Below are 56,936 nucleotides of genomic sequence, written 5' to 3' on the forward strand. Positions count from 1 at the left end.
CACCCTCACACCCCCCCGGCAACCCGGGTCCCGCGGGGGGCCGCCGCCCCTCCCGGCGTTGGGTGGGCGCGCGCCCCCCCGCCGGTGTGGTCGGACGCCTGCCTCAGGCGGGCTCGCCCGGCAGTGCGGACGGCTGGAGCGCCTCGGCGGCCGCCCGGGCCGCCTTGCGCCGCTTGCGGCGGCTCACCCGCGGCTCCTGGTCGGGCAGCCAGCCGAACGTCATGCAACTGCCCACGATGCCCAGCAGCAGGCCGACGAAGAACCCGCCGAGGTTGGACGTGACCCAGGTGGCCAGCGAGAGCAGTACCGCGATCACGGAGTAGAACAGCCGCTGCGCCGGGTTGAAGACGATCAGCAGGCCGCAGACGAGCATCAGGGTGGGCAGGAGGTAACCCGCCAGGCCCTGCATACCGATGTGCAGGATGACCGGGAGCGGCGCCTTCATGGTCACCAGGATCTCGGCGCCGCCGAGCGTGAGCAGCACCCCGCCCAGGAAGGGCCGACGCCCCCGCCAGGCGCGGAAGGTGCTGCGCCACTGACCCTTGTCACTCACTGCGGGCAACCCCCGGTCCCGAACCGCATGTGCAGGTCGGGCAGCTTGAAGACGCCGGCGGTGGCCGCGTAGTTGTGCTGGTACAGGTTCTTGATGAGGACGGTGTCGGCCTGCTGGCCGTAGACGCCCTCGGGACCCTTCACGCCGCCCTTGTTGAAGGTGCTGGCGTCGCCGCCGATCTCGATGCCGTGGAACTCGGCGTCACCCTTGATGACGTCGGAGTCGATGGCCAGGTTCTCCACGTGCACCGGCGTGCCCTCGCCGCCGGCGGTGAGCAGCAGCTGGATGCCCCCGAGGTCGACGCTCTGGCACATGTTGGTGATGTCGCCGTTCTTCACGATCGAGGTGACGACCAGGACCTGGCCGCCGGTGTCGCCCTGGTTGGGGCTGTTCTCGATCATGCTGTCCAGCGCGCCGAACTGCTCGAACCCGGTTCCGTCGAGCTTGTCGCCGGTGACCACGAACGGCATGCCGGAGATGGCGAACTGCACTCCGAGGGCGCCCTCGGCGGTGAGGATGGCGAGGGTGGCGGCGACCGCGGCGGCCGGCACCGCCATCACTGCGGCCCGGCGCGGCCGGACCCGGCCGCGTCTGCCGGAGGAACCGTTTTCCGGGTTCCCGGGGGTGTTGTCGTCGGACGACGTGACGTCCGGGGACGAGGCCATGTCTGCTCCCATGCGCTTGAAGTGGTGCGGGTCGGGCTTCAGTGGCGCGTTGTCCTGGCGCGGACAGCGGCTGCCGCGTACGCCTCCTCGCAACTCCCGGAAGCCGTAAGGGCTTTCACGTTACGCAGCAGTAGCCAACGAGGAAGTTACCGATGGTTACACCAAGGGGTCAAGGGAGATGTGGAAAAAGAGTGTTCATCATGTGCCACCTGTGGATCAAGTCCGTCACATGTTCCCTGCATATATCTGTCGGATCATCAACTTCCTTACAACGTATTGACGTTGACGGAACCTCAGGTCTACAACTCTCCCTGGCTCAGCCCGAATCCGTGGCTCGGCCCGGATCCGTGGCGCCGGATCCGCCGCGCGGTGACCACCGCGCTCCCGGACCTTCCGTTCCCCGTGGGCGGATCCACCCGAGTCCGATCCCTCATCCGGCACCGGTACGGCCGCTTCCCCCCGCGGGCCGCGACCGGTCGCCCATCCCGCCCGGCCCGGCCGGAGTCACCGTCCAGTGGCTCCGGACGGTCACCGGCCGGCTGCCGTTGCCGGTCCGTCACGTACGGAGAAGGCGTCACGGGCCGGCAACGGCGGACGCCGAGTCGCGTCCCCCCACGTTGCGAACGGCACCCACGATCCAACCAACTCCCCCGAAACACCCCCCAGTTCAGAGAGAGGCACCCGCCAATGCGCATCCGCTCCCTTCTCGCCGTCGCCGGTACCGCCGTCGTCCTCACCCTCCCGGCCGTCACCCCGGCCTCCGCGGCCGGCGCGGTCCTGACCACCGCCAACGGCGATGTCGCGGTCGGCGACGTCCTCAACGCGTCCCTGGCCAGCGGCACCGCCGCCACGCTGTACAACAGCGCGACCGGCACCAGCGGCATCTCCTGTGCCACGTCCACCTTCACCGCGACGGTGACCGACAACCCGGCCGCCCCGGGCACCGCCACCGAGTCGCTCACCGGGCAGACGTTCAGCAACTGCACCTCGAACGTCCTCGGTGTCACCGGTGTCACCAGCATCACCGTCAACAACCTGGCGTACACCACCACCGTCACCTCGGCCGGCGTCGTCACAGTGACCCCGCCGAGCGGCTCCACCGTCCAGACCACGGTCGTCCTGCGCACCCTGCTGGGCACCGTCTCCTGCGTCTACCAGGCGTCCGGTCTGAGCGGCACCGCGAGCAACACCGACAACAGCATCAACTTCAGCAACCAGGCGTTCACCCGGTCCTCCGGCTCGACGCTGTGCCCCTCCGCCGGCTACTTCACCGCCAAGTACGCCCCGGTGACCGACGGGGGCAACGCGGTCACCGTCAACTGACCCTCGTAACCGAGGACTTCAGCGCCTGCGCAGACGCAGCGCCAGGGCGACGCCACCGGTGAGCACCAGCACGGCGGTGGCGCCGCCCGCCAGCAGCGGCGCGGACGGACCCGAACCTGCCCCGGTGGCGGACGCCACCGGGGTGCTCCCGGGTGCGTCCGCGCCCGCCTGCGCGGGCGAGGCGGTGGCCGGCTCCGACGAGCCCGCGGCCGCCGTGGAGGCGGAGGCGACCGGCGCGGCCGACGAGGGCGTCGCCGAGGCCTTCGCCTCCTGCTTCTTCCCGTCCGTGCCGGACGTCCCTGATGCGCCTGAAGTGCCGGATGCGCCGGACGCCGCCGAGAACACCACGTCGGAGCACGAGTAGTACGTGTCGGGCGTGCTGCTGTTCTGCCAGATCGTGTACAGCACCTGACGCCCCGTCCGGTCGGCGGGCAGCTTCGCGCTGAACCGGTACGCCCGGTCGGTCAGCGTCGGGTCCTTGATCTCGGCGAACGGGCGCTCCGGGAGATCGTCCCAGGTGAGCGGTTTCGTGGGGTCGTAGCCCTGCTTCGTCAGATAGAGCCGGAAGGTCCCGGTGTGCGGGATCGTCGAGGCGTACGTCATCTTCAGCGTCCCGCCCGGTGTCAGCCGGGTCGTCGGCCAGTCGGCGCGCGCGAGGTCCAGCCCCTTGTAGGCGGACAGCCCGCCGCTGCACAGCTTGCCGTCCGGAATCGTCTGCCGGTCGCGGCCGTTCACGTTCGCCACCCGCAGGTTGTCCCAGGCGGCGAACGACGTCCCGTTGGCGGCGATCGCCGCCTTGCAGGCCGCGCTGCCGGTCTGCGTGCCCTCCGGGGAGCAGCCGTAGACCCGGCTGGACGGCTGCGTGGGCGCGCCATGGGCCAGGGCGGGGCCGGCGGCCCACAGGTTCAGCAGCAGGGGACTCACGGCGGCCGCCGTCAGGGCGGCGCTGTGGTGTGCGGTCATCCGGGGCATCGGGGACGTCTCCTCGGCCGGCGCGGGAACGGTCTGTTCCGTCCAGTACGGGAACCGGCCCCGGTGTGTTCAGGATCGGTTCGCGGCTTTCGAGGGTGGGTTTCCGGCCGGATCGAGGGTTTCCCCCGTATCCGGATGACCATTCCTTTGCCTATCGTTCCTGCACAGCTGAACCACAGGTAACCCCTGGCGGAAGCAGCTTCCCGCGCCTGGCCGGCCATCGCGTTCCCCACCCCCCGCCGCTTCGACGCCGAAGCGATCGACCGTTGCTCCGCGCTGTCCGCCCGGAGCCGGCCACGAAAGGCACGCCCTTGCGCACCTCACCCGCTCTGCGGCGGAAGCTGATATCCGCCGCCGCCCTCTCCGCGGCCCTGCTCACCGCCGCCTCCACCGCCTCCGCGGTCGCCGCCCAGGACTCCTCCGCCCCGGCCGCCGCCGTGCTCGCCGCGCAGACCGAGGCCGCCCCCGGCACGGTTGCCGAGCGCCTCATCGTCGGCTACAAGTCCGGTGCCGGCGAGGCCACTTCGAACGCGGCGGCCGAGGCCGACGCCGCCGCCAAGGGCGAGCAGGCCGGCGAGGACGTCGACTTCCGGCGCCGGCTGGGCACCGGCGCGGCCCTGGTCGACCTGGGCGAGGGCGTCACCCGGGCGGACGTCGCCGACGTCGTCGCGCGGTACCAGGCGGACCCGCAGGTCGCCTATGTCGTCCCGGACCGTCTCAACACCCCCCAGGCCGACCCGAACGACACCGAGTACGCCAAGCAGTGGGACCTCTACGAGACCACCGCCGGTATGAACGTCCCGGGCGCCTGGGCCACTTCGACCGGCAGCGGGGTCACCGTCGCCGTCATCGACACCGGTTACGTCGCCCACAGCGACCTCGCCGCGAACATCGTCGGCGGCTACGACTTCATCGCCGACACCGCCGTCTCGGTGGACGGCGACGGCCGCGACAGCAACCCGGCCGACCCGGGGGACTGGTACAACGCCAACGACTGCGGCTCGGGCATCCCGGCCTCCACCTCCTCCTGGCACGGCACCCATGTGGCCGGCACCATCGCCGCCGTCACGAACAACAACAAGGGTGTCGCGGGCATCGCCTACGGGGCGAAGATCTCCCCGGTCCGTGTCCTCGGCAAGTGCGGCGGCTACGACTCCGACATCATCGACGCCATCACCTGGGCGTCCGGCGGCACCGTCTCCGGCGTGCCCGCCAACACCAACGTCGCCAAGGTCATCAACATGAGCCTGGGCGGCGACGGCGCCTGCACCTCCGCCACCCAGAGCGCGATCACCGCGGCCGTGAACCGCGGCACCACCGTCGTCGTGGCGGCCGGCAACGACAACGACAACGTCGCGAACCACTCGCCGGGCAACTGCAGCAACGTCATCTCGGTCGCCGCCACCAACCGCGCCGGCGCCAAGGCGTCCTACTCCAACTACGGCTCCCTGGTGGACATCTCCGCCCCTGGCGGCCAGACCAGCACCGGCACCGCCAACGGCATCCTGTCCACGCTGAACTCCGGCAGCAAGACGCCGTCGACCGAGTCGTACGCCTACTACCAGGGCACCAGCATGGCCACCCCGCACATCGCGGGCCTGGTCGCGCTGATGAAGTCGGCGAACTCCGCGCTGACCCCGGCCCAGATCGAGACCGCGATCAAGAACAACGCCCGTGCGCTGCCCGGCGCCTGCTCCGGCGGCTGCGGCGCGGGCCTGGCCGACGCGGCGAAGACGGTGGCGGCGGTGAGCGGCACCGGCGGCGGCTCGACCGGCGGCACCACGTTCTCCAGCAGCACCGCGGTCGCCGTCCCGGACAACGGCGCGGCGATCACCTCCTCCATCGCCGTCAGCGGACTGAGCGGCAACGCCCCCTCGGCGCTGAAGGTCGCCGTCGACATCACCCACACCTACCGCGGTGACCTGGTCGTCGACCTGGTGGCCCCGGACGGTTCGACGTACCGCCTGAAGTCCTCCAGCACCTCGGACTCCGCCGACGACGTGAACACCACCTACACGGTGGACGCCTCCAGCGAGGCCGCGAACGGCACCTGGAAGCTGAAGGTCCAGGATGTCGCGGCGCAGGACACGGGCACGCTCAACGGGTGGAAGCTGACCTTCTGAGAGCGGACGCGGGACCACCCCGCGTGACCTGAGAAGAACGGGCGGGCCGGCCGGTGTGGATGGACACCGGCCGGCCCGCCGCACTGCGTTTCGCGCGCCGCTCGCGCGCCACTTCATACGCTCTTTCGTACGCCGTCAGGAGGCCGCCCGCTCCTCCAGCGAGGCCAGCACCCGCACCCCGCGGTCGGCCCGGGTGTCCAGACGCGGCAGCACCCCCGACACCGCGATGCTCGGCAGGATGTGCGCCCACATCACCGACAGCCGGTCGGCGAGGTCCGCGCGGCCGGTCAGCGCCCGCGACATCAGCTGGATGCCGGTGAAGGAGCCCACCAGCAGCTCCACGGTCTCCCGGGGCTTCACCGTGGGCAGCAACTCGCCCCGCTCACGAGCCAGTTCGAACAGGTCGGTCAACCGCTCGGCCCACTGCCGGAACGGCTCGCCGTGATCGATCCCGGACGGCGTCTCCATGTCCACCGCCAGCCGCACACTGCCCCGCAACAACGCGTTGCTCAGCAGCCGCTGACCGACCACGAAGGTCATGTCGACGATCTCCTGGAGCTTGCAGGCCTGCGGCGGCACCGTGCCGAACGGTACCTGCTCGTTGAGGACCGCGTGGGCGAGCGATTCCTTCGACGGGAAGTGGAAGTACAGGGCGCCCTTGGTGACTTCGGCGCGCTCCAGGACCATCGAGATGGTGGTCGACATGTAGCCGTGCTCGTCGAAGACCGCGCCGGCCGCCTCCACGATCGCCCTGCGCGTCCGGATGGCGCGCTCCTGTTTCGCCATAAGAGCCCCTTCACGGCAGCGAGTTGGGCAAGAACGCGCGATCGCCCGCGGTCCGCCCCGATCATAGGATGCCGTCGACTGATCTCATTGAAAACAAACCGGTCGCCTCGTACTCTAACGCTTACCGGAGCGGACGGTTCGCCGTCTGCCATGGCCTTCGGGGGACCGTAGGGAGAGACATGACTCGACCGCGGCAGCTTGCCGACGCTCCGTCCCTGACCACCACTGTGCCTCGCCAGCTCGTCCATCGTGCCGCCCTGTCGGAGACTCTGCTCACCGGCTGGCGGCGTACCGGGGAGGACCGGTTCTCGGTCTCCGCCCAGTGGCCACGGGCCCATGGGTTACACGTGTCGCCCGACTGGTCCGCTTATGACCCCCTGCTCGTCGTCGAAACGGTCCGGCAGGCGGGCACGCTCGTCACGCACGCCGAGTACGGCGTTCCGCTGGATCACCAGTTCGTCATGCAGGAGTTCCAAGTCGACGTACTGACCCAGAAGTTGGCGGTGGACCCGCTGCCGGCCGAGCCGGAGCTGGAGCTGCTCTTCGCCGAGGTCCAGTACCGCGGCCGGCGCCTGGCCGGCGCCCGGTACACCGCCCGGGTGCTGCGCGAGGGCGAACCGGTGGCCGCGGCCGACGTCGCCTTCACCGTCGTCGGCGGCCCCGTCTACCGCCGGCTGCGCGGCGGACGCACCCCCGAGTCGGTGTCCGCGGTCCCCCTGCCGGCCGGTCTCGCCCCGGCCGACGTGGACCGCGCGCTGCCTGCCGACGTGGTCCTCGCCCCGGCCGACGGGCCCGATCGCTGGCAGTTGAGAGTAGATACCGCACACCCCGTTTTCTTCGACCATCCGCTCGACCATGTTCCCGGCATGCTCCTTCTGGAGGCCGCCCGCCAGGTCGCCCGGCTGCTCGGAGCCGACGGACGGTCACCCGTTCAGTATCACGCGCTCTTCCATCGCTATGTCGAACTGGACGAACCCGTGTGGATCGAGGCAAAGGGAGGCCATGGAACCGATGTCCAAGTCCTCGGAACACAAGGGGAGTCGACGGTCTTCACATGCCTGGTGGGTACCGCCGCACGGTGAGCTATTGTGTACTGGGGGTAAGAAACAAACGGCATGACCCGTTCTTTACCGGCCCAGGAGAGTCCAGTCGATGGCGAGGCAGTTACGCGCCGAACAGACCCGCGCGACGATCATCACGGCCGCTGCCGATCTGTTCGACCGGCACGGCTACGAATCGACGAGCCTCAGTGAGATCGTCGAGCACGCCCGTGTCACCAAGGGAGCGCTCTACTTCCATTTCGCGGCCAAGGAGGATCTCGCCCACGCCATCATGGAGTTGCAGTCCCAGGCCTCACGCCGGGTCGCCGGTGAGATCGACGACCGGGGCTATCCGGCACTCGAAGCGCTGATGCGCCTCACGTTCGGCCTCGCGCGGCTTTCGGTCGAGGGCCCGATCGCCCGCGCGGGGCTCCGGCTCGCCACCGGAGGAGTGCCGGTCAAGCCGCCCCTGCGGCATCCGTTCGCGGAGTGGCTGGAGCTGATGAGCCGTCGGCTCATGGGCGCGGTGAAGGAGTCCGACATCCATCAGGACGTCGACATCGACGCCGTCGCCCACTCCCTGGTCTGCTTCTTCGTGGGCACCCGGGTGGTGGGCCGCTCCCGCGAACCGGCGGCCCGGCTGCCGCGCCGGATGGCCGAGATGTGGTACGTCCTCATCCGCGGCCTGGTACCGGTCCCGCGCCGCCCGCGCTACCTCAGCCTGGCGGCGCGCCTGGAGCGGGAGATCATGGCCGGCTGAGGAGCTGAGGAGCTGAGGAGCTGAGGAGCTGAGGAGCTGAGGAGCTGAGGAGCTGAGGGCTCCCGGGCTCCCGGGCTCCCGGGGTGCCGGGGTGCCGGGGTGCCGGACTCTGGGGCTGAGGGCCGAGCAGGGCGCGGCGGGGCCGGCCGGCAGGGGAGCGGTCCGGCGGTGATCCACCGCGCGGGTTCGGACGGCGGCGGCGGGGCGGGGCCGTGATCCACCGCGGGTGAGGACGGCGGCCGGCCGGGCGGGGCCGTGATCCACCGCGGGTGAGGACGGCGGCCGGCCGGGCGGGGCCGTGATCCACCGCGCGGGTCAGGACGGCGGCCGGCCGGGGCGGACCGGGCGCTACGGTGAGCCGTATGCCCGACATCCCCACCCCGCCACCCGGCACCTCGGCCTCGCCGTCCGGCATCCCGGTCCCGCCGTCCGGCACCTCGGCCTCGCCGTCCGGCACCTCGGCCTCGCCGTCCGGCACCTCGGCCTCGCCGTCCGGCCCCCCGGCCCCACCGTCCGGCACCCCGGCCTCGGCGTCCGTTCCCCCCACCCCGCCACCCGGCACCCCGGCCTCGGCGTCCGGCGCCCCAGCCCCGCCGTCCGTCATCCTCGGTGACGAGCCCGGGTCCTTCCCCCACGGTGTTCTCGCCGAGCGGCACCCGGCGATCATCCGGCAGGTGCGGGGCGCCTTCCCCTACGACCCCGCCGTGCACCAGGCACTGGACGCGTTGCTGGAGAGCTGTCTGAAGGGTGTCGTCGAACCGCTCCCCGCCGATGCGCACGACGGCGACCGCTGGCGGGAGTGGGGTCTCGACGCCTACGCGGGCCGGTCCTGGTTCGAGGTGCCGTGGCTGTGGTCGGAGAGCTATTTCTACCGCCGGCTCCTCGAAGCCGTCGGCTACTTCGGGCCCGGCGCCTGGCGGGGCATCGACCCGTTCCAGCCCTTCAAGCGTGCCGAACTCGACGCACCCGAGACCGGCGCGGAACTGGCCGCGCTCGACGCCCTCCGGACCCGCCCGGCAGAGGAACGCGCCCGCGCCCTGCTCCACGGCTCCCTCTGGGGCAACCGCGCCGACCTCGGCTTCCGCCTCTCCGACGCCGACGCCGAGGCACGGGACGCCGCCCCGGGACTGGTCGCCGACGACAGCGAGGCCCTGTGGGCACTCCTCCCGGCGGGCCGGAAGGCCCCCGGCACGGTCTGCCTGATCGCCGACAACGCCGGCCGCGAACTGATCCCCGACCTCCTCCTCGCCGCCCACCTCCTGGAACAGGGCCGGGCGGGCCGGATCGTGCTGCACGTCAAGCCGTACCCGTACTACGTCTCCGACGCCACGCCCGCCGACGTCGTCGACGCGCTCCGCACGCTCACGGCCGCCCCCGGCGAGGCCGCCGCGTACGGCCGCAGGCTCTGGGCGGCGACGGCGGACGGCACCCTCGCCGTCCGCGCCCACCCCTTCGCGGCCGCGCCGCTGCCGTACGCCGAACTGCCGCCCGACCTGCGCGCGGAGTTCGCCGCGGCCGACCTGACCGTCGTCAAGGGCGACCTCAACTACCGCCGTCTGGTGGGCGACCGCCGCCGGCCCCCCACCACCCCCTTCGCCGACACCGTCGGGTACTTCCCCGGCCCGGTCGCGGCCCTGCGCACCCTCAAGTCCGAGGTGATCACCGGCCTGACCGAGGAGACGGAGTCCGCCCTGGACGCGGCGGAGGGCAGCAGCTGGCGCACCGGCGGCACGCACGCCCTCATCCAGGTCCGGGGCTGACCGGCGGCCGCCGCGGACGTCCCCGAATCGCAAGCCCGGCCGCCCCGTTCACGCGATGGTGTGATCATGTGCGGCCGTACGGATGGGTGTCGGGGGCCCCGGGTAGGGCCCCGGCCATGAAGCAGCCGTTCGAACTCCCGCACTTCTACATGCCGCACCCCGCGCGGCTGAACCCGCACGTCGAGGAGGCGCGTGCCCACTCGACGAACTGGGCGCGCGCCATGGGCATGCTGGAGGGGTCCGGGATCTGGGAGCAGGCCGATCTGGAGGCGCACGACTACGGCCTGCTCTGCGCGTACACCCACCCCGACTGCGACGGCCCCGCGCTGTCGCTGATCACGGATTGGTACGTGTGGGTGTTCTTCTTCGACGACCATTTCCTCGACATGTTCAAGCGCACTCCGGACCGTGCCGCCGGCAAGGCCCATCTGGACCGGCTCCCGCTGTTCATGCCGCTGGACCCGGCCGTGCCCGTGCCCGAGCCGCGCAACCCGGTCGAGGCGGGGTTGAAGGACCTGTGGGCGCGGACCGTGCCGGCCATGTCGCCGGACTGGCGGCGCCGTTTCGCCGTGGCCACGGAACATCTCCTCAACGAGTCGATGTGGGAGCTGTCCAACATCGACGAGGGGAGGATCGCCAACCCCGTCGAGTACATCGAGATGCGCCGCAAGGTGGGCGGCGCCCCCTGGTCGGCGGGGCTCGTGGAGTACGCCACCGCCGAGGTGCCCGCCTCCGTCGCCGGCACGAGGCCGCTGCGGGTGCTGATGGAGACGTTCTCCGACGCCGTGCACCTGCGCAACGACCTGTTCTCCTACCAGCGCGAGGTCGAGGACGAGGGGGAGAACAGCAACGGCGTGCTGGTCCTGGAGACCTTCTTCGGCTGCACCACCCAGGAGGCCGCCGACACCGTCAACGACATCCTCACCTCCCGCCTCCACCAGTTCGAGCACACCGCGTTCACCGAAGTGCCCGCGCTCGCCCTGGAGAAGGGCCTGCGCCCCGACGAGGTCGCCGCCGTCGCCGCGTACACCAAGGGCCTCCAGGACTGGCAGTCCGGCGGCCACGAGTGGCATCTGCGCTCCAGCCGCTACATGAACCAGGGCGCCGTCTCCGCCGCCCCCTGGCAGCGGCTGACCGGGCCCGGCACCACCGCCGCGGACGTCGTGGCGCTGCTCGCCTCGGCCGCCTCGGAGCGTCTGCGGGCGTACGCGCACGTGCCGTTCCAGAAGGTCGGCCCGTCGCTGCTGCCCGACTTCCTCATGCCGTACCAGGTCGCGCACAGTCCCCATCTGGCGGCGGCCCGCCCCCGTCTGACGGCGTGGATGCACGGGACGGGCATGCTGGCGGAGGGCGTGTGGGACGAGGACAAGCTCGACGCCTACGACCTGCCGCTGTGCTCGGCCGGACTCGATCCGGACGCCACCCCCGAGGCCCTCGACCTCAGCGCCCGGTGGCTCGCCTGGGGCACCTACGGCGACGACTACTACCCCCTGGTGTTCGGCCGCCGCCACGACCTGGCCGGCGCCCGCCTCACCACCGCCCGTCTCTCGGCCTGTATGCCCGTCGAGGACGAGCCGGTGCCCGTCGTGCCCGTCAACGGCATGGAGCGCGGCCTGATCGACCTGTGGGCCCGCACCACCGCCGGCCTCACCCCCGACGAGCGGCGCCCGCTGCGCGCCGCCGTCGACAAGATGACCGAGAGCTGGGTGTGGGAGCTGTCCAACCAGCTCCAGAACCGCGTCCCCGACCCCGTCGACTACCTGGAGATGCGCCGCGCCACCTTCGGCTCCGACCTCACCGTGAGCCTGTGCCGGATGGGCCGGGGGCCCGCGATCCCGCCGGAGATCTACCGCACCGGCCCCGTGCAGGCCCTGGAGAACGCCGCCATCGACTACGGCTGCCTCACCAACGACGTGTTCTCGTACCAGAAGGAGATCGAGTACGAGGGCGAGATGCACAACGCGATCCTCGTTGTGCAGCACTTCTTCGGCTGCGACTACCCGACCGCGCTCGGCATCGTCCATGACCTGATGACCCAGCGGATGCGGCAGTTCCAGCACATCGTCGCGCACGAACTGCCCGTCCTGTACGACGACTTCCAGCTGTCCGCCGAGGCCCGCGCCGCCCTGGACGGCTATGTCGCCGACCTCCGGAACTGGATGGCGGGCGTCCTGCACTGGCACCGCGAGGTCGACCGCTACAAGCCGGACTTCCTGGCCCGGCGCGCCCACGGCTTCCTCCCCGACCACGCCCCCACGGCACCCGTCGCCCACCTGACGGGTCTGACGGGTCAGACGGGCTGACGCTCCGTCCGGGCGGCGTGCTCGACCGCGGCCCGCGCCAGCGCCCGCACGACCGGGTGCGGGCGCGAGCCGTCGCCGGACAGCTCCGGCTGGAAGAGGGAGGCCAGGAAGAAGGGATGGCCCGGGAGTTCGGCGATCCGGACGTGCCCGTCCTCGTCGTGGCCCGAGAAGCGCAGCCCGTGGGCGCGCAGGGTGTCGAGGTGGCGGGAGGGGCCGTAGGCGCAGAAGTAGCGCTCGACCGTGCGCTCCGAGCCGATCACGGACTCGGCGAGCGAGCCCGGCTCGATCGTGACGACGCCCTCGTGGCCGACGAGCGAACAGGCCAGCGGCGCGATCAGGAGGTCGTCGGCGTCGGGGTCGTTCTCGGCGTGCGCCACGTGGGCGAGTCCGCACACGTTCCGCGCGAACTCCAGCAGGGCGTGCTGGAACCCGCCGCAGGTGCCGAGGAAGGGGATGCCCGTCTCGCGCGCGGTGCGGATCGCGGCCAGCACGCCCGCCTCGCTGCGGTACGGGCTGCCCGGCAGCACCCACACCGCGTCGAAGCCGCGCACCGCGTCCGGTGCCTCCGCGTCCTCGGACGAGATCCAGTAGGCGTCCAGGACCAGCCGGTCCCGGGCGGCGAGGGCGTCCAGCAGAAGGGGGACGCGGGTGTGCGAGACGACATGGGGGGAGCGGTCGCCGACCAGGGCGACCTTGGCGATCCGAGCTGCGGTTTCCGTCATGTCCCTCATCCTGGGCGCGGCGCCTCGTTCACGTCCAACGATGATTCCTGCACTCTCCATAAGCAGTACTGATGAGACGCTGGCGGGCATGGACCCGCACCTCCTGCGCACCTACGTCACCGTCGCCCGCCTCGCCTCCTTCTCCGAGGCCGCCCGGGAACTCGGCTACACCCAGTCGGCCGTCTCCCAGCACATCGCGGCCCTCGAACAGGACCTCGGCGCGGCGCTGCTCACCCGCCGCCCCGTCACCCCCACGGCGGCCGGCGAACGGCTCCTGGAGCACGCGGGCCCGCTGCTGCTGCGCCTGGAGGCGGCCCGCGCGGACGTCGTACGGATCGCCGCCGCGCCCGCGCACGGACTGACCCTCGCCACCTCGCCGACCGCGCTCGTCCCGGCCGCCCTCGCCGCGCTCCCGCCCGCCGGGGTGACCCTGCGCGTCCTGGCCCGCGACGAGGTCCCGGCCGCCGTCGCCGCCGGCACCGCCGATCTCGGCCTCGTGGACGGCCTGGCCGCGCCCAGCGACCCGCTCCGGCTGCCCGACGTGGCGCCGCTGACCACGTACGGCGTGGCGGAGGAACCCGTGTGCGTCCTGCTTCCCGCGGCCCACCCCCTGGCCCGCCGCGCCGGCCTGCGCCTCGGCGACCTCGCCGACGCCCGCTGGCTGGACGCCCCCGACACGGCCCTCCCGCTGCCCGGACTGCGCGCGGCGAACGGCGGCCGGGGCTTCCGGCCCGCCCTGCGCTACGACGGCACCGACGTGCGCCTGCTGACCGCGCTGGCCGCCGCCGGACACGGCCTCGCCCTGCTGCCCCGCTCGGCGGCGACCGGGGTACCCGGCGCGGTCGCCGTGCCGGTCGTCGAGCCCCGTCTCGTGCACCGCACGGAACTCGTCCACGGGGGCACGCCGACGGGCGCGGCGGGGCTGCTGGCGCGCGAGCTGTCCACGGGGGGATGAACGAGGGGGGCCGAGCCCCCCGTTCCGCACCCCCGCCCAACCAGTCTCACTCGTTCGGGAAACGTCACGCACCGCGCCGCCGGGTAGGGCACCAGCCGGAGGCGATCCATGGAACAGACCGCGTGGGAACAGTCCGCGTTGGAACAGTCCGCGTGGGAACGGGCAGCCTGGGAGCAGACCGCGTTGCGTCCCAAGCCCCTGCCCGGCCGGGAGACCGGCGGCGGTGCCGAGCGGGGCGGCCGGGTCGGGCGCCCGCGCGCCGGCCGCCGCCCTGCCCGGCCGGCGCGCGCCCTGCCCGGCCTGCTCGCCGGGGTGTTGCTGCTGCTCTCCGGCGTCGGCCTCGGCACGGTCGGGGCGGCCGTGATCGGGACGAGCAGGCTCGCGGAGCTCCCGCGCCAGGCGGTGCGAGGACTCGCCGGCCACGTGGCTCCCGCCGCCGCCCCGGTCGCACCGGCCCCGCGGCCCGTCCGCGCCACCCTGGGCCTGGAGGCCGTGGACGCCGGGCGGGCGGGTGCCCGGATCGTCGCCGTCCACGTGCCCGGCCCCGGGTACGCGGCCGGGCTGGTGCGCGGGGACGTCCTGCTGGCGTTCGGCGGGACGCGGATCGACTCGGCGGCCGATCTGGCGCGCGCGGTCGGCGAGGCCCGCCCCGGCCGCGGGGTGACTCTGACGCTCCGTCACAAGAACGGGATGTACCGGCAGTTGAGGGTGACGCCCGGCGTGGTCGTGTGAGGTCACACGGCGCGGAAGCGGCCGGTGAGCCGGTGCTCGTCGTCCAGGACACGGAAGGCGAACCCGACCGGAGCGTACCGGTCGGCGGGCCGCGCCCTCCCGCGGCAACCATGAGCCCCTGACCGTCCTCGGCAACGAGACCGGCGTCTTCGTCCGGGGCGTCGTCGCCGCGTCCGGCCTGACCATCCCGCTCGCGGCCTTCGAACTGACGTACGACATGATGCGCGTCGTCGGCGCGGTCGTCCTGGTCCGGTTCGGCGTCCAGGCCCTGCGCCGGGCGCGCCGCATGAAGCGGGACGACGAGGGCACGGCCGAGGCCATGGACGGAGACCCGCGGGAGCTGAGCGGCGGGGCGTCCTACCGGGCCGGGCTGCTGCTCAACCTCGCCAACCCCGCACCTCCCACGCCCTTGAGACAGTGGGGGAGGTGGGCCCATCCGCCCTGGGAGAGCTGACCGGAACCGGCACCACCGCCCCGAACCGCGCGAACCGGCTCGCGCGGCCCCCGCTGTCCGGGCAGGATGCTGCCCGTAGTCACCGTCACCACCGAGGGAGACCCGGATGACCGGCACCGCGCCCGCGCCCTTCACCGCCGACGACTACCGGGCCCGTATGGCACGGGCCGCGCGCGAGGCCGCCGACGCCGGACTCGCCGGGCTGCTCGTCGCACCCGGACCCGACCTGGTCTGGCTCACCGGCTACGCGCCCCCCGCCGCCACCGAACGGCTCACCCTGCTCGCCCTCGCCCCCGGCCACGACCCCGTCCTCGTCGTCCCCACCCTGGAGGCCCCGGACGCGGCGAAGGCGGCCGGCGCCCCGGCGCTCACCCTGCGGGACTGGACGGACGGCAAGGACCCCTACGCCGTCACCGCGGGCCTGCTCGACCCGCGCGGCCGGTTCGGCGTCAGCGACAACACCTGGGCGATGCATCTGCTGGGCCTCCAGCGGGCCCTGCCCGGCACCTCCTACGCCGCCCTCACCGAGGTCCTGCCGATGCTGCGGGCCGTCAAGGACCCGGCCGAGCTGGAGCTGATGGCCGCCGCGGGCGCCGCCGCCGACCGGGCGTTCGAGGAGATCCGCACCGTGCAATTCGCCGGGCGCCGCGAGGCCGAGGTCGGCGCCGACCTCGCCGAACTGCTCCGCCGGTTCGGGCACTCCCAGGTCGACTTCACGATCGTCGCCTCCGGCCCCAACGGCGCCAACCCGCACCACGAGGTCGGCGACCGCGTCATCGAACGCGGCGACATGGTCGTCCTCGACTTCGGCGGCCTCAAGGACGGCTACGGCTCCGACACCTCCCGCACCGTCCACGTCGGCGAGCCCACCGACGAGGAACGCCGGGTCCACGACCTCGTCCGCGCGGCCCAGGAGGCCGGCTTCCGGGCCGTGCGCCCCGGGGTCGCCTGCCAGGAGGTCGACCGGGCCGCCCGCGCGGTCATCGCCGACGCCGGGTACGGCGCGTACTTCATCCACCGCACCGGCCACGGCATCGGCGTCACCACCCACGAGCCGCCGTACATGATCGAGGGCGAGGAGCAGCCCCTCGTGCCCGGCATGTGCTTCTCCGTGGAGCCCGGCGTCTACCTGCCCGGCCGGTTCGGGGTGCGCATCGAGGACATCGTCACCGTCACGGACGACGGCGGCCGCCGCCTCAACGACACCACCCGCGAGCTGGTCGTCGTCGACTGAGCCCGCCCCACCGACCCACCCCCAGGAGTCCGGCACCCACCCGAACGGCAACGGCGCGATCATGACCCAGGCACCGACACCCACCGCGGACACCGTCCGCCGACTGGTCCGCGCGCTCCTCAAGGAGGGCGACCGCGGCGGACCGGGACCCCAGGTGCGGCCCGTCTCCGAGGAGGGCGGGCACTGGACCTGGTGGGTCGGCACCCGCCATGTGCTGCGGCTCGCCCCCGACCACGACGCCACCGTCCGCCAGCGCCGCGAACTGCGGCTGCGCGACCTCGTCCGCCCGCACGTACCCGTCGCCGTGCCGACCGGTGTCGCGCACGGCGAGTGGTCGCCCGGGCTGAGCTACACCCTGGACACCAAGGTGCCCGGCGGCACCGCCGAGGAGCACGACGTGTCCGCCGTCGGCGAGGCCGACCTCGCGGGCCTCCTCGGCGGACTGCGCGAGGTGCCGCCCCGGCAGGCCGAGACGCTCGGTGTGCCGCGCGCCGCCCCGCGCTCCCTGGAGGCGCTGCGCCGCATGGCCGTGGCCGCCGCCGACACCCTCGCCCGCGCCGACGAGTTCGACCCCGGGCGCCTGCACCAGCTCACCCAGGCCGGCGCGGCCCAGCTCGCCGCGCAGCCCGCCACCGCCGTGCTCGTCCACCACCGGCTGCGCGGCGAGCACCTCGTGGTCAGCGCCGACGGCCGGGTGCGGGGCGTCCTCGACTGGACGGGCGCGGTGATCGGCGACCCCGCCGAGGACATCGCCGGACTCGCCCTCGCGGTCGGCTCGGGCGCCGCCGTCCGCGCCGCCACCCTCGCCGGCTACGGCGCCCGCCCCTGCCTGCGCGGCCTCTGGCTGGCCCGCTGCGACACCGTCACCCGCCTCGCCGACCGCATCACCGGCCACGGCACGACCCCGCTCCCCCTCCTGCACACCGAACTCCGCCACGCCTGGGAGGCGATCCTGCTGGAGAGGGCGACGGAATTCCGGGAGGACGAGGACTAGCGGGCACCCAAAGGGGGGCGCGGGGAACTGCGTGACCAGCCACAACGCACCCGCACCCGGCACACGAACAGCACACACCACCCCGAACCCCGCCCCCTCACTCCTGCAGCAGCACCACACACGACTCCGCCGGCACCTCCAACACCCCGTCCGCCCCCGGCACGGAAACCGGCTCCCACGCGGCCAGCACCCGCGCCGGCCGCGGCCCCAGCGGAATCGCCGCCGGCCCCCCGCCCAGGTTCACCGCCACCCGCACGTCCCCACGACGGAAGGCGATCCAGCGGGCCCCGGCATCGTGGGCGACCTTGATGTCGGCGAGATCGGGATCGGTGAGATCCGGCTGCGCGTGCCGCAGCGCGATCAGCTCCCGGTACCAGGCCAGCACGCGCGCGTGAGGCGCACGCCCCCGCTCGGACCAGTCCAGGCAGGAGCGGTCCCGGGTCGCGGGGTCCTGCGGATCCGGTACGTCCGCCTCGGCCCAGCCGTGCGCCGCGAACTCCCGCCGCCTGCCCCGCCGTACCGCCTCCGCGAGCTCGGGATCGGTGTGGTCGGTGAAGTACTGCCAGGGCGTGCCCGCCGCCCACTCCTCGCCCATGAACAGCATCGGTGTGAACGGCGCGGTCAGCGTCAGCGCCGCCGCGCAGGCGAGCAGCCCGGGGGAGAGGGAGGCCGCGAGCCGGTCGCCCTGCGCCCGGTTGCCGATCTGGTCGTGGGTCTGGGAGTAGCCCAGCAGCCGGTGCGCGGGGACCCGGGAGCGGTCCAGCGGGCGCCCGTGGTGCCGCTCGCGGAAGCCGGAGTACCCGCCGTCGTGGAAGTACCCGCCGGTGAGGGTCGCGGTGAGCGCGGCGAACGGATCGCGTGCGAAGTCGGCGTAGTAGCCCTGGGCCTCCCCGGTGAGCGCGGTGTGCAGGGCGTGGTGGAAGTCGTCGTTCCACTGGGCGTGCAGCCCGAGTCCGCCCTCGCGGCGGGGTGTGATCAGCCGCGGGTCGTTCAGGTCCGACTCGGCGATCAGGAACAGCGGCCGGCCCGTGTCCGCGGCGAGCGCGTCCACGGCCGCCGACAGCTCCTCCAGGAAGGGGTACGCGCGCGTGTCGGCCAGGGCGTGCACCGCGTCCAGCCGCAGCCCGTCGAGCCGGTAGTCCCGCAGCCAGGCCAGCGCGCTGCCCACCAGATACGCCCGCACCTCGTCCGAGCCGGGCGCGTCCAGGTTGACGGCCGCGCCCCAGGGGGTGTGATGGCGCTCGGTGAAGTACGGGCCGAACTCGGGCAGGTAGTTGCCGGACGGGCCCAGGTGGTTGTGCACGACGTCCAGGACCACGCCCAGGCCCAGTTCGTGCGCCCGGTCCACGAACCGCTTCAGCCCCTCGGGGCCGCCGTACGGCTCGTGCACCGCCCAGGGCGCGACCCCGTCGTACCCCCAGCCGTGCCGGCCGGGGAACGGGCACAGCGGCATCAACTCGACGTGCGTGACACCGAGTTCGGCCAGATGGTGCAGGCGCCCGGCGGCCGCGTCCAGGGTGCCCTCGGCGGTGAACGTGCCCACGTGCAGCTCGTAGAGGACCGCGCCCGGCAGCGGACGCCCCGGCCACGGGACCCGCCAGTCGTAGCGGCCCTGGTCGACGACCGCGCTCAGCCCGTCCGGCCCGTCCGGCTGGCGGCGCGAGCGCGGGTCCGGGCGCACCGGGCCGTCGTCCACCGCGAAGCCGTACCGCGAGCCGTCCGCGGCCTCCGCCTCACCCGTCCACCAGCCGGCCCGCTCCGGATCCGGCCCGAGCGCGCGCGTGACGCCGTCGCACTCGAGCGTCACCCGGCCGGCCTGTGGTGCCCACACCTCGAACTGCACGGACGGTTCCCCTTACGTCTGCTCACCGTGATGTAGCCGGGTCCATCGTGCGGCAAACGGGTTCCGTCCCACGGGGCAACACCCCCATCGTGGGGGGTGTCTTCGGCCACGCGCGCGAGCGGGCGTTCACCCGTTTTCTGGACACCCGGGGTTCACTGACCGACAATCACGAGCGTGACGTCGTCTTTCGAGGTGAACCCGTACCCCGCGCGGTTGTCCGACGCGGAGCGCGACAGGGCGCTGAAGGTGCTCCGTGACGGCGTCGCCATGGGCCGGCTGTCGCACGACACCTTCATCCGCCGCATGGAACTCGCGCTCGCCGCCCGCCGCTCCGACGAACTGGTCGCGCTCACCGCCGACCTGCCCAAGGAGAACCGCCTCTCCCGCGTCGTCTTCGGCTCCGTCGAGGCCGTCTCCGGGTTCACCGTGCGGCTGCGCCGGGCCTGGCAGGCCGAGCGGCTGCCCAAGCTGCTGCTGCCGCACCCCGGCACCGAACAGGCGCTGCGGATCGGCCGCGACCCCGTCAACGGGCTGCGCCTGACCCACGAGAGCGTCTCCCGGGTGCACGCCGAACTCAGCCGCCAGGGCGGCATGTGGGTGCTGCGCGACCTCGGTTCCACCAACGGCACCACCGTCAACGGCCGCCGGGTCATCGGCGCGGCCGTCGTCCGCGAGGGCGACCAGGTCTCCTTCGGGAACGTCGCGTTCCGCCTCTCCGTGAACTGAACCGGCCCACCGCCGCGGCGCCGACCCGGAACCGCCCCGACCGGCTTGCCCGGGTAACGGCGGATACGGCGGTGTTGACGTACCCCCACGCCATGACTCAGGGTGCGTAGACCGGATACGCCCGGTGAAACGACGGCGCCGTCATGGAGGTGTGCCCTGCCGCCACTCCTCCGCTACCCGACCGTGGACGAACTCGCGGCCCGCGCCGCCGCGCTCGCCGCCCGCCACCCCCGGGACGCCCGGCTGCGCAGGGTCGGACTGTCCCGCGCGGGCACCCCGCTGTGGCTGCTCTCCGTCGGCCGGGGCACCCGCCAGGTCCTCGTCGTCGCCGGACCGCACGCCAACGAGCCGGTCGGCGGCGCCACCGCCCTCAGACTGGCCGAACGGGCCCTCGCCGACCCCCGGCTCACCGAGGGCGCCGACGCCACCTGGAACCTGCTGCTCTGCCTCGACCCCGACGGTCTGCGCCGCAACGAGGGCTGGCTGAGCGGCCCCTACACCCTCGGCCGCCACTTCCGGCACTTCTTCCGGCCCGGCTTCCTGGAACAGCCCGAATGGCTGCCCGACGGAGCGGCCGCCGCGGCGCTCCCGGAGACCCGGGCGCTGCTCCGCCTCCAGGACGAACTGAAACCTTTCTTCCAGTGCTCGCTGCACGGCGTCGACATCGGCGGCGGCTTCGTCGAACTCACCCGTGACCTGCCCGGACTCGACCGCCGGATCGCCTACGCCGCCGCCCGGCTCGGCATCCCGCGCGAACTCGGCGCGTACGACACCCTCTACTGGCCGGTGCTGGGACCCGCCGTCTACCGGATCCCGCCCCCGCGCCGGCGCGACCTGGCCGCCGCCATCACCGAGGCCGCCGTCGAGTCGACCTGGTACCACCCGCACCGGCACGGCACGGTCACCGCGGTCGTCGAGGCGCCCATGTGGGGCGTGGCCGCCGTCGGGGACGGCTCCCCGCCCGCCGACCGGGACGCGGAGCTGCGCGCCCTGAGCGGCGCCCTGCGCCACGACACCCGGGTGCTGGCGGACCTCCTCGCCCGGATACGGCCCCGGCTGCCCGGCACCCCCGAGGCCGCCCGGCTGCTCGCCCCCGTCGACGACTACCTCCTGGTCTGCCCCGGGCTCGCCGACGCCTGGGACCCCGACACCACCGACCCCGGACGGCCCCTTCCGCCGCTCACCACCGCCCATCTGACCGCCCTGCGCATCGCCGGCCTGCGCATCGCCGTCCGCACGGCGGGCCTCCTCCACCAGCTCGTCACCGGCGCCGGGCACGACCCGGCGGGCGCCCTGCCGGAGCTGGACGCGCTCATCGACCGCTGGTGCGCCGCCCTCCGGGACGACTGCGGGGCCCGCTGGGTCCCGGTCGCCCGCCAGGTGGAGTACCAGGCGCGAGTGGTGCTCGCGGCGTTCGAACTGGCCGGGCGGCCCCCTCGGCCCACGCGTTCGGGTGAGCCGGACTGGGGAACCCAGGCCACCGTGCCGATGCACCGGGAATGAGACACTCCCACCCCCTTGCCCCGGCACCCCTGCGGCGCGTCCTGCTGGCGGCCGCGGCCGCCCTCCTTTTCGCCGCCGGTGCCGTTCCCGCGCAGGCCGCCGCCCAGGACCCCCAGCCCGGCAACTGGCTCCAGCTCTCCGTCACCCGCGACACCGCCCCCTCCGACGACACCCGCGGCACCCTGCTGCTCTGCGGCCCGCCCCAGGGACACCGACGCGCCGCCGAGGCCTGCGACCAGCTCAACGCGGTGAACGGCGACCTCAACGCCCTCCCCGCCGCCCAGGACACCATCTGCACCCTCGTCTACGCCCCCGTGACGGCCCACGCGAGCGGACAGTGGAACGGCAAGGCCGTCGCGTACGCCCAGACCTTCGCCAACGCCTGCGAGATGGAGGCCCGCACCGGCGCGGTGTTCGCCCTGGACGACACCGGGACCACCGCACCCGGAGCCTGACCGCGGTACCGCCGAGGGGGTGGCGCGGGGCCTGCCCTACGCCGCCCCCTCGCGCGCGTGCAGGGCCGCCGCGACGACGGTACGGCTCTGGTGCTCCACCTGGTGCTCGAGCGGCACCCAGCGGGCGCCGAAGCGCACGGCGAACGCGTCGCTCCACATCCCGACGAGCTGTTCCAGCCGCGGGGCCGCGTGGTCGTCGCTCTCCTGGAGCACCCGCCACAGCATCGCCGCCGCCCTCAGCGGCAGCCGCCGGGCGAAGGCGTCCACACTGCCGACGTACGCCATCGTCGTGTCGGCGGGCGGGGTGTGGGTCCAGTCCGAGGCCAGGCCCGGCACCAGCTCCAGCCCCCACCGCGCCGCCCGCAGCAACGGCCCGTCCACGCCCTCCAGCCGCGGCAGCGCCTCGGCGAGCACCCGCTCCACCTCCCGCGCGTCCCGCAGCAGCCGCTCCGCCAGACGCCGGATCGCCGCGGCCGGCTCGGGGTGCGGCGCGGAGTCGTCCACCAGGTCGCTCGCCCACATCGGCACCTCCACCACCGCCGTCAGACCTCCGTAGCGATGGGCGTGGTACCAGGTGCTGTGCCGCGCGTCGTCCGGCATGCTCGGGTACGCCGCGCCCGCGTCGGCGTCCGGCATCACCCGCACCCCCGGCCCGGAGGCCGGCCAGCCCGCCGCGTCCGAGGCACCCGTCTCGACGGGGATGTGCAGCTGCGCCGCCGACTTCGCGAACGGCTCGGCGAGACCCGGGATGTCCTTCGTCAGCTGCACCCAGCTGCCGCCCAGATCGGTGCCGTGCAGCGTCACCTGGAGGTAGGGCCGCAGCTCGTCGATGACCCGGGTCAGCACACGCGTCTCGGGCGGCAGCCGGTCCGGCGGCAGCACGGCGGGCGACCACTCCGGCTGCTCGGGCCCCGCCGGCCGGAAGAACCCCAGGTGGTACTCCAGCAGACTGCGCGGCGCGGGCGTGACATGCAGACTCGCGCCGTCCGGGTCCGCGCACAGCAGGAAGTGCCAGGAGGTGCCGTTGCGCAACTCCCTCTCGTGCAGCACCCGTTCGGCCAGCGACAGCAGGGTCGGGCCACCCGTGGGCTCGTTGGCGTGGGCGCCCGCGACGACCAGCACCGCGCGCCGGGCACGGCCGACGGACAGCAGATGCAGCGGACGGCCCGCGCGGGAGAGCCCCACCTGGCGCAGGGCGCACAGTCCGGGATGCCGCGCGGTCAGGGCCCGGGCGCTGCTCGTCAGTTCGGTCACCGTGGGGTAGCGCAGCACCGGCAGGAGACTCACCCCCGTCATGTCCGACCGGCTTCGCTCTCCGCAGTACCCCACGGACTCGGTGAACTGTCAAGAACACCCAGGGGAGCCTCCGGGGGGCGCCCGGAAGCACGCCGCGCCGGGCACGGCGAACGGCTCCGGCCGCCCCTCAGTCCGCGCGTTCCAGCAGCGCCACCGGCAGTTCCGCGAAGAGTTCCGCCACGCGCGCGTGCCCCTCGAACTCCCGCCCCGGCACCAGGACGTCGGCCCACCGGCCCGGCGGCAGCGGCAGCCGGGTCTCCCGCCAGCCGCCGGCCGCCGCCAGCCGCAGCGACAGCCGGGTCACGGCCGTGACCGTCTCACCCGAGCGCGCGAACGCCAGACAGTGCTCCCCGGCCGGCCCCTCGGCGGCCAGCGGCTCGTACGCCGCCGCGGTCCCGAACGCGGCGGGCCGGCGCCGGCGCAGCCGCAGCGCGGCCCGGGTCACCGCCGCCTTGGGACCCCCGTCGCCGGGCGGGAACCGCACCGGGCGCCGGTTGTCCGGATCCACCAGGGTGCGGCAGTCGCCCTCGGTGCCCTGGTAGACGTCCGGCACCCCCGGCATCGTCAGCTGCACCAGGGCCGTGCCGAGCACATTGGCCCCGATGTGCGGCTCCAGCGCGCGGCGCAGCGCCGCCACCCGCTCCCCGGGCGCCCCGCACGGGCCCGCCGCGACGAACGCGGCCACCGCCTCCTCGTACTGCGGCTCCTGCTCGGTCCAGCTCGTGTACAGGCCCGCCTCGCGCACATGCTTCAGCAGCGCCTCCCGGACGCGCTCCCCGGCCGCCGGGCCGAGCCCGAACACCGTCTGCCAGGCCGCCCACGCGAGCTGACCGTCCACCGCCTCCGGCTCCGCGCGCGTGACCTGCTCCAGGACCTCCGCCCAGCGCTGCGGGCACTCGGTGAGCACGGCCAGCGCGGCCCGTACGTCGGCGCTGCGCTTGGTGTCGTGCGTGGACACGACCGTGCCGCCCGCCGGCCAGTCGCGCTGCACGCGCGCGCAGTACGCGTGGAACTCCGCCGGGGACACCCCGGGGCGGCCCGGCTCGCCGCCCACCTCGTTCGCCGCGAGCAGCGGCACGTACTGGTAGAACGCCGTGTCCTCCACGGACTTGGCGCGCAGCGCGGACGCCGTCTGCGCGAACCGGGCCCGGAACTCCGCGCGCAGCGGCCCCTCCCCGCCGAGCACCAGCGCCCGCACCGCGTCGACGGCGCCCGCCTCCTCCGCCACCGTGAACGCGCCCCGGGCCTCCTCGGCCGCCTCCTCGGTGACCACGGCGGCCGCGTCGCCCGAGGCGTAGGGCCGGTAGACCTCCATCCGGACCAGCAGCTCCTCCAGCGCCGTGCGCAGCGCCCAGGGCGCCCGGTCGCGCAGCACCGGATCCGCGGCGCCCGCGCAGATCCGCGAGGCGAGCCGGGTCAGCCGGTCCCGTTCGGCCGCCAGCTCGTGCGCCAGCACCCCGTACGCCGCCCGCCGCGCGGTCGCCGCCCAGTCGCCGCCGCGGTCCGTCTGCGGGGCCGCGAAGCGCCGGTACAGGCCCAGCAGCTCCCGGGCGCCCCCGGGGTCCGTGAAGAGCCCGTCGACGCGGCGCAGGGCGTCGTAGCCGGTGGTGCCGGCGACCGGCCAGGAGTCCGGCAGCCGCTCCCCGTCCGCGAGGATCTTCTCCACGACCGTCCAGCGGCCGCCGGTGGCCTCGTGCAGCCGCTCCAGATAGCCGTCGGGGTCGGCGAGCCCGTCCGGATGGTCGATCCGCAGTCCGTCGAGGACACCCTCGTGCAGCAGCCGCAGGACCGTGCCGTGGGTGGCCTCGAAGACCTCCGGGTCCTCCACCCGCACCCCGATCAGCTCCGAGATGCTGAAGAACCGCCGGTAGTTCAGCTCGGTGCGGGCCAGCCGCCACCACACCGGCCGGTACCACTGGGCGTCCAGCAGCTGCGGCAGCGACAGCTCCGCGGTGCCCTCGCGCAGCGGCAGGACGTGGTCGTGGTAGCGCAGCACCCCGCCGTCGACCCGCAGCCGTTCCAGCTCCGCGCCGACCGGGTGCCCGAGGACCGGGAGCAGCATCCGCCCGCCGCCCGCCTCCCAGTCGATGTCGAACCAGCGCGCGTACGGCGACCCGGGGCCCTCCCGCAGCACCTCCCACAGGGCGCGGTTGTGGCGCGGGGCCATCGCCATGTGGTTCGGCACGAGGTCCGCGACCAGCCCGAGCCCGTGCTCCCGCGCGGTGGCCGCCAGCGCCCGCAGCCCCTCCTCGCCGCCCAGTTCCTCGCGCACGCGGGCGTGGTCCACCACGTCATAGCCGTGGAGGGAGCCCGGCACGGCCTCCAGGACCGGGGAGAGGTGCAGATGCGACACACCGAGCGAGGCCAGGTACGGCACGGCGGCCGCCGCGGCGGCGAACGGGAACGCGGGCTGGAGCTGGAGCCGGTAGGTGGCCGTGGGCGTGACGGGAGCGGGGCGCGCAGGGGTCATGGAGACCTACGTACCCGCCCCGCCCGCTTTCCTGTCACCGGAACCACCGGGTGGGGTCGGGCCGGCCGCGGGCACCCGGTGGGGTCAGGCCGGCCGCTGCAGGACCGTCATGCTCCGGTCCGTCAGGGTCAGCCGGTCCCCGGCCTGCACCTTGCGGCCCGCGCCCGGCGCCACCGGCTCCGGGTCGGCGGTGTCCACGACGACCTGCCACTGCCGCCCGTGGTCGACCGGCACCACGAACTCCAGCTCCTTGGGCGAGGCGTTGAACAGCAGCAGGAACGAGTCGTCGGCGATCCGCTCCCCGCGCGGACCCGGCTCCGAGATCGCGTTGCCGTTGAGGAACACCGACAGCGCCGAGGCCTGCGCCCGCTCCCAGTCCCGCTGGGTCATCTCCCCGCCCTCGGGGGTGAACCAGGCGATGTCCGACAGCTCGTCGTGGGTGCCCTCCACGGGCCGCCCGTGGAAGAAGCGCCGCCGCCGGAAGACGGGGTGCTCGCGGCGCAGCCGGGTGAGCGCGCGGGTGAAGTCCAGCAGCCCGCTGCCCTCCGCGGGCCAGTGCACCCACGCCAGCTCGCTGTCCTGGCAGTAGGCGTTGTTGTTGCCCCGCTGGGTCCGCCCGAACTCGTCCCCGTGGCTGATCATCGGCACGCCCTGGGACAGCAGCAGCGTGGCGACGAAGTTGCGCATCTGCCGGGCCCGCAGCGCCAGCACCCGCGTGTCCTCGGTCTCGCCCTCCGCGCCGCAGTTCCAGGACCGGTTGTGGCTCTCGCCGTCCCGGTTGTCCTCCCCGTTGGCCTGGTTGTGCTTGTCGTTGTACGCCACCAGATCGTGCAGGGTGAACCCGTCGTGGCAGGTCACGAAGTTGATCGAGGCCAGCGGACGGCGGCCGTCGTCCTGGTAGAGGTCGGAGGAACCGGTCAGCCGGGAGGCGAACTCCGCCAGGGTGCGCTGCTCGCCCCGCCACAGATCGCGCACGGTGTCCCGGTACTTGCCGTTCCACTCCGTCCACAGCGGCGGGAAGTTGCCGACCTGGTAGCCGCCCTCGCCCACGTCCCAGGGCTCCGCGATCAGCTTCACCTGGGAGACGACCGGGTCCTGCTGGACCAGGTCGAAGAACGACGACAGCCGGTCCACCTCGTGGAACTGCCGGGCGAGCGTCGCCGCGAGGTCGAAGCGGAAGCCGTCGACGTGCATCTCGGTCACCCAGTACCGCAGCGAGTCCATGATCATCTGGAGGACGTGCGGCGACCGCATGAGCAGCGAGTTCCCCGTGCCGGTCGTGTCCGTGTAGTAGCGGGCGTCGTCGGCCAGCCGGTAGTACTTCTGGTTGTCGATGCCCCGGAAGGACAGCGTCGGGCCCAGATGGTTGCCCTCGGCCGTGTGGTTGTAGACCACGTCGAGGATCACCTCGATGCCCGCCTCGTGCAGCGCCCGCACCGCCGACTTGAACTCCAGCACCTGCTGGCCCCGGTCGCCCCAGGAGGCGTAGGCGTTGTGCGGGGAGAAGAAGCCGATCGTGTTGTAGCCCCAGTAGTTGTTCAGGGCCATGTCGACCAGCCGGTGGTCGTTGACGAACTGGTGCACCGGCATCAGCTCCAGCGCCGTCACCCCGAGCCCCGTCAGATGCTCGATCACCGCCGGGTGCGCGAGGCCCGCGTAGGTGCCGCGCAGCTCCTCGGGCAGCCCCGGATGGAGCATCGTCAGCCCCTTCACATGGGCCTCGTAGATCACCGTGCGGTGGTACTCGGTGCGCGGCGGCCGGTCGTCGCCCCAGTCGAAGTACGGGTTGACCACCACCGACGTCATGGTGTGCGGCGCGGAGTCGAGGTCGTTGCGCCGCTCGGGGGAGCCGAACGGGTACCCGTACACCTCCTCGCCCCAGCGGACCGCGCCGGCGACCGCCTTCGCGTACGGGTCGAGCAGCAGCTTCGCCGAGTTGCAGCGCAGCCCGCGCGCGGGGTCGTACGGGCCGTGCACCCGGAAGCCGTAGCGCTGGCCGGGCATCACGCCCGGCAGATACGCGTGCCGGACGAACGCGTCGCTCTCCCGCAGTTCCACCGCCGTCTCCGAGCCGTCGTCGTGCAGCAGACACAGCTCTACTCGGTCCGCGGCCTCCGTGAAGACCGCGAAATTCGTGCCGGCGCCGTCGTACGTGGCGCCGAGGGGGTACGCCTCTCCAGGCCAGACCTGCATGAACCGACTCTTTCAGGTGTGCCGCCGAGCCGGGGGCGCCTTCGCGCCCGAGTCTCGCGGAAACTGATGGAACCGCCTTCGACTTACTGCCCTCTTACCTGTCGACCAGTGCATACGCCGGTCATACGGCGCGTGCCGCATTCAGTGGGGCAGACAGACGTACTCCCGGCAACAGGGGGAGTAGGGGGCAATTGTGCGCACGACAGTGCGCCGCCACCTGGGCAAGGTGGTGGCGGGTACGGCCATCGCAGTGGCTTCGACAGCCGTGATGGTCGCGATCACCCTGCCGGGGACGGCGGGGGCGGACGACAAGACAGGCGGCGGGACCGGGCAGAGCGCCGGGCAGACGGCGGCCGACGCGGCGGGCGGCTCGGTGCCCGCGGGTGTGGTCGAGGCCGCGCCCGACGAGGGCGAGAAGGGCAAGGGCAGCGACCCGCTCACGGACGACGAGATGAAACGGGCCGAGAGCGTCGCACTCAGCCGGCAGGCGTTCAACGCCGCACAGAACGTCGAGGGCGAGCGCGGCCCGCAGCGCCTCGGCGTGGAGCTCGCCGCTCCCGACGCCGGCGAACTCGACGACCCGGACGCGCCCCGGCGCGCCGACGTCACGTTCTACGACTACAAGACCGACACGGTCGTCACCAAGACCGTCAACCTCGACACCGGCAAGGTGGAGAACACCGGGACCCAGCGGGGCGTCCAGCCGCCGCTGAGCCCCGACGAGCAGAACGAGGCGGCGCGGGTACTCATCGCCGACCCGCTCGGCTCCGGCATGAAGGCCGACTACAAGGACGCCACCGGCAAGGAGCTCACCTCCCCGGATCAGCTGGAGCTCTCCAGCATGATCTACCGCTCGGTGCCGGGCGCCCAGCCGGCCGCACTCGACAAGTGCGGCGAGCATCGCTGCGTACGGCTGCTGCCGAAGGTGAAGAACGGTCCCTGGATCGACGCCCGGGCCTTCGTGATCGACCTCAGCGCCGGCAAGGTCGTCAAGCTCAACGGCTGACACCGCCCGCACCTCTCCACCCTTCCCACCCGTCATCTCCTGTCAGGGAGTCATGTCCTCATGCGCGTCATCAGAATGAGCCGTACCCAGAAGGGGGCGGCCTTCGGCCTGTCCCTGGCCGCGCTGGCCGCCGGCGCGACCGCCGGGGCCGGCCCCGCCGTCGCCCAGCCGAAGGCCGCGCCCGCGGCGGCGGCCGCCGCCGACTGCTCCGCCGCCTACCGCATCGAACAGAAGCTCTCCACCGGCACCACCTGGCGCATGTGCTGGCGCTACGAGGCCAAGTCCGGGCTCGTCCTGGAGAAGGTCTCCTACCAGCCGCCCGGCGAGACCAAGCCGATCCGCGTCCTCAACAGCGCCAAGATCGCCCAGATCCATGTGCCCTACGACGACGGCAAGAACGAGTACAACGACGTCACCGACTACAACTTCGGCTCCGGGCTGGTCAACCTGAAGCCCGCCGAGTGCCCCGGCGGCACCATCAAGACCATCAAGGTCCCGGAGACCGCCCCGGCCGACTCGAACGTCAAGGGCATGTGCACCACGACCCGTTCGCGCGGCCACGCCTACCGCATGCAGGCCGACAACAACAAGGTCTACCAGGCCCAGGGCAAGGACCTGCTGATCTACACGGTCAACAAGGTCGGCTGGTACGAGTACATGACCGAGTGGCGCTTCTCCGACGACGGCACCGTCAACATGAACGTCGGCGCCACCGGCAGCCTCTCGCCCTTCGACTACGACGCCGGCGACGGCCGCGGCTGGCCGATAGGCAAGGGCGCCCAGGCCAAGGCCACCAGCCACAGCCACAACGTCTTCTGGCGGCTGGACTTCGGCCTCGACGGCTCCTCCGCCACCAAGATCGAGCAGTACGACTCGAAGGTCAGCGCACCCGCGAGCGGCCAGCAGGGCCCGACCAACAAGACCACCCGCACGGCCGTCACCAAGGAACTCGCAGGCGACGCGAAGAACATGCGCTGGTGGCGCGTGGTCAGCGCCACCGGCAAGAACAAGGACGGGCACGCGCGCAGCTACGAACTCGTCCCCGGCGCCACCACCAAGTACTCCGGACGCAGCTTCACCAAGCACGACGTCTACTTCACCGAGTACAACAAGTGCGAGATGTATGCCAGCAACAACCCCCTCAACTGCGGTACGGGACACCCGAAGGCCGTCGACGGGTGGGTGAACGGGCAGACCCTCAAGCACCCCGTGGTCTGGGTGAACGTGGGCTTCCACCACATCGCCCGTGACGAGGACCAGCAGCCCATGCCGGTCCACTGGCAGGGCTTCTCCATCGCCCCCCGGGACGTCACGGCCATGAATCCGCTCACACCGTCCGCGCTCAAGGACGAGAACGGCATCCCGCGCAACGGCGGTTGAGAAACGACCTGCCCATCCGGCTGCACCGCCGACCGGTCCCGGAGTACCCTTCCTTGATCGTTGAGACGGGGAGAGCTCGGGGGAGCGGAAGGCGGTGCTTGGGTGGGCTCGGGAGGGCTGGAGCTGCCCCCTGGTGACGAGGGTCACGAGGGGAACTCCACAGACGTCCCGCCCGGAACGGTGTCCCTGGCCCGGCCGATGGAGACCAACGCCATCGGCCCGGAGCTGGACTGGGACGCCGACGCCTGGCGCGAGGTGCGCACCCGCGCCCAGCGGGCCGGCCGGGCCTACATATGGCTGAACCTCGTCGAACAGCGGCTGCGCGCCGTGGTGGCCGCCGTGCTGCGGCCCATCTACGAACCCGTCCACGGCGACGAATGGGTGGTCGCCGCGGCCGGACCCGCAGGCCAGGAATGGGTGCAGCGCGCCGTCGCGGTCCGTGAAGTCAGCCGTCGCAAGGGCTACTTGCTCGACCCGGCCGACGACAACGTCATCTCCTTCCTGACGTTGCCCCAGCTGCGCGAGCTGATGGTGCAGCACTGGCCGTGCTTCGAGCCCTACCTCGACGACCGCCGGGACGTCGAACTCGCCCTGGACGAGCTGGAGGTGACCCGCAACGTCGTCTCGCGCAACCGGGCGCTCTCCGAGGCCGTCCTGGGCCAGGCCGAGCGGGCCTCTGCGCGGCTCCTTGAGATGCTCGGCACCGGCGGCGACGTGCCGTCCGCGCGCCGGCTGCCGGTGGACGCGGTCGAGGACCTCGTCGGCGACCGGTACGCGGACGTGGTCGCCGTCCACCCCGACCGGGTCCGGCTGCTGCGCCAGTTCCCCGCCGAGGACATCTTCGACGGCTCGCGCCGTATCGACGGCATCGGCATCGGCCTCAACCTGCTGGTGCAGAACTTCTCCGGCCGCCGGCTGGTCCGCCTCGCCGAGGCGGGTGCCCGGGTCCGGCTGCTCTTCCTCAACCCGGCTTCCAGCGCGGTCAAGCGCCGCGAGCGCGAACTCGGGATGAAACGGGGCGAACTCAGCCGCTCGGTGGAGATGAACATCCTCCATATGCGGCGGGTCCGCTCCCGGCTGCGCGACCCGGGCGCCTTCCAGATCCAGGTGTACGACGAGACGCCCCGCTTCACGGCCTACCTCGTGGACGGCGACGGCACCGACGGCGTCGCGGTCGTCCAGTCCTATCTGCGGCGCATGCGCGGCATGGAGGCGCCGGTGCTGGTGCTGCGCGGCGGCAACCGGGTGGTCAAGCCGGGCGAGGTGGACGAAGGGGGTCTTTTCGCGGCCTACCGCGAGGAGTTCGAGCTGGCCTGGGCTGATTCGCGCCCCGTGTCCTGATTCGTCACCGTATTCCGCCGGTCCGGGATGCCCCCTGGGAGTGGTGGGCGCGACGCGGCCCCGTGATTGTCAGTGCCCCGTGCGAAGGTGGAGGCCACAGGGGGAAAGCACCACCGAGAAGGGGGGCCGTCATGGCCTGGTACCGGGAGCTGCTCGTCGGCTTCGACCTGGAGACGACCGGGACGGATCCGCGCGAGGCGCGCATCGTCACGGGCGCCGTGATCGAGGTCGGGGACGGACAGGTCCTCGGACGCAAGGAGTGGCTGGCGGACCCGGGCGTGGAGATCCCGGCCGACGCGGTCGCCGTGCACGGGATCAGCAACGAGCGGGCCGCCGCCGAGGGCGCCCCCGCCGACCGGGTCGCGGACGCGATCGCCGACGTCCTCACGGGCTACTGGCGCACCGGCGTCCCGGTCGTCGCCTACAACGCGACCTTCGACCTGACCCTGCTCTCCGCCGAACTGCGCCGCCACGGCCTGCCCTCCCTGCGCGACCGGCTCGGCGGACTCGATCCGGCGCCGGTCGTCGACCCGTACACCATCGACCGCTGGGCCGACCGCTACCGCCGCGGCAAGCGCAACCTCGAAGCGGTCTGCGCCGAGTACGGCGTCACCCTCGACTCCGCCCACGACGCCTCCGCCGACGCCCTCGCCGCCGCCCGGCTGGCCCGCGCGATAGCCGTCCGCCACCCCAAGATCGGCGCCCTCGGCCCGGCGGAGCTGCACCGCCGCCAGATCGAGTGGTACGCGGACTGGGCGGCGGACTTCCAGAGCTTCCTGCGCCGCAAGGGCGAGACGGACGCCGTGGTGGACGGCACCTGGCCGGTCCGCGAGCCGGCCGACAGCCCCGCCGTCTGACCCGCGCTCAGAAGGGATACCAGCGCACGGCCGCGTCCCCGTCCCGCAGCGACGCCACCCTGCGCCCGAACTCCGTCAGGGCCTGGGGGTCGGCCGGAGCGTGCTGGGCGACCCAGGCACAGCTCGCCGTCTCCCGGGCCCCGCGCAGCACCGCACAGCCCGCCCACTCCCGTACGTCCCAGCCGTAGGCCGCGGTGAAGGAGTCGTAGGCGTCGGCGGGCAGCCCGTAGCGGTCGCGGGAGAGGGCCATCACCACCAGATCGTGCTCCCGCAGATCCGCCGAGACGGTCTCCAGGTCGACCAGGACCGGACCGTCGGGGCCCACGTGCACGTTGCGCGGCAGCGCGTCGCCGTGGATCGGGCCCGGCGGCAGCCGGGGGACCAGTGCGGCGGCGGCCGCCGCGAAGCCGTCGCGGCGCTCGCGCAGATACGCCGCGTCCGCCGGGTCGATCGCGTCACCGGCGAGCCGCAGCCAGCGCTCCACCCCGGACAGCAGATCACGGGGCGGCAGACCGAAGGAGGGGGTGGGCAGGGCGTGCACCGACCGCAGCAGTTCGGCCAGATCCCGCGGCTCGGCGGGCCGTACGGCATCGGGCAGCCGGTGCCACACCGTCACCGGATGCCCCTCCACCAGCAGCGGCTCCGCCTCGGCCGCGCGGACGGCGGGGACACCGGCCTCCGCCAGCCAGGCGGCGATGTCCAGCTCGCGCCGCGCCCGGTCGAGGAGTTCGGCGTCCCGGCCCACCTTCACCACCAGGTCACCGGCGGCGAACACCGCGTTCTCCCCCAGGGCGAGGAGCCGCGCGGCCCCCGCCGCAGGGGGCAGCACCCCCGCTTCGGCCAGTACGTCCCGCGCCCTTGCCTCGTCCACCGTCCGCCTCCGTGTCCTGGGTCGATTCCGGCCAGTCTCGCATTCCCCCAGGCCGGGCCCGGTGCGCGCGCCCTTGACGGGATGCCGGACCTTTCCGACCATGAACACGCCAATCGGGTCGGGCAAAGGGGGTGATTCCGTGACAGGAGTGCCGGAGGCCGGGCGGCGGCCCTCGCGCCGCGCCCTTGATCGCGGCTCCTGGTTCCTCGTGCTGCCCGCCCTGATCCCCCTCCTCGTCCTCAGCGCCGGCCCGCTGCTCTACGGGATCCTGCTGGCGTTCACCGACGCGCAGTCGGGCCGGACCGCCGCGACCCGGTGGATCGGCGCCCTCAACTTCCAGGACCTCCTGCACGACACCCTCTTCTGGGAGTCGTTCCGGATCGGCCTCGTCTGGGCGGTCGGCGTGACCGTGCCCCAGTTCCTGCTCGCCCTCGGCCTGGCCCTCCTCCTCGACCAGGACCTACGCCTGCGGTGGCTGGCCCGCGCGCTCGCGATCGTCCCCTGGGCGATGCCCGAGGTCGTCGTCGGCATCATCTGGCGGCTGGTCTACCAGCCGGACGCCGGCCTCCTCAACGAGACCCTGCGCGACCTCGGCCTGGGCGACGGCCGGGACTGGCTCGGCGGACTCGGCACCGCCCTGCCCGCGGTGATCGTCGTCGGCGTGTGGGCGGGCCTGCCCCAGACCACCGTCACCCTGCTCGCCGGGCTGCAGAACACCCCGCGCGAACTCCATGAGGCGGCGGCGGTGGACGGCGCGGGCGCCTGGCGCCGCTTCCGCACGGTCACCTGGCCCGCCCTCCGGCCCGTCGCCCTCGCGATCACCGCGCTCAACCTCATCTGGAACGTCAACTCCTTCGCCCTGGTCTACGTGCTGACCAGCGGCGGCCCCGGCGGCAAGACCCGGCTGCCGATGCTGTTCGCCTACGAAGAGGCCTTCCGCTACGGCCAGTTCGGGTACGCGGCGGCGATGGGCTGTGCGCTGGTCGCGGTGATCGCGGTGCTCCTGGCCGTCTTCCTGGTGGGCCGGCTGCGAGGAGGTGAGGACGTGTGAAGACCCGTACCGGCGTCCGCGTCGGCCAGTACGCGGCCCTGCTCGCCTACCTGGCCCTCCTGGCCTTCCCGCTCCTCTGGCTGCTCTCCACGGCCTTCAAGTCCCCGACCGAACTGGGCAGTCTGCACCCCACCTGGATCCCACGGCACCCGACCCTGGCCAACTTCCGGAAGGCCTTCGACGAGCAGCCCCTGCTGCGTGCCGGCCTCAACTCCCTGCTCGCCGCGCTCGGAGCCGCGCTGATCGCCGTACTCCTGGCGACCCCGATGGCGTACGTCATGGCCCGCCGCCGCTCGGCGCTGTCCCGGGCCGCCACGGGATGGGTGCTGGTCAGCCAGGCCTTCCCGTTCGTGCTGGTGATCATCCCGCTGTTCCTGGTGCTGAAGAACCTGCGGCTGATCGACTCCCTGCCGGGGCTGGTGATGGTGTACGTGGTGTGGGCGCTGCCGTTCGCGCTGTGGATGCTCGTCGGCCATGTCCGGGCGGTGCCGGTCGAGCTGGAGGAGGCGGCGGCCGTCGACGGGGCGGGACGGCTGCGGACGCTGGTGTCGGTGACGGCACCCCTGCTGGCGCCCGGGATCGTGGCGACCGCGCTGTTCGCCTTCGTCACCGCCTGGAACGAGTTCTTCTTCGCCCTGGTGCTGCTGAAGACACCGGAGAAACAGACCCTGCCGGTCGTCCTCACCCACTTCATCGGGGCGGAGGGCGTGGCCGACCTGGGACCGCTGGCGGCGGCCGCGTTCCTGGCCACGCTGCCCTCCCTGGTCGTCTTCGCGCTCCTCCAGCGGCGGATCACGGGCGGCATGCTCGCCGGGGCGGTGAAGAGCTGATGCGCACCAGGATCACCCCGGCGCTCGTCGCCCTCCTCCTGCTGCTCGCGGGCTGCGCCTCGTCGTCCCGCACCGGTGGTCCGATCACCCTCCGCTTCCAGTCCCTGGCCTGGCAGCAGGAGTCGGTCGCCGCCACCAAGAAGCTGGTGCAGGAGTGGAACGCCACGTATGCCGACGTCAAGGTCGAGTACGTCCAGGGCAGTTGGGACAGCGTCCACGACCAGCTGCTCACCTCCTTCGAGGGGGGTGAGGCTCCGGACATCATCCACGACGCCTCCGACGACCTCGCGGACTTCGCCCACGGCGGCTACCTCGCCGACCTGACCGGTCTGCTGCCCGCGCGGCTCACGTCCGACATACCGCGGCGCAGCTGGGAGACCACCACGTTCGGCGACGGCGTCTACGGCGTGCCGTTCCTCCAGGAGCCGCGCGTACTGATCGCCGACGCCACCCGGCTCGCCGAGTCCGGCGTGCGCATCCCCACTCCCGAACACCCCTGGACCTGGGCCGAGTTCAGACAGGTCGCGAAGCAACTCAGCGGCGACGGCAGGTACGGTGTCGCCTGGCCGCTCAAGGAGCCCGTCTCCGCCACGCTCAACCTGTCGTTGTCGGCGGGTGGACGGCTCTTCCACCGGGGCGCGGACGGCAGGGTGACCGTGCGCTTCGAGGCCGCCGACGAGGTCGTGCCGCGCACCGTCCACGACCAGGTCGACGTGGACCACAGCGCACCGGCCTCGACGCTGGGCAGCGGCGGCTCGGACACCCTGCCCGGCTTCTTCGGCGGCAGGTACGCGATGGTCCCGCTCGGCTTCTCCTACCGCCAGCAGATCGCCCGGCAGGCGCCGAAGGGCTTCGACTGGCAGGTGCTGCCCGCCCCGGCCGGTGACGGCGGACTCGCCCAGGGCGTCAGCCCGCAGACCCTGTCCGTGGCCGAGGACAGCCCGCACAAGAAGGAGGCCGTGGCGTTCCTCGACTTCCTGCTCCGGCCCGCGAACATGGTCCGTCTCGCGCTCGGCGACTGGATGCTGCCCACCGGCACCCAGGCCCTGAAGGACCCCGCCCTGCACACCGCGAAGGACGGCTGGGCGACCGGTACCGCCCTCGCCGCCCACCTGGTCCCGGCGCCCGCGCAGTCCGTGCGCGGCTATCCCGAGTGGAAGGACAAGGTCGCGACTCCGGCCTTCCAGGAGTACTACAGCGGCGCCCTCGACCTCGACGGACTGCGCACCCGGCTGGAGCGGGACGGCAACCTCGTGCTCGCCCGCTACCAGCGCTGACCGGCACCGCCGTAATTCGATTGAACGAGACGTATCGTCTCGCCTAGCCTCGTCGGCATGACAAGTCGCGCCCATGTCGCCATGTTCTCCATCGCCGCCCACGGCCATGTGAACCCCAGCCTGGAGGTGATCCGCGAACTCGTGGCGCGGGGCCACCGGGTCACCTACGCCGTTCCGCCCGCCCTCGCCGAGAAGGCCGCCGCCACCGGCGCCGAGGTCCGGCCCTGGCACTCCACCCTGCCCTCGCCCGACGACGACCCCGCCGCCTGGGGCAGCACCCTCCTCGACCACGTGGAACTCTTCCTCGACGACGCCGTCCAGGCCCTGCCTCAGCTCGTCGAGGCCTACGACGGGGACACCCCCGACCTCGTCCTGTACGACATCACCGCCTACCCCGCCCGCGTCCTCGCCCACCGCTGGGGCGTCCCCGCGATCTCCCTCTCGCCCAACCTCGTGGCCTGGGAGGGGTACGAGGAGGAGGTCGCCGAACCGATGTGGGCGGAACCCCGGCAGACCCCCCGGGGCAAGGCCTACTACGCCCGCTTCCACGCCTGGCTGGAGGAGAACGGCATCACCCGGCACCCCGACGCCTTCGTCGGCCGCCCCGACCGCTCGATCGTCCTGATCCCGAAGGCGCTCCAGCCGCACGCCGACCGGGTCGACCCGAGCGTGTACCGCTTCGTCGGCGCCTGCCAGGGGGACCGCGCGGCCGAGGGGGAGTGGACCCGGCCCGCCGGAGCCGAGAAGGTCGTCCTCGTCTCGCTCGGCTCGTCCTTCACCAAGAGGCCCGCCTTCTACCGGGAGTGCGTGCGCGCCTTCGGCGAACTGCCGGGCTGGCACCTGGTCCTCCAGGTCGGCCGGCATGTGACCGCCGACGACCTCGGGGCCGTACCGGGAAACGTCGAAGTGCACCCGTGGGTCCCGCAGCCGGCGGTCCTGCGGCAGGCCGACCTCTTCGTCACGCACGCCGGCGCGGGCGGCAGCCAGGAGGGACTGGCCACCGCGACACCGATGATCGCCGTACCGCAGGCCGTGGACCAGTTCGGCAACGCGGACATGCTGACCGGGCTGGGGGTGGCGCGGCGGCTGGACACGGAGGAGGCCACCGCCGAGGCGCTGCGGGAGGCCGCCCTCGCGCTCGTCGACGACCCCGAGGTCGCCCGCCGGCTCCGACGGGTCCGGGCGGAGATGGCCGAGGAGGGCGGCACCCGGCGGGCCGCCGACCTCATCGAGGCCGAACTGGCCGCCCGGCGCCGGTAGTCCGCGCGGACACACACCGAGGGCCCGTCGGTTCCCCTGTGACCGACGGGCCCTCGGATCGTGCAGCCGGGATCAGACGGGCAGCCGCTCGCCCTCGTCGTCGCGCGCGGCCCCGCCCGCGACGGCCTCCGGCGACTCGTCGTGCGTCAGGTCCGGCAGCCAGCCCAGCCAGCCGGGCAGGTACCAGTTGCGCTCGCCGAGCAGCGCCATCACCGCCGGGAGCAGCACACCCCGGATGATCGTCGCGTCGATCAGCACGGCCGCCGCGAGGCCCACGCCCATCTGCTTCATGGACTGCATGGACAGCGTCCCGAAGATCGCGAACACGGCGACCATGATGACGGCGGCGCTGGTCACGACCCCCGCCGTGGTGACGACACCGTGCTGGATGGCCTCGTTCGTGCTGCGGCCCCGCATGCGCGCCTCACGGATCCGCGACACCACGAACACGTGGTAGTCCATCGACAGACCGAACAGGATCACGAAGAGGAACAGCGGCAGCCAGGTGATGATCGCGCCGACCCCCTCCGCGCCCACCAGCGAGGCACCCCAGCCGTGCTGGAAGACGGCGACCAGGATGCCGTAGGCGGACCCCACCGACAGCAGGTTGAGCACGATCGAGGTGATCGCGACCGTCAGCGAGCGGAACGAGAGCAGCATCAGCAGGAAGGCGAAGACCACGACGAAGGCGAAGACCGGGACGACCGAGCCGACCAGCTGGTCGTTGAAGTCCTGGTTGCCCGCGACCTGACCGGTGATCGGCGCCTGCACCCCGTCGACCTTGCCGAGCGTGGCCGGCCGCACCTCGTCGCGCAGGGTGTCCAGGCTCGCGCCCGCCTTGTCCTGGTCGGAGCCGCCGACCAGCGGGACGTAGACGAACGCGACGTTCTGCGCGTCGTGCAGCTTGATCTCGACCGGGCCGCGCGAGGCACCCGAGGAGACCGCCTGCGCCTTGAACCGCGCGAGCGCGTCCTTGACCTCGGAGGAGTTGATGTCGTCCGCCTTGACGACGACGGTGGCCGGCTCGGAACCGCCCGGGAAGGCCTCGTTGACCCGGTTGTACGTCTGCACGATCGGCAGCGAGTCGCCGAACTCCTGGTCCAGGGTGAGGTTCTGCGTCTTCATGCCGAGCGCCGGAGCGGTGACGGCCAGCAGCGCGCCGGCCGCGACCACCACGGAGACGACGGGCTTGGCGAGCACGCCCTTGAGGACGAAGGACCAGAACCGGCTGCCCTCGTCGACCGTGCGCGCGCGACGCCGCTTCAGGAAGGGCAGACGGCCCTTCTCCACCCGCTCGCCGAGCAGCGACAGCAGCGCGGGCAGCACGGTCACCGAACCGACCATCGCGACCGCCACCACCATCAGCGAGGCCAGGCCCATCGCCTCGAACCCGGCGAGCCCGGTGAACAGCATGCCCGCCATCGCCACACACACCGTGACACCGGAGACGATCACGGCCCGGCCGCTGGTCGCCGCCGCGATCCTGAGCGCGGTCCCCGCGTCCCGCCCCGCGGCCCGCTCCTCGCGCTCCCGGCGCAGATAGAACAGGCAGTAGTCGACCCCCACGGCCAGACCCACCAGCAGCATCACCGAGCTGGCGGTGTCGTCCATCGGCTGGACGTGGCTGACGATCGCCATCAGACCGGTCGTCGCCATGATCGCGGTGAGCGCGAGCGCCACCGGCAGCAGCGCGGCGACCAGCGCGCCGAACGCGATCAGCAGGATGCCCAGCGCCACCGGCACCGCCGAGAACTCGGCCTGCTGGAAGTCGTCGCCGAACGCGTCGTCGAACGTCTTCATCATGCTGGCGCCGCCGATCTCCTCGATCCGCAGCGAGGAGTGCTCCTTCTGCACCCCGGCGACCGCCTTCAGCACCGGCTCCACCCGCTCGCCGGCCGTGTCGGAGTCACCGCGCATGTCGAACTGCACGAGCGCGCTGCGCCCGTCCTTCGAGATCGTGTCCGTGTCGTACGGCGAGGACACGTCGGTGACCTTGCCGGTCCCCTCCACGGCCGTGACGATCGCGGCGACCGCCGAGCGGAACTCGGGGTCGGTGGCCTGGAGCGAGTCGTCCTTCGCCTGGACGAGCACGGTCTCGCCGGCCGGCTCCTCGATGCCCGCGTCCTCGATGATCTGCGCCGCGGTGTGGGTCTCGCCCTTCAGCTGGTCGCTGTCCTTGACCTCGACCGTGCCCATCGCGGACCCGATGCCCATGGCCAGGACGACGAACAGCACCCAGATGCCGACGGCGGCCCATCGGTGGCGTGCGCTCCAGCCGCCGGCCCGGGCCGCCAGGCCCCGTACCCGCGTATCTCCATGTGCCATGACGGGCCTGCCCCCTCGTGAGCGGTGACAGCCCCCTGCCGCCACCTTTCGATTCGAAGGTATGGGGCGGATAAAGCCTTCTCGTCGTGCTGCCCGGTGAAGTCCGGGCCGCCGGGGTCCTCCCCTCGGAGCGGGCGGACTCACCGCAGGGGAGGAGGTGGGCCCCTACATCTATCGTGCGTTCTCGGGGGCCGACCCTAGGCTGAGGGACATGACGACGACGTACGCGGCCCTGTTGCGCGGCATCAACGTGGGCGGGGCCAGGAAGCTCCCGATGGCCGGCCTGCGCACCCTCATGGAAGGGCTCGCGTACGGCGACGTGCGCACCTACCTCCAGAGCGGCCAGGCCGTGTTCTCCTCGGCCCACGGCGACGAGGAGCGCCTCGCCGCCGAACTGGCCGCGACGATCGCGAAGGAGTTCGGCTTCGACGTCGACGTCCTCGTCCGCGACCACGCGTACCTGAGGACGATCGCCGAGGCCTGCCCGTTCCCCGCCGCCGGCCTCCAGCCCAAGCAGCTCCACGTCACGTACTTCTCCGCGCCCGTCGGCGCCGAGCGCTTCGCGGAGATCGACCCGGCCGCCCACCTGCCCGAGGAGTTCCGCCTCGGCGACCGCGCGCTGTACCTGCACACCCCCGACGGCCTCGGCCGCTCCAAGCTCGCGGAGCTGTTGTCGAGGCCGCGCTTCACCAAGGGCCTGGTGGCGACGACCCGGAACTGGAACACGGTGCTGAAGCTGGTGGAGATGACGGAATCGTGAACCGGCCGGTGATCTGATCATCCGGACGTACGACCGCGCCGCCGTCTGTGCGAGGCTCGTCCCATGCGCTACATCATCATCGGGGCAGGGGCGGTCGGCGGCACCGTCGGCGGACGGCTGGCGGAGGCCGGACAGGAGGTCGTCCTGGTCGCCCGGGGCGCCCACGCGGCGGCGCTCAGGGAGGGCGGGCTGCGGCTGAGGGTGCCGCAGGGCGAGCTGACCCAGCGGCTGCCCGTCGTCGGCGGACCGACGGAACTGGGCGCCCTGCGCGCCGACGACGTCCTCGTCCTCGCCGTGAAGACCCAGGACAGCGAGGCGGCCCTCGCCACCTGGGGCCCGGCCCCGGTCGAGGGCGGCGGCACGGCCGCCGAGCGGCTGCCGCTGGTCTGCGCGCAGAACGGGGTCGAGAGCCAGCGCCTGGCCCTGCGCCGCTTCCGGCAGGTGTACGGCGTCTGCGTCTGGCTGCCCTCCACCCATGTCGAACCCGGTGTCGTCTCCGCCGCCGGCAGCCCGCTCACCGGCATCCTCCACCTCGGCCGCCACCCGCACGGCACCGACGACACCGTCCGCCGGATCGCCGCCGACCTGGAGAAGGCGCACTTCGAGGCCCCGGTCGTCGAGGACGTGGCCCGCTGGCAGTACGCCAAACTGCTGTCCAACCTGGGCAACGCCCTGGAGGCGGTGACCGGCGGCCTGGCCGGCGACGAGCGGGCCGAGGCGCTGTTCGCCCGGGTCCGGGCGGAGGGCGCGGCCGTGCTCGACGCGGCGGGCATCGCGCACGCGAGCCCCGAGGAACAGCGCGCCGTACGCGGCGACAAGGTCACCCTCGTCCCCCTCGACGGGGTCCCGCGCGGCGGCGGCTCCTCCTGGCAGTCCCTGAGCCGGGGCGCCGGCACCATCGAGGCCGACTACCTCAACGGCGAGATCGTCCTCCTCGGCCGCCAGCACGGCGTACCGACCCCGCTGAACGAACTCCTCCAGCGACTGGCGAACGCATCCGCACGGGAGCGGAAGGGGCCGGGTGCGCTGCCGGTGGAGGACCTGGTCCGCCTGGCCGACACCGTCGGCGGCTGAGCGGCGCCGCGCGCACGCCCCGGCCGGCCGTTCAGGCGCCGACCGCCGCGAGGGCCGGCACCCGTGCCGCGTCGTAGCGGTCCAGCAGCAGTCGCGCCACCTCGGGCGCAGGGCCCAGGACCTCCGCCAGGACGTCCGCGTCGGCCGCGCCGCGGGCGATGCGGTCCGGGAGGCGGCCGGGCGCCAGGACGTACGGCGCGACGGCGACGCGGGCGCAGCCCAGCTCGCGCAGTTCACGCACCGCGTCCTCGGTGCGCGGCAGGGATGCGGAGGCGAACGCAGGCCGCACGGCGCACCAACCGGTGTGCCGCCACTCCCGCGCGATTGCTGCGATCACTGCGATCGCCTCCGGGTCCGTGGACCCCGCCGAGGCCAGCACGACCCCGGTCGAGGACTGGTCGGCGGGCGTCAGACCCGCCTCGTACAGCCGCCGGTCCAGCGCCCGCAGCAGCAGCGGCGACGGGCCGAGCACCTCGGCCTGCCGGATCCGCAGCTGCGGCGGCGCGTCCCGGAGGACCGCCGGGATGTCCGCCTTCGCGTGGAAGGCGCGGGTGAGCAGCAGCGGGAGGGCGACGACGTCGCGTACGCCCTCGGCCGCCAGGGACTCCAGCACCCCCTGCACGGAGGGGAGGGTGAAGTCCAGGAAGCCGGTCTCCACGCGCAGCCCCGGCCGCAGCGACCGTACCCGCCGCACGAGGGCGTGCACGGTCGCGGCGTGCCGCGGATCGCGGCTGCCGTGGGCGACGACGAGGAGGACCGGCCCGGTGCGCATCCTGAGGATCAGCCCTTCACCAGCAGACCGCGGCTGCGCAGCACCCACCGCTCCAGCGGGCTGAAGATCAGCAGGTCGATGGCGATGCCGACGAACAGGATGAGCAGGATCGCCTCGAACACCATCCCCATGTCGCTGGCGTTGCGGCCGTTCTCCAGGAGCTGGCCGAGGCCCACGCCGAGGTCGGGGAAGGAGGCGATGATCTCCGCCGCCATCAGCGACCGCCACGAGAACGCCCAGCCCTGCTTCAGACCGGCCACATAGCCCGGCAGCGCGGCCGGCAGCGTGATGTACACCGTGCCCTTGACGCCCGTCGCGCCCATGGTGCGGCCGGCCCGCAGGAACAGCGGCGGCACCTGGTCGACGCCGGACACCAGCCCGTTGGCGATCGAGGGGACCGCGCCGAGCAGGATCACCGCGTACATCATCGAGTTGTTCAGACCCAGCCACAGCACGGCCGGCGGCACCCACGCCACCGACGGCAGGGACTGGAGCCCGGAGAGGATCGGACCGATCGCCGCCCGGACGAACTTCACCCGCGCCACCAGCAGCCCCAGCGGGGTGCCGATGGCGAGCGCGAAGAGGAAGCCGAGCAGACCGCGCGAGACGCTGGTCCAGATGTAGCCCAGCAGCTTGCCCTCGAGCCAGGCCGTCTTGAGCGTCTGCCAGACGTCCCCGGGCGCCACCAGCTTGGTCGGGTCGTCGACCACCTTGAAGGCGATCTGCCAGACGACCAGCAGCAGCACGGTCGCCAGGACCGGCGGCAGGATCTTGTCCACGAAGGTCCGCGCGAACGGCGTCCGGCCGGCGGCGGTGACTCCGTCCAGCGCGTCGAGACCGGCCTCGACGCTCCCGGAGTCGGCGGACTTCGTCTCAGTGCTGGCCATGACGGCGGATCTCCCCACGCAGGACATCGGTGATTTCCAGGGACAGTTCCGCCACGGGGGCGTCCTCGATACGGCGCGGCTGCGGGATGTCGACCACCCACTCGCGGGCGATCCGGCCGGGCCGGGACGACAGCAGGATCACCCGCTGGGCGAGCCGCACCGCCTCGCGCACGTTGTGCGTGACGAACAGGACCGACAGGCCCGTCTCCGTCCAGATCCGGGTCAGCTCGTCGTGGAGCACGTCCCGGGTGATGGCGTCCAGCGCCGCGAACGGCTCGTCCATCAGCAGCAGCTGGCTCTCCTGGGCGAGCGCCCGGGCCATCGCCACCCGCTGGCGCATACCGCCGGACAGCTCGTGCACCCGCTTGTCGTACGCGCCCTTCAGCCGGACGAGTTCGAGCAGCTCCTCGGCGCGGCCGCGCCGGTCGTTCTTGGCGACTCCCCTGAGCTTCAGGGCGAGTTCGATGTTCTTGCCGGCGGTGAGCCAGGGGAACAGGGCGTGCTCCTGGAACATCAGCGCCGGACGGCCGTCGGTCGTGATGGACCCGGCGGTGGGCCGGTCGAGCCCGGCCACCAGGTTCAGCAGCGTCGACTTGCCACAGCCCGAGGCCCCCAGGAGGGTGACGAACTCGCCCGGTGCGACATCGAGGGTGATGTCGTCCAGGACGAGCTGCTGCCCGCCCGGTCCCGCGAAGGACTTCGATACCTGATCGAGGCGTGCCGCGTACTCCACCGTTTCGGCGGCCTTGGCGAGGGTCGTGCTCATGGTCGTCACCTCCTGGGAACTCATCGGGACTCCGGTCAGCTGCCGCTCACGCCGAGACCGGCGTCGTCGACCGCGGTCTCACCCTCGGCCTTGAGGACCTTGTTCAGGATCGACAGGTCGTAGATGCCCTTGAGGTCGGGCTTCTCCAGCAGACCCGCCTTGACGGCGTGCTCCGCCTCGGTGCTGAGGGTGGAGGCCAGCGGGTCGTTGATGAACTGGATCGACTTCCACGCCGGGTCCAGCACGTCCGCCGGCAGCGCCTTGCCGGAGTCCGCCTCCAGCTGCTTGTTCGCCGCCGCCTTCGCCTCGTCCGGGTTGGCGTTGATCCACTTGTTGGTGTCGACCGAGCCCTTCAGCACGGCCTCGACGACCTTCGGGTGCTCGGTGAGGAACTTCTGCGACACGATGATGTTCGTGATCACGAACTTCTGGTCGGGCCACAGCGTCGACTCGTCGAGGAGTACCTTGCCGCCCTCGGCGACCAGCTTCGACGCGGTCGGTTCCGGCACCCACGCCCCGTCGATCGAGCCCGCCTTGAAGGCGTCCGGGGTCACCTTGTTGTCGCTGCGGACGACGGTGACGTCGCCCTTGCCGCTCTGCGCGTCGACCTTCCAGCCCTGGTCCGCGATCCAGTTGAGGAACGCCACGTCCTGCGTGTTGCCGAGCTGAGGCGTGGCGATCTTCTTGCCCTTGATGTCCTTGAGGGACTTGACCTTGTCCGGGTTGACGACGAGCTTCACGCCGCCGGAGGCCGAACCGCCGATGATCCGCAGGGACTTGCCGTCGGACTTGGTGTAGCCGTTGATCGAGGGGGAGGGGCCGATCCAGCCGATGTCGATGGACCCGGCGTTCAGCGCCTCGATCTCCGAGGGGCCGGCGTTGAAGGTGGCGTAGGAGGCCTTCGTCGCGCCGAGCGCCTTCTGGAAGATGCCCTGCTCACGGCCGACGAGCGCGGTCGCGTGGGTCAGGTTGCCGAAGTAACCGATCTTGACGGTGTCGAGTCCGTCGATCTTCTCCGCCCCGGCGGCGACCTTCTCGTTCTTGTTGGTGTCCTTGGCCTCGGACCCGTAGCCGCAGGCGGCGAGGGTGAGGAGGGGGAGAGCGGCTGCGGCGGCGAGGCCGCGGCGAAGAAGCGTGGAGCGGTTGACAGGCACGGGAGGGGTTCCTCTCGTTGGCCCGGCGGTCACGGTCTTTCAGGTCGTGGCCGGGTGATCGGCAAAGGGTCTTCGTCGCTTCCGGGACGTCGGGTGGGGGGACGGGGCGCGCAGGCAGTGCGCGTACGTCAGCGCACACATCGCGCCACTCCGCCCTGTCCGCTGCCGAGGGCGCCGCTGCCGACCCGGCCGCCCTCCTTCGCGAACGACCCGTAGAAATCCGTGGAATTCATGATCAGAAGTCCCAACCGTCGTCGTCGGACTCGTCCTTGACGGGCTCGGGGGAGGCGAACGACTCGCCGACCATGCCGGCGGTCAGCGTGGTGCCGTCCGCCGGGTCGATCAGGATGAACGAACCCGTACGGCGCGAATCCGCGTAGGAGTCCACCGGCAGCGGCTCCGCGGTGCGGATCTTCACCCGGCCGATGTCGTTGGCGGCGAGCTGTCCCGGGTGCGGGTGCAGGGACAGGTCGTCGAGCGTGAGCCGGGACGGGATGTCCTTGACGATCGCCTTGACCGTGCGGGTGCCGTGCTTGATCAGCACCCGGTGACCGACGGTCAGCGGCTGGTCGGCCACATGGCAGACGGTCGCCTCCACGTCCTGCGTGGTCGCGGGCGCGTCCTTGCTGGGCACGATCAGATCGCCGCGCGAGACGTCGATGTCGTCGGCGAGCAGCACGGTCACCGACTGCGTCGTCCACGCCACGTCCACCGGTGCGCCCAGCAGGTCGATCCCGGAGATCGTGGAGGTGCGGCCGGACGGCAGAATCGTGACCGGGTCGCCCACCCGGAAGGTGCCGGCGGCGATCTGGCCCGCGTAGCCCCGGTAGTCGGGGTGCTCGGCGGTCTGCGGCCGGATCACGTACTGCACGGGCAGCCGGGCGTGGCAGTGCGCCAGGTCGTGGCTGACGGGGACGGTCTCCAGGTGTTCCAGGACCGTCGGGCCGCCGTACCAGTCCATGGTGGCGGAGGGCTCCACCACGTTGTCGCCGGCGAGCGCGGAGATCGGGATCGCGGTGACCTCCGGGACGCCCAGCTCGGTCGCGTACGCCGTGAACTCCTCGGCGATCGAGGCGAACACGGACTCCCGGTAGTCGACCAGGTCCATCTTGTTGACGGCGAGGACGACGTGTGGGACGCGCAGCAGGGCCGCGATCGCCGCGTGCCGGCGGGTCTGCTCGACGACGCCGTTGCGGGCGTCGACCAGGATCACCGTCAGCTCGGCCGTGGAGGCGCCGGTGACCATGTTGCGGGTGTACTGCACATGGCCCGGGGTGTCGGCGAGGATGAACCGGCGCTTCGTCGTGGCGAAGTAGCGGTAGGCCACGTCGATGGTGATGCCCTGCTCGCGCTCGGCCCGCAGCCCGTCGGTGAGGAGGGCGAGGTCCGGGCCCTCCTGGCCGCGGCCGGCCGAGGCGCGCTCCACGGCCTCCAGCTGGTCGGTGAGGACCGACTTGGAGTCGTGCAGCAGCCGGCCGACGAGGGTGGACTTGCCGTCGTCGACGGAGCCGGCGGTGGCGAACCGCAGCAGGGTGGTGGCCGAGAGCTCCTCGGCGGTGATCGTGCTCATGATTAGAAGTACCCCTCGCGCTTGCGGTCTTCCATCGCGGCCTCGGACATCTTGTCGTCGGCGCGGGTGGCGCCGCGCTCGGTGAGCCGGGAGGCGGCGATCTCGGTGATGACCTGGTCCAGGGTCACCGCGTCGGAGTCGACGGCACCGGTGCAGGACATGTCACCGACGGTCCGGTAGCGCACGAGGCGCTTCTCGACGGTCTCGCCGTCCTTGGGCCCGCCCCACTCACCGGCGGTCAGCCACATCCCGGACCGCTGGAACACCTCCCGCTCGTGCGCGAAGTAGATGTCGGGCAGTTCGATGTCCTCGCGGGCGATGTACTGCCAGACGTCCAGCTCGGTCCAGTTGGACAGGGGGAAGACGCGGACGTGCTCGCCGGGGGCGTGGCGGCCGTTGTACAGGTTCCACAGCTCGGGGCGCTGCCGGCGGGGGTCCCACTGGGAGAACTCGTCGCGGAGCGAGAACACCCGCTCCTTCGCGCGTGCCTTCTCCTCGTCGCGGCGTCCGCCGCCGAAGACGGCGTCGAACTTCTCCGCCTGGATCTTCTCGGTGAGGGGGAGGGTCTGGAGCGGGTTGCGGGTCCCGTCGGGCCGCTCGCGCAGCACCCCGCGGTCGATGTAGTCCTGCACGGACGCGACATGCAGCCGCAGCCCGTGCTCGGCGACGACGCGGTCGCGGTAGTCGATGACCTCGGGGAAGTTGTGCCCGGTGTCGACGTGCAGCAGCGAGAAGGGGATCCCGGCCGGGGCGAACGCCTTCAGCGCGAGGTGCAGCATGAGGATGGAGTCCTTGCCGCCGGAGAAGAGGATCACCGGGTTCTCGAACTCGCCCGCGACCTCGCGGAAGATGTGCACCGCCTCGGACTCCAGCGCGTCCAGGTGGCTGAGGGCGTACGGACTGGCCGTGCCCTCCTCGGCCGTGGCGACGGTCGTCACACCAAACCCCTCTCGCTGAGCAGCGCGTACACCGACGCCGCGGACTCCTGCACGGTCTGGTTCTGGGACTCGATCCGCAGATCGGGCGACTCGGGCGACTCGTACGGGTCGTCGACGCCGGTCAGCCCGCTCAGCTCGCCCGCCGCCTGCTTGGCGTACAGGCCCTTCACATCGCGTACGGAGCACACCTCGACCGGAGTCGCCACATGCACCTCCAGGTACGCGGCCCCACCCTCCTGGTGGCGCTTGCGTACCGCCTCCCGGCTGTCCGCGTACGGCGCGATCACCGGCACGAGCGCCTTCACGCCGTTGCGGGCGAGCAGTTCCGCGAGGAAGCCGATGCGCTGCACATTGGTGTGCCGGTCCTCGCGGCTGAAGCCGAGGCCCGCGGAGATGAACTCGCGGATCTCGTCGCCGTCGAGCACCTCGACGCGGTGGCCCTCCTCGCGCAGCCGGCCGGCCAGCTCGTACGCGATGGTGGTCTTGCCGGCACTCGGCAGACCCGTGAGCCAGACGGTGGCTCCGGTCGTCACGTGGTTCTCCAATGTCGTAGGCACAGTGGGCACGGTCATGGGGATCAGCCGTGCAGTCCGCACTCGGTCTTGGCGCGTCCCGCCCAGCGGCCGGCGCGTGCGTCCTCGCCCTCCAGGACCCGGCGGGTGCAGGGGGCGCAGCCGACGGAGGCGTAGCCGTCCATCAGCAGGGGGTTGGACAGTACGCCGTGCTCGGTGATGTACGCATCGACGTCATCCTGCGTCCAACGGGCGATCGGCGAGATCTTGACCTTCTGCCGCTTCTCGTCCCAGCCGACGACCGGGGTGTTCGCCCGGGTCGGGGACTCGTCGCGCCGCAGGCCGGTGGCCCAGGCCTGGTATCCCGCGAGCCCTTCCTCCAGCGGCCGCACCTTGCGCAGCTTGCAGCACAGGTCGGGGTCGCGGTCGTGCAACTTCGGCCCGTACTCGGCGTCCTGCTCGGCGACGGTCTGGCGCGGGGTGAGCGTGATGACGTTGACGTCCATCACGGCCTCGACCGCGTCGCGGGTGCCGATGGTCTCCGGGAAGTGGTAGCCGGTGTCGAGGAACACCACGTCCACGCCCTTGAGGACCCGGGACGCCAGATGGGCGACCACCGCGTCCTCCATGGAGGAGGTCACACAGAAGCCCTTGCCGAAGGTGTCCACCGCCCACTGGAGGATCTCCAGGGCGGAGGCGTCCTCCAGGTCACGGCCCGCCTGCTCGGCGAGCGCCTTCAACTCCTCGGTCGTACGGCCTTCCTGAACCGTCGTCATATCCGGTCCCCTCCCGTGTCGGTGCGCTGAACGCCCCGGGCGAGCAGCCCGAGGAACTTCAGCTGGAATGCGCGGTTGCATGCCGCGCATTCCCACGCGCCGTGACCTTGCTCGTTCGGTCGCAGGTCCTCGTCGCCGCAGTAGGGGCAGTGGAAGGGGGCGGCCCGCTCGCTCATGAGAGGGCCTCCTCGCCGGCCCGCGCCGCCCAGGCGGCGAACCGCTCGCCGTCCTCGCGCTCCGCCTGGAAGCGCTTGAGTACCCGCTCGACGTAGTCGGGAAGCTCCTCGGAGGTCACCTTGAGGCCGCGGACCTTGCGGCCGAAGCCGGCCTCGAGGCCCAGGGCGCCGCCCAGGTGCACCTGGTAGCCCTCGACCTGCTGGCCGTCGTCGTCGAGGACCAGCTGGCCCTTGAGACCGATGTCCGCGACCTGGATACGGGCGCAGGCGTTCGGGCAGCCGTTGAGGTTGATGGTCAGCGGCTCGTCGAAGTCCGGGAGCCGCCGCTCCAGCTCGTCGATCAGGGAGGAGCCGCGCTGCTTGGTCTCGACGATGGCGAGCTTGCAGTACTCGATGCCGGTGCAGGCCATGGTGCCGCGCCGGAACGAGGACGGCTTCGCGGTCAGGTCCAGCGCCTGGAGCGCCTCGACCAGCGACTCGACCTGGTCCTCCACCACATCGAGGATGATCATCTTCTGCTCGACGGTGGTCCGCACCCGGCCCGAGCCATGGGCCTCGGCGAGGTCGGCGATCTTCGCCAGGGTGGCGCCGTCCACCCGGCCGACGCGCGGGGCGAAACCGACGTAGAAGTTGCCGTCCTGCTGGCGGTGCACGCCGACGTGGTCGCGCCAGCGCGAGGTGGGCTCGGCGGGCGCGGGGCCGTCCACGAGCGTGCGCTTCAGGTACTCGTCCTGGAGCACCTGGCGGAACTTCTCCGGGCCCCAGTCGGCGACCAGGAACTTCAGCCGGGCGCGGTTGCGCAGCCGGCGGTAGCCGTAGTCGCGGAAGATGCCGATCACGCCGGCCCACACGTCCGGGACTTCGTCCAGCGGCACCCAGGCGCCGAGCCGGACGCCGATCTTGGGGTTGGTGGACAGGCCGCCGCCGACCCACAGGTCGAAGCCGGGGCCGTGCTCGGGGTGCTCCACGCCGACGAAGGCGATGTCGTTGATCTCGTGCACCACGTCGAGGAGCGGCGAGCCGGAGATCGCCGACTTGAACTTGCGCGGCAGGTTGGAGAACTCCTTGCTGCCGATGTACCGCCGCTGGATCTCGTCGATCGCCCAGGTGCCGTCGATGATCTCGTCCTCGGCGATGCCGGCGACCGGCGAGCCGATCACGACACGCGGGCAGTCGCCGCAGGCCTCGGTGGTGGACAGGCCGACGGCCTCCAGCCGGTTCCAGATCTCCGGGACGTCCTCGATGCGGATCCAGTGCAGCTGGATGTTCTGCCGGTCGGTGATGTCCGCGCTGCCCCGGGCGAACTCCTGCGAGATCTCACCGATCACCCGCAGCTGCTGTGTGGTCAGCCGGCCGCCGTCGATGCGCACCCGCAGCATGAAGTACTTGTCGTCCAGCTCCTCCGGCTCCAGGATCGCGGTCTTGCCGCCGTCGATCCCGGGCTTGCGCTGGGTGTACAGCCCCCACCAGCGCATCCGGCCGCGCAGGTCGTTGGGGTCGATCGAGTCGAAGCCGCGCTTGGAGTAGATCGTCTCAATGCGTGTCCGCACATTGAGACCGTCGTCGTCCTTCTTGAACTGCTCGTTGCCGTTGAGCGGGGTGTGGTGCCCCATGGCCCACTGCCCCTCACCGCGGTGACGGCTCACCTTGCGGCGGGGCGCGGAGGCGGCAGGGTTCTGTGGGGTGGCGGCCATCGTGAATACGTCCTTCGGGACAGGCGGAAAGCGGCTCTGACCTGCGCGTACGGGCGCATGGGGGGATATGTGCGCGTCGTTGCGCAGGGGCAAGGCAGGGGAAACCGAGGGAAGGCTGGCTCAGGAGACGCGGCGGCGCTGTGCTGTCAGCCCGCCGGACAGATGGCGCTGGACATGCGGCCGAGGTCGACGTGCCGCCGACTCACCAAGGCAATTCCAGTTCCAGACATGACGGAAGCGTGGCACGGCGATCTGGACACAGTCCAGCTTTATCCGCCATGTGGACACCCTTGTCCCGAGATATGAGACGCGGGTGTCCTCGATCACATGGCGCGCACGGCCCCTTGTCCCCGCAGGTCAGAACCGGTATGCACGGCCCGGTCAGCCGGCCTGCGCACCAGGCCAGGGGCCCGGCGCGGACACCTCGGGCTGTTCCTCCACCTTGGTGTCGAACAGCTGGAAACCCCGTCGCTGGTAGTTCGCCATGGCGTGCTCGCCGTCCAGGCTGCAGGTGTGCACCCACACCCGCTTGGTCTGCGGCAGGCCCGGCCAGCGGTCCCCGAGGTCCCAGGCGCGGGCGGCCCCGTACGACAGCAGGTGCCCGCCGATCCGCCGCCCCCGGAAGGCGGGGATCAGCCCGAAGTACACGATCTCCACGACCCCGTCGTCCTGGGGCTCCAGCTCCACGTACCCGGCGGGCGTGCCGTGGTCGTGGGCGACCCAGGTCTCGACCCCCGGGCGCGCCAGATGCTCGGCCCAGCGTGCGTACGGCCAGCCCAGCCGGTCGATCCAGCGGATGTCGCCGCCGACGGAGGCGTAGAGGAAGCGGCTGAACTCGGGCGAGGGCACCTCGGCGCGGACGATCCGGACGTCACCCTCCGGCGCGGCGGCCGGCAGGAGATCGGTCGGGGCGGTCTGCTCCAGGGACCAGGTGGTCACGGGGATGTTGGTCATGCGGCCAGGGAATCATCGCGGCGGAGGGTCTGTCGATCGCGGTCCACGGGCCGGCCGGTCGGACGGGGCCCGGATTCCTCCTCCCGTGCCCCGCCGTTCCGCCTCTTACTGGGCCTGCATGCCCGCCGGGTGGTCCGTGGCCGTGCTCGCGAGCGTGGACAGGGGTGTGGCGAACAGCACGCGGCCGGACTGGGCCCACACCTCGCCGGTCTCCGCCCAGTAGGAGAGGGACTCCGTGCGGGTGCTCCAGCAGTGGTGCGACCCGGCGGTGCCGCACTCCGCGGCCCGCGCCCCGTCCTTCTCGGCGGCGGTCTGCCGCCACAGCGTCCCGTGCCGCTCGCCGGCCCCGGCCGCCCGGCTGACGTACCAGGCGCCGCCGTACGACAGCACGCCCCGCACACCGGTGAGCTTCGTCTCGTACGCCTCCGACACCCGCGCGCGTCCGTCGGCGCCGTCGGCGAGCAGGCCCGTGTGGCCGGCGGCCGTGTTGAACGGATAGCGCCACAGCCGGGCGACCCGGTCGCCGCCGTCGAGGGTCCACTCGCCGGCGACCAGCGTGTCCGGGGCGGTGCTGCGGTCGAGGGAGATCGTCGTGGGCCGCGGGGCGTCCGTGCCGTCGAGCCGGTAGGAGCCGACGGCCGGCAGGACGAACCGGTAGCCGTGCGCCGACCAGCCGCCGTCGGTGCGGCCGACCGCCTCGCCGATGACGTCGGCGCGCTGGACACGGTTCATGTCGTACACGTACAGCGCGGCCCTGTCCCCGTCGTCGGCGGTGACCAGCAGCTTGTCCTGGTACCAGACCATCCCGGAGACATGGGAGACCAGCCCCCGGTAGTCCCGGCCGCCGTCCACCGGCACGGCCAGCAGCACCCAGGTGTACGAGAGCCGGCCGAGGTCGTTGGCGTCGACGAACGCGACCCGGGCCAGGCCCTGGTCGTCCGGGGTGCCGCCGGTGTCCGACCAGGCGGAGAGCACGACCCGGTTGCTGCCCCAGACGCCGTCGTCGTCCGCGTCGCCCGAGGTGGTGACCGCGCCCGGCTCCCAGCCCTCGGTGTCGCCGCCGTTCCAGCAGTACGCCCGGGTGGCCGCGGGGGAGACCGGGAGGTCCGCGCGTTCGGCCGTGGAACAGTCGTCCGCGTCGCGCAGCGCGCCGTCCGCGTGGGCGAGCACGGTGCCCACCCCGACCGGCTCGCCCATCGCGCCCGCCAGCCGGTTCAGATCGGCCTGCGGCACCATGTCCCGCGTCAGCCCCGGCAGGGCGGTCTCCGCGCTCGCGGCCAGCGGCTTCAGGGCTCCGGGGCCGTCGTCGGTGACCGTGGCCTGGGAGGCGCTGATCATGGTGGCGGCGGCGGTGAGGGCGAGAGCGGTCCCGGCCAGGAACGCCCGTGCCGCTCTGCCCCGCCTATGTCGGCGATGTCGGCCGCGATGTCTCATTCGTCCTCCCGAGGCGGGCCAACTGCGCCTGATGATCCGTACGTTGACCGAGGAGCAGGTGGGGTGACCCGTAGAGGGATGCTACGGCAGAGGGGGGCCGTCCCGGACGAAGACCTCGCAAATATGCGGAAGATGCCACCGGGTGCAGCATTCCGGCTACAGTGCGGAACCCGTTTGCCACAGCGCGTGTGCCGGACGGGCGTCAACGGCGCACTCCTGGCATCCGGTGCCATCCGACGCACCGTCACGCGGTGCCCGGGCCGGACCGGTCCCGCAGGACCGCGGGCGCCGTCGAGTGCGGCAACAGCCCCGCCCGGTCGGCCGGCCGGAGCACCTCGACCTCCGCCTCCTCGCAGAAACGATACGGCCGGTGTTCCAGGAAACCCCCCAGATACCGCCGTACCCGCGACATCTCGGCCCGCACCGTCACCGTCCGCGCCGGATCGCCGAACATGTCCTCCGCCAGCCCCGACGCACTGCGCCCACCCCGGTGCACCGCCAGCAGATACAGCAACTCCGCGTGCCGCGGGCTGAGTTCGTGCGACCAGGTGCCCGCACCGCCCGACACCGTCACCGACCAGCGCCGCGCCCGGCTCACATCCAGCACGATCCGGGTCGCGTCCCCCGGCACCCGCCCGCCCGCCTCGTCCACCGACCGCACCAACCAGCCCCCGGCCAGCGGCTCCAGCGTGCACAGCCCCAGCGCCGGCAGCCACCGCCGCCCCGCCGACGGCGACTTCGGCAGCGCGATCCGCCCCGTGTACGGCATCCCGCTCACCGCCGCCGTCCAGCCGTCCCCGTCCACCACCGCCGCCCGGCCGCCCAACCGGGCCAGCACCGGCGCCGCCACCGCCCGCAGCCGCTCCAGCGACCCCACGTGCGCCTCCCGCAGCCGCGCCTCCGCGAGCTTGGCCACCGACTCCACCCACGCCAGCGTCGCCGGATGCATCGTCTCCAGCGGCCCGCTGACATCGACCACCCCGAGCAGCCGCCCGTTGCGCGGATCGCAGATCGGCGCCCCCGCACACGTCCAGCTCCCGTGCGACCGTACGAAATGCTCACCGGCGAACACCTGCACCGGCCGCCGCACCACCGCCGGAGTGCCCACCCCGTTGGTGCCGACCACCCCCTCGCCCCAGTCCGCGCCCGGCTCCAGCCCCAGCCCGTCCGCCCGGCGCAGCACCGGCGCACAGCCCTCCCGCCACAGCACCCGGCCCGCCTCGTCGGCGACCACCATGATGTGCTGCGCCACGTCCGCCACCGACAACAGCCCCTCGCGCAGCACCGGGAGCACCTCCCGCAGCGGCGACTCCTCCCGCAGCCGCCGCACTTCGTCCGCGCCCAGCGTGCCCGGCGGGAAACCGTGCTCCGGATCCACCCCGCCGCGCAGCATCCGCTCCCAGGACTGCTCGATCACCGGACGCGGCGCCACCCGCGCCCGCCGGCCGGCCAGCCGCGCGTCCCGCACCTCGTTGAGCACCCGCGCCGCCCGCGCGGCGTCGACGGCCGCGAGCCGGGACACGTTCATCGGCGAGTGGGCCACAGGAGCCTCCCGGGGGACACGGAGCGATTTCGACCGACAGTCACCGACCGGCCGTTTCCGGCCGACGGTCTCCGACCGACTGTTTCCAGTCGTACCGGAGGCCCCCATCTTGCCGCCCACCCCGGCCGGAGGGGTGCACTCCGGTCACAACCGCCCACATGTTGCAACCCCTTGCAACCCTGGTGAACATCCACACCGTGTCCGAAACTTGAGGCACGCCGCCCAGAGCGGCGATTCTGGCCTCGCAGGGCCAAAGCCGCGGGGGTGGTGCCGTGTCGGCGCAGCACCACCCCCGCACCTGTCCGCCCAGCTCAGACCCCGGGCGCGGCCCGCTCCACCAGGGCCGCCAGCGGAAGAGTGTGCGGCAGCGTCCCGAACGCCGCACCCCCGTCCCCGCCGAGCCGCGACGCACAGAACGCGTCCGCCACCTCCGGCGGCGCGAACTGCACCAGCAGCGCCCCCTGGAGCACCAGCGCGAACCGCTCCGCCAGCCGCCGCGCCCGCGCCTCCACCCCGTGCAGATCGGCCAACTCCGTCAGCAGCCCCTTGATCGCCCCGTCCAGCCGGTGATCCGCCCGGCGCGCCCGCCCCACCTCCCGCAGATACGCGTCCAGCGCCCCCGGCTCCCGCTGCAACGCCCGCAGCACATCGAGCGCCTGCACATTGCCCGCGCCCTCCCACACCGAGTTCAGCGGCGACTCCCGCACCAGCCGCGGCAGCCCCGACTCCTCCACGTACCCGTTGCCGCCCAGACACTCCGCCGCCTCCACCACCAGCGGCGCACAGCGCTTGGTCACCCAGTACTTCGCCGCAGGCACCGCGATCCGCAGGAACGCCCGCTCCTGCTCGCCCCCGTCGTCACAGGCCGCCGCCAGCCGCAGCCCCAGCGTCGTCGCCGCCTCCGACTCCACCGCCAGATCCGCCAGCACGTTGCGCATCAGCGGCTTGTCGAGAAGCCGCCCCCCGAACGCCTCACGGTAGGTGCAGTGATGCACCGCCTGCGCCACCGCCTGCCGCATCAGCCCCGCCGACCCCAGCACACAGTCCACCCGGGTCGCCGCCACCATGTCGATGATCGTGCGCACCCCCCGCCCCTCCTCCCCGACCCGGCGCGCCCACGTCCCGTCGAACTCCACCTCCGCCGACGCGTTCGACCGGTTGCCCAGCTTGTCCTTCAGCCGCTGGAGCCGGAACACGTTGCGGCCCCCGTCCTCCAGCGCCCGCGGCACCAGGAAGCACGTCAGACCCTCCGGAGCCTGCGCCAGCACCAGGAAACCGTCCGACATCGGCGCCGAACAGAACCACTTGTGCCCCGTCAGCGCATACGTCCCCGCCTCCGCCAGCGGCACCGCCCGCGTCGTGTTCGCCCGGACGTCGCTGCCGCCCTGCTTCTCCGTCATCCCCATCCCGAACAGCGCCCCCGCCTTCAGCCGCGCGGGCCGCAGACCACGGTCGTAGACCTGGGACGTCAGCAGGGGCTCCCACACGGCGGCCAGCTCCGGATCCGTCCGCAGCGCCGGCACCGCCGCGTGCGTCATCGACAGCGGACAGCAGGTGCCCGCCTCCACCTGCGTCCACACCACGAACGCCGCCGCCCGCCGCACATGCCCGCCCGGCCGCGTCCACGCCGCCGTCAACCCGGCGCCCACCCCCTTGCCCAGCAGCCGGTGCCACGCCGGATGGAAGTCGACCTCGTCCACCCGGTGCCCGAACCGGTCGTGCGTGCGCAGCCTCGGCGGATGCGTGTCCGCCTGCACCGCCCACTCCCGCAGCTGCTCCGACCCTGCGGCCCGCCCCAGCCCGGACAGCTCGCCGTGCGCCTCCTCCACCAGCGCGGGATCCAGATGCCGCGCCACGGCCGACACC

General features: G+C 72.7%; 49 protein-coding genes and 1 pseudogene (1 of these 50 running past the window's edge). 24 read left to right on the forward strand and 26 right to left on the reverse strand.

The genetic code is table 11. The annotated features are described in order from the left end of the window. Positions 1–103: 103 nt before the first annotated feature. Both ABZ490_RS27430 and ABZ490_RS27435 read right to left on the reverse strand, forming a co-directional pair. Positions 104–562 carry a DUF6114 domain-containing protein gene (locus tag ABZ490_RS27430; protein ID WP_358995186.1) on the reverse strand — a complete coding sequence of 153 codons (459 nt, stop codon included), beginning with the start codon at positions 560–562 and terminating at the stop codon, positions 104–106. Then, complete coding sequence (locus ABZ490_RS27435; protein ID WP_358995189.1) at positions 550–1,218, reverse strand: DUF6230 family protein; 669 nt, start codon at positions 1,216–1,218, stop codon at positions 550–552. The genes ABZ490_RS27430 and ABZ490_RS27435 overlap by 13 nt, the downstream gene beginning before the upstream one ends. A 687-nt stretch (positions 1,219–1,905) precedes the next feature. On the opposite strand from ABZ490_RS27435, the gene ABZ490_RS27440 reads away from it, so the two are divergent. Further along, a complete protein-coding gene (locus ABZ490_RS27440) occupies positions 1,906–2,541 on the forward strand; it encodes a Tat pathway signal sequence domain protein (RefSeq protein WP_358995192.1) in 636 nt (211 codons plus the stop codon). Between the two features lie 18 nt (positions 2,542–2,559). On the opposite strand, the gene ABZ490_RS27445 is transcribed toward ABZ490_RS27440, so the two are convergent. Further along, the gene (locus tag ABZ490_RS27445; RefSeq protein WP_358995195.1) at positions 2,560–3,513 is read right to left on the reverse strand and encodes a lytic polysaccharide monooxygenase; all 954 of its coding nucleotides are present in this window, start codon (positions 3,511–3,513) and stop codon (positions 2,560–2,562) included. A 311-nt stretch (positions 3,514–3,824) separates the two neighbouring features. On the opposite strand from ABZ490_RS27445, the gene ABZ490_RS27450 reads away from it, so the two are divergent. Continuing rightward, positions 3,825–5,636 carry a S8 family serine peptidase gene (locus ABZ490_RS27450; protein WP_358995198.1) on the forward strand — a complete coding sequence of 604 codons (1,812 nt, stop codon included), beginning with the start codon at positions 3,825–3,827 and terminating at the stop codon, positions 5,634–5,636. A 135-nt stretch (positions 5,637–5,771) separates the two neighbouring features. Here ABZ490_RS27450 and ABZ490_RS27455 read toward each other — a convergent pair whose 3' ends face one another. Continuing rightward, positions 5,772–6,422, reverse strand: coding sequence for a ScbR family autoregulator-binding transcription factor (locus ABZ490_RS27455; RefSeq protein WP_358995201.1), 651 nt, complete (start codon positions 6,420–6,422; stop codon positions 5,772–5,774). A 179-nt stretch (positions 6,423–6,601) separates the two neighbouring features. Between ABZ490_RS27455 and ABZ490_RS27460 the strand changes: the two genes are divergently transcribed. The 4 genes from ABZ490_RS27460 (at position 6,602) to cyc2 (ending at position 12,285) form a co-directional block, all read left to right on the forward strand. Further along, positions 6,602–7,504: a ScbA/BarX family gamma-butyrolactone biosynthesis protein gene (locus ABZ490_RS27460; protein ID WP_358995204.1), complete on the forward strand. Its 903-nt coding sequence runs from the start codon at positions 6,602–6,604 to the stop codon at positions 7,502–7,504. Positions 7,505–7,574: 70 nt separating this feature from the next. Further along, positions 7,575–8,222, forward strand: coding sequence for a ScbR family autoregulator-binding transcription factor (locus tag ABZ490_RS27465; protein WP_358995207.1), 648 nt, complete (start codon positions 7,575–7,577; stop codon positions 8,220–8,222). Positions 8,223–8,584: 362 nt separating this feature from the next. Further along, positions 8,585–9,982, forward strand: coding sequence for a damage-control phosphatase ARMT1 family protein (locus ABZ490_RS27470; RefSeq protein WP_358995210.1), 1,398 nt, complete (start codon positions 8,585–8,587; stop codon positions 9,980–9,982). 116 nt (positions 9,983–10,098) lie between these two features. Next, on the forward strand, positions 10,099–12,285 hold the full coding sequence (cyc2, locus tag ABZ490_RS27475; RefSeq protein WP_358995213.1) for a germacradienol/geosmin synthase Cyc2: 2,187 nt from the start codon (positions 10,099–10,101) through the stop codon (positions 12,283–12,285). On the opposite strand, the gene ABZ490_RS27480 is transcribed toward cyc2, so the two are convergent. Continuing rightward, positions 12,273–13,007 carry a hypothetical protein gene (locus tag ABZ490_RS27480; protein WP_358995216.1) on the reverse strand — a complete coding sequence of 245 codons (735 nt, stop codon included), beginning with the start codon at positions 13,005–13,007 and terminating at the stop codon, positions 12,273–12,275. The genes cyc2 and ABZ490_RS27480 overlap by 13 nt on opposite strands. 88 nt (positions 13,008–13,095) lie before the next feature. On the opposite strand from ABZ490_RS27480, the gene ABZ490_RS27485 reads away from it, so the two are divergent. The 5 genes from ABZ490_RS27485 to ABZ490_RS27505 all read left to right on the forward strand — a co-directional run bounded on the left by ABZ490_RS27485 (position 13,096) and on the right by ABZ490_RS27505 (position 17,376). Further along, complete coding sequence (locus tag ABZ490_RS27485; RefSeq protein ID WP_358995219.1) at positions 13,096–13,962, forward strand: LysR family transcriptional regulator; 867 nt, start codon at positions 13,096–13,098, stop codon at positions 13,960–13,962. A 108-nt stretch (positions 13,963–14,070) separates the two neighbouring features. Next, positions 14,071–14,694, forward strand: a complete 624-nt coding sequence (locus ABZ490_RS27490; RefSeq protein ID WP_358995222.1) for a PDZ domain-containing protein — start codon at positions 14,071–14,073, stop codon at positions 14,692–14,694. Positions 14,695–14,812: 118 nt separating this feature from the next. Beyond that, complete coding sequence (locus ABZ490_RS27495; protein ID WP_358995515.1) at positions 14,813–15,148, forward strand: LysE family transporter; 336 nt, start codon at positions 14,813–14,815, stop codon at positions 15,146–15,148. A gap of 106 nt (positions 15,149–15,254) precedes the next feature. Further along, a complete protein-coding gene (locus ABZ490_RS27500; protein WP_358995225.1) occupies positions 15,255–16,382 on the forward strand; it encodes an aminopeptidase P family protein in 1,128 nt (375 codons plus the stop codon). A gap of 61 nt (positions 16,383–16,443) precedes the next feature. Next, on the forward strand, positions 16,444–17,376 hold the full coding sequence (locus tag ABZ490_RS27505) for an aminoglycoside phosphotransferase family protein (protein WP_358995228.1): 933 nt from the start codon (positions 16,444–16,446) through the stop codon (positions 17,374–17,376). Between the two features lie 97 nt (positions 17,377–17,473). Here ABZ490_RS27505 and treZ read toward each other — a convergent pair whose 3' ends face one another. After that, entirely contained in the window at positions 17,474–19,219 is a 1,746-nt protein-coding gene (gene treZ, locus ABZ490_RS27510; protein WP_358995231.1) for a malto-oligosyltrehalose trehalohydrolase, read from the reverse strand. A 174-nt stretch (positions 19,220–19,393) separates the two neighbouring features. On the opposite strand from treZ, the gene ABZ490_RS27515 reads away from it, so the two are divergent. The 3 genes from ABZ490_RS27515 (at position 19,394) to ABZ490_RS27525 (ending at position 21,903) form a co-directional block, all read left to right on the forward strand. Next, positions 19,394–19,945 (forward strand): DUF1707 and FHA domain-containing protein, encoded by a 552-nt coding sequence (locus ABZ490_RS27515; protein ID WP_358995234.1) that lies wholly within the window; start codon positions 19,394–19,396, stop codon positions 19,943–19,945. Positions 19,946–20,128: 183 nt separating this feature from the next. After that, a complete protein-coding gene (locus ABZ490_RS27520; protein WP_358995237.1) occupies positions 20,129–21,448 on the forward strand; it encodes a M14 family zinc carboxypeptidase in 1,320 nt (439 codons plus the stop codon). Then, the gene (locus ABZ490_RS27525; protein WP_358995240.1) at positions 21,445–21,903 is read left to right on the forward strand and encodes an SSI family serine proteinase inhibitor; all 459 of its coding nucleotides are present in this window, start codon (positions 21,445–21,447) and stop codon (positions 21,901–21,903) included. Before ABZ490_RS27520 ends, ABZ490_RS27525 begins: the two co-directional genes overlap by 4 nt. Before the next feature lie 36 nt (positions 21,904–21,939). Here ABZ490_RS27525 and ABZ490_RS27530 read toward each other — a convergent pair whose 3' ends face one another. From ABZ490_RS27530 to glgX, 3 genes are all read right to left on the reverse strand, one after another. Further along, positions 21,940–23,190, reverse strand: coding sequence for a M14 family zinc carboxypeptidase (locus ABZ490_RS27530; RefSeq protein WP_358995519.1), 1,251 nt, complete (start codon positions 23,188–23,190; stop codon positions 21,940–21,942). A 136-nt stretch (positions 23,191–23,326) separates the two neighbouring features. Then, entirely contained in the window at positions 23,327–25,669 is a 2,343-nt protein-coding gene (gene treY, locus ABZ490_RS27535) for a malto-oligosyltrehalose synthase (protein WP_358995243.1), read from the reverse strand. An 84-nt stretch (positions 25,670–25,753) separates the two neighbouring features. After that, positions 25,754–27,862, reverse strand: a complete 2,109-nt coding sequence (gene glgX, locus ABZ490_RS27540) for a glycogen debranching protein GlgX (protein ID WP_358995246.1) — start codon at positions 27,860–27,862, stop codon at positions 25,754–25,756. A 193-nt stretch (positions 27,863–28,055) separates the two neighbouring features. Between glgX and ABZ490_RS27545 the strand changes: the two genes are divergently transcribed. From ABZ490_RS27545 to ABZ490_RS27560, 4 genes are all read left to right on the forward strand, one after another. After that, a complete protein-coding gene (locus tag ABZ490_RS27545) occupies positions 28,056–28,868 on the forward strand; it encodes a Tat pathway signal sequence domain protein (protein WP_358995249.1) in 813 nt (270 codons plus the stop codon). 60 nt (positions 28,869–28,928) lie between these two features. Further along, on the forward strand, positions 28,929–30,248 hold the full coding sequence (locus ABZ490_RS27550; RefSeq protein ID WP_358995252.1) for a copper amine oxidase: 1,320 nt from the start codon (positions 28,929–28,931) through the stop codon (positions 30,246–30,248). 102 nt (positions 30,249–30,350) lie between these two features. Continuing rightward, complete coding sequence (locus tag ABZ490_RS27555; protein ID WP_358995255.1) at positions 30,351–31,589, forward strand: SAV2148 family HEPN domain-containing protein; 1,239 nt, start codon at positions 30,351–30,353, stop codon at positions 31,587–31,589. 131 nt (positions 31,590–31,720) lie between these two features. Further along, positions 31,721–32,446 (forward strand): 3'-5' exonuclease, encoded by a 726-nt coding sequence (locus ABZ490_RS27560; protein ID WP_358995258.1) that lies wholly within the window; start codon positions 31,721–31,723, stop codon positions 32,444–32,446. Positions 32,447–32,453: 7 nt separating this feature from the next. Here ABZ490_RS27560 and ABZ490_RS27565 read toward each other — a convergent pair whose 3' ends face one another. After that, the gene (locus tag ABZ490_RS27565; RefSeq protein ID WP_358995261.1) at positions 32,454–33,317 is read right to left on the reverse strand and encodes an aminoglycoside phosphotransferase family protein; all 864 of its coding nucleotides are present in this window, start codon (positions 33,315–33,317) and stop codon (positions 32,454–32,456) included. Between the two features lie 139 nt (positions 33,318–33,456). On the opposite strand from ABZ490_RS27565, the gene ABZ490_RS27570 reads away from it, so the two are divergent. The 4 genes and pseudogenes from ABZ490_RS27570 (at position 33,457) to mgt (ending at position 37,735) form a co-directional block, all read left to right on the forward strand. Next, positions 33,457–34,368, forward strand: a complete 912-nt coding sequence (locus ABZ490_RS27570) for a sugar ABC transporter permease (protein WP_358995264.1) — start codon at positions 33,457–33,459, stop codon at positions 34,366–34,368. Continuing rightward, positions 34,365–35,198: a carbohydrate ABC transporter permease gene (locus ABZ490_RS27575; protein ID WP_358995267.1), complete on the forward strand. Its 834-nt coding sequence runs from the start codon at positions 34,365–34,367 to the stop codon at positions 35,196–35,198. Before ABZ490_RS27570 ends, ABZ490_RS27575 begins: the two co-directional genes overlap by 4 nt. After that, entirely contained in the window at positions 35,198–36,475 is a 1,278-nt protein-coding gene (locus ABZ490_RS27580) for a sugar ABC transporter substrate-binding protein (protein WP_358995271.1), read from the forward strand. The genes ABZ490_RS27575 and ABZ490_RS27580 overlap by 1 nt, the downstream gene beginning before the upstream one ends. Before the next feature lie 14 nt (positions 36,476–36,489). Next, positions 36,490–37,735, forward strand: a pseudogene (mgt, locus tag ABZ490_RS27585) (macrolide-inactivating glycosyltransferase). Positions 37,736–37,807: 72 nt separating this feature from the next. On the opposite strand, the gene ABZ490_RS27590 reads toward mgt, so the two are convergent. Then, the gene (locus ABZ490_RS27590; RefSeq protein ID WP_358995274.1) at positions 37,808–40,060 is read right to left on the reverse strand and encodes an MMPL family transporter; all 2,253 of its coding nucleotides are present in this window, start codon (positions 40,058–40,060) and stop codon (positions 37,808–37,810) included. Positions 40,061–40,271: 211 nt separating this feature from the next. Here ABZ490_RS27590 and ABZ490_RS27595 point away from each other — a divergent pair, with 211 nt between their 5' ends. Continuing rightward, a complete protein-coding gene (locus ABZ490_RS27595) occupies positions 40,272–40,820 on the forward strand; it encodes a DUF1697 domain-containing protein (protein ID WP_358995277.1) in 549 nt (182 codons plus the stop codon). A 63-nt stretch (positions 40,821–40,883) separates the two neighbouring features. Next, a complete protein-coding gene (locus tag ABZ490_RS27600) occupies positions 40,884–41,894 on the forward strand; it encodes a 2-dehydropantoate 2-reductase (RefSeq protein ID WP_358995280.1) in 1,011 nt (336 codons plus the stop codon). A 31-nt stretch (positions 41,895–41,925) separates the two neighbouring features. Here the strand turns inward: ABZ490_RS27600 and ABZ490_RS27605 are convergent, their stop codons facing one another. The 15 genes from ABZ490_RS27605 to ABZ490_RS27675 form a co-directional block, all read right to left on the reverse strand. Further along, positions 41,926–42,666 carry a sirohydrochlorin chelatase gene (locus ABZ490_RS27605; protein ID WP_358995283.1) on the reverse strand — a complete coding sequence of 247 codons (741 nt, stop codon included), beginning with the start codon at positions 42,664–42,666 and terminating at the stop codon, positions 41,926–41,928. Between the two features lie 8 nt (positions 42,667–42,674). Beyond that, entirely contained in the window at positions 42,675–43,553 is an 879-nt protein-coding gene (locus ABZ490_RS27610; protein WP_358995285.1) for an ABC transporter permease, read from the reverse strand. Next, positions 43,540–44,343 carry an ABC transporter ATP-binding protein gene (locus ABZ490_RS27615; RefSeq protein WP_358995288.1) on the reverse strand — a complete coding sequence of 268 codons (804 nt, stop codon included), beginning with the start codon at positions 44,341–44,343 and terminating at the stop codon, positions 43,540–43,542. Before ABZ490_RS27615 ends, ABZ490_RS27610 begins: the two co-directional genes overlap by 14 nt. A gap of 11 nt (positions 44,344–44,354) precedes the next feature. Continuing rightward, positions 44,355–45,473, reverse strand: a complete 1,119-nt coding sequence (locus ABZ490_RS27620) for an aliphatic sulfonate ABC transporter substrate-binding protein (protein WP_358995291.1) — start codon at positions 45,471–45,473, stop codon at positions 44,355–44,357. Between the two features lie 235 nt (positions 45,474–45,708). Continuing rightward, the gene (locus ABZ490_RS27625; RefSeq protein ID WP_358995294.1) at positions 45,709–47,043 is read right to left on the reverse strand and encodes a GTP-binding protein; all 1,335 of its coding nucleotides are present in this window, start codon (positions 47,041–47,043) and stop codon (positions 45,709–45,711) included. Between the two features lie 2 nt (positions 47,044–47,045). Beyond that, on the reverse strand, positions 47,046–47,981 hold the full coding sequence (gene cysD / locus ABZ490_RS27630) for a sulfate adenylyltransferase subunit CysD (RefSeq protein WP_358995296.1): 936 nt from the start codon (positions 47,979–47,981) through the stop codon (positions 47,046–47,048). Beyond that, a complete protein-coding gene (gene cysC, locus ABZ490_RS27635) occupies positions 47,978–48,514 on the reverse strand; it encodes an adenylyl-sulfate kinase (protein ID WP_358995299.1) in 537 nt (178 codons plus the stop codon). The genes cysD and cysC overlap by 4 nt, the downstream gene beginning before the upstream one ends. A 44-nt stretch (positions 48,515–48,558) precedes the next feature. Continuing rightward, positions 48,559–49,269, reverse strand: a complete 711-nt coding sequence (locus tag ABZ490_RS27640; protein ID WP_358995302.1) for a phosphoadenylyl-sulfate reductase — start codon at positions 49,267–49,269, stop codon at positions 48,559–48,561. Then, the gene (locus ABZ490_RS27645) at positions 49,266–49,445 is read right to left on the reverse strand and encodes a hypothetical protein (protein ID WP_055637400.1); all 180 of its coding nucleotides are present in this window, start codon (positions 49,443–49,445) and stop codon (positions 49,266–49,268) included. The genes ABZ490_RS27640 and ABZ490_RS27645 overlap by 4 nt, the downstream gene beginning before the upstream one ends. After that, a complete protein-coding gene (locus ABZ490_RS27650) occupies positions 49,442–51,139 on the reverse strand; it encodes a nitrite/sulfite reductase (protein WP_358995306.1) in 1,698 nt (565 codons plus the stop codon). The genes ABZ490_RS27645 and ABZ490_RS27650 overlap by 4 nt, the downstream gene beginning before the upstream one ends. 146 nt (positions 51,140–51,285) lie before the next feature. Continuing rightward, positions 51,286–51,369 (reverse strand): putative leader peptide, encoded by an 84-nt coding sequence (locus ABZ490_RS27655; RefSeq protein WP_309500612.1) that lies wholly within the window; start codon positions 51,367–51,369, stop codon positions 51,286–51,288. Between the two features lie 151 nt (positions 51,370–51,520). Further along, positions 51,521–52,093 carry a GNAT family N-acetyltransferase gene (locus tag ABZ490_RS27660; protein WP_358995309.1) on the reverse strand — a complete coding sequence of 191 codons (573 nt, stop codon included), beginning with the start codon at positions 52,091–52,093 and terminating at the stop codon, positions 51,521–51,523. Positions 52,094–52,198: 105 nt separating this feature from the next. Continuing rightward, complete coding sequence (locus ABZ490_RS27665) at positions 52,199–53,527, reverse strand: hypothetical protein (protein ID WP_358995312.1); 1,329 nt, start codon at positions 53,525–53,527, stop codon at positions 52,199–52,201. A gap of 244 nt (positions 53,528–53,771) precedes the next feature. Then, the gene (locus tag ABZ490_RS27670) at positions 53,772–55,070 is read right to left on the reverse strand and encodes a GAF domain-containing protein (RefSeq protein WP_358995315.1); all 1,299 of its coding nucleotides are present in this window, start codon (positions 55,068–55,070) and stop codon (positions 53,772–53,774) included. Between the two features lie 311 nt (positions 55,071–55,381). Then, positions 55,382–56,936: the 3' portion of an acyl-CoA dehydrogenase family protein gene (locus ABZ490_RS27675; protein WP_358995318.1), read on the reverse strand. 80 nt of this gene lie beyond the right edge of the window; the window shows 1,555 of its 1,635 coding nt (coding positions 81–1,635); the start codon falls outside the window, past its right edge — the gene reads right to left on this strand; its stop codon occupies positions 55,382–55,384.

Source organism: Streptomyces sp. NPDC005811, assembly GCF_040630405.1.
Taxonomy (GTDB): Bacteria; Actinomycetota; Actinomycetes; order Streptomycetales; family Streptomycetaceae; genus Streptomyces.

Bases quoted from the DNA above. Each gene is read 5' to 3' on its own strand.
- ABZ490_RS27435 (WP_358995189.1), bottom strand. From the start codon at position 1,218: ATGGCCTCGTCCCCGGACGTCACGTCGTCCGACGACAACACCCCCGGG.
- ABZ490_RS27440 (WP_358995192.1), top strand. From the start codon at position 1,906: ATGCGCATCCGCTCCCTTCTCGCCGTCGCCGGTACCGCCGTCGTCCTC.
- ABZ490_RS27445 (WP_358995195.1), bottom strand. From the start codon at position 3,513: ATGCCCCGGATGACCGCACACCACAGCGCCGCCCTGACGGCGGCCGCC.
- ABZ490_RS27455 (WP_358995201.1), bottom strand. From the start codon at position 6,422: ATGGCGAAACAGGAGCGCGCCATCCGGACGCGCAGGGCGATCGTGGAG.
- ABZ490_RS27460 (WP_358995204.1), top strand. From the start codon at position 6,602: ATGACTCGACCGCGGCAGCTTGCCGACGCTCCGTCCCTGACCACCACT.
- ABZ490_RS27465 (WP_358995207.1), top strand. From the start codon at position 7,575: ATGGCGAGGCAGTTACGCGCCGAACAGACCCGCGCGACGATCATCACG.
- ABZ490_RS27470 (WP_358995210.1), top strand. From the start codon at position 8,585: ATGCCCGACATCCCCACCCCGCCACCCGGCACCTCGGCCTCGCCGTCC.
- cyc2 (WP_358995213.1), top strand. From the start codon at position 10,099: ATGAAGCAGCCGTTCGAACTCCCGCACTTCTACATGCCGCACCCCGCG.
- ABZ490_RS27480 (WP_358995216.1), bottom strand. From the start codon at position 13,007: ATGACGGAAACCGCAGCTCGGATCGCCAAGGTCGCCCTGGTCGGCGAC.
- ABZ490_RS27485 (WP_358995219.1), top strand. From the start codon at position 13,096: ATGGACCCGCACCTCCTGCGCACCTACGTCACCGTCGCCCGCCTCGCC.
- ABZ490_RS27490 (WP_358995222.1), top strand. From the start codon at position 14,071: ATGGAACAGACCGCGTGGGAACAGTCCGCGTTGGAACAGTCCGCGTGG.
- ABZ490_RS27500 (WP_358995225.1), top strand. From the start codon at position 15,255: ATGACCGGCACCGCGCCCGCGCCCTTCACCGCCGACGACTACCGGGCC.
- ABZ490_RS27505 (WP_358995228.1), top strand. From the start codon at position 16,444: ATGACCCAGGCACCGACACCCACCGCGGACACCGTCCGCCGACTGGTC.
- ABZ490_RS27525 (WP_358995240.1), top strand. From the start codon at position 21,445: ATGAGACACTCCCACCCCCTTGCCCCGGCACCCCTGCGGCGCGTCCTG.
- treY (WP_358995243.1), bottom strand. From the start codon at position 25,669: ATGACCCCTGCGCGCCCCGCTCCCGTCACGCCCACGGCCACCTACCGG.
- glgX (WP_358995246.1), bottom strand. From the start codon at position 27,862: ATGCAGGTCTGGCCTGGAGAGGCGTACCCCCTCGGCGCCACGTACGAC.
- ABZ490_RS27550 (WP_358995252.1), top strand. From the start codon at position 28,929: ATGCGCGTCATCAGAATGAGCCGTACCCAGAAGGGGGCGGCCTTCGGC.
- ABZ490_RS27560 (WP_358995258.1), top strand. From the start codon at position 31,721: ATGGCCTGGTACCGGGAGCTGCTCGTCGGCTTCGACCTGGAGACGACC.
- ABZ490_RS27580 (WP_358995271.1), top strand. From the start codon at position 35,198: ATGCGCACCAGGATCACCCCGGCGCTCGTCGCCCTCCTCCTGCTGCTC.
- ABZ490_RS27590 (WP_358995274.1), bottom strand. From the start codon at position 40,060: ATGGCACATGGAGATACGCGGGTACGGGGCCTGGCGGCCCGGGCCGGC.
- ABZ490_RS27595 (WP_358995277.1), top strand. From the start codon at position 40,272: ATGACGACGACGTACGCGGCCCTGTTGCGCGGCATCAACGTGGGCGGG.
- ABZ490_RS27600 (WP_358995280.1), top strand. From the start codon at position 40,884: ATGCGCTACATCATCATCGGGGCAGGGGCGGTCGGCGGCACCGTCGGC.
- ABZ490_RS27605 (WP_358995283.1), bottom strand. From the start codon at position 42,666: ATGCGCACCGGGCCGGTCCTCCTCGTCGTCGCCCACGGCAGCCGCGAT.
- ABZ490_RS27610 (WP_358995285.1), bottom strand. From the start codon at position 43,553: ATGGCCAGCACTGAGACGAAGTCCGCCGACTCCGGGAGCGTCGAGGCC.
- ABZ490_RS27615 (WP_358995288.1), bottom strand. From the start codon at position 44,343: ATGAGTTCCCAGGAGGTGACGACCATGAGCACGACCCTCGCCAAGGCC.
- ABZ490_RS27625 (WP_358995294.1), bottom strand. From the start codon at position 47,043: ATGAGCACGATCACCGCCGAGGAGCTCTCGGCCACCACCCTGCTGCGG.
- ABZ490_RS27640 (WP_358995302.1), bottom strand. From the start codon at position 49,269: ATGACGACGGTTCAGGAAGGCCGTACGACCGAGGAGTTGAAGGCGCTC.
- ABZ490_RS27645 (WP_055637400.1), bottom strand. From the start codon at position 49,445: ATGAGCGAGCGGGCCGCCCCCTTCCACTGCCCCTACTGCGGCGACGAG.
- ABZ490_RS27650 (WP_358995306.1), bottom strand. From the start codon at position 51,139: ATGGCCGCCACCCCACAGAACCCTGCCGCCTCCGCGCCCCGCCGCAAG.
- ABZ490_RS27655 (WP_309500612.1), bottom strand. From the start codon at position 51,369: ATGTCTGGAACTGGAATTGCCTTGGTGAGTCGGCGGCACGTCGACCTC.
- ABZ490_RS27660 (WP_358995309.1), bottom strand. From the start codon at position 52,093: ATGACCAACATCCCCGTGACCACCTGGTCCCTGGAGCAGACCGCCCCG.
- ABZ490_RS27665 (WP_358995312.1), bottom strand. From the start codon at position 53,527: ATGAGACATCGCGGCCGACATCGCCGACATAGGCGGGGCAGAGCGGCA.